A 57,671-nucleotide genomic window follows, 5' to 3' on the forward strand; every position below is an offset into this window, starting at 1 on the left:
AGCAGCACTTGTGTAACCCGTGTAATGTAAAAGAATGTTGTATGATGAACCCCAATTCGATAGAGTTAGGCTTCTTTTCATTATTATAGATATACGTCTAAAATAGTGAAAAATGAATGTGATGAACAGCTATCGTCCGCAGGTTGTTATCTAAATACCTGCATTAAATTGGAATTAAGCATCTGATTTGTAACTGATCCTGAAATAAGCTTTATTTTAAACGATGGAGATGCCGGGATCCAGACGAAAACAGGTTGATTAAGTTATAAAAGTGCATAAAAGCCAACTTAATGTTGTCGACGGTTTGCAATCTAACATGATATTTTTACAAAATCCACGACCATATCAACAAAAAAAAGGGATTTTGAATTTATTTTAAATAAACTGCGTCTTTTTCATGACAGAACTATATCCGACTGCAAAAGGATTTCAGTCCATTTGGTCTCCTTAAAAAATTGGTACATTACATATTTTGTCATAAATCGTTATATTTCTGATATAAATAGGAGTGTTTTCCACGGTATAGTATTCCTTGTCGTTAAGGCGACCTACAAAAACAAATTTAAAATTAAACGCTGATAATATAGAGGAGATTAATTTCAATGAATATCAAACAAACAATTCTTATGACAACCGCTGCTGCTGCTGGACTTTTGGGTGCAACCGGAATTGCATCTGCTGATCAAGTGACAATCAAGTCAGGTGACACACTTGCTTCAATTGCTCAAGCTAACAACACAACTGTTGATCACTTGGCATCATTGAACAACATTACTAATGTTGACATGATTTTTGCTGGTGAAACCCTTGAAACTGAAGGACAAGCTACAGCCGTAGCTGCTCCAGTACAACAAGCTGCTGCACCAGTTGCCCAAGCAACTCCTGTACAACAAGCCCCAGTACAAGAAGCTGCTGCACCTGCTGCGCCAGCCGCTTCTGCACAACAAGCCCCTGTACAACAAGCTGCTGCACCAGCCGCTTCTGGTTCTGCTTACGCCGAATTCCTTGCTAATGGTGGATCTGCTGCATTGTGGAACTCTGTGGTTCGCCCAGAATCAGGTGGAAACCCTAACGCTGTTTCAGCAAACGGTTACCGTGGATTAGGTCAAACTAAGGAAGGTTGGGGAACTGGTTCAGTTGCACAACAAACGCAAGGCATGGTTAACTATGCCAACTCACGTTACGGTTCAGTTTCAAATGCCGTTTCATTCCGTCAAGCAAACGGTTGGTGGTAAGATTTAATCTTAACGAAAAAACGTCGTCCCTCAAATGATGAGGGACGACGTTTTTTTGCAAAAAAAGCTCGAATGAGCTAATTTTAAAACTTAAGCATTTTCATTTGAACGGTACTTGAAAATCAAAAGTGCCGCCACAAGCAATGCCAAAATCAATAGAATCCAGTAAGTACCGGTCATTGAAATTAAACGGGTATCCTTGAATAAATTACCTAACCACATGACGACGCCTTGGAAAACAAGAACTAAAAAGGCTAAGGCACCAGTAACTGTTGCGATCGTTTGCATCAACGTGTAGTTCGTGAAGATGGTAATGAGGATCGTCACCACTGAAATCACAAGCAAGGCTAAGACGAGCCAACCCACAAAGCTAGAAAGGTGGAACATGTCTTTAGTGGTGAATGATAAGTTATCGCGGACGCTATTTTTTAAGTCTAATGTAGATTGCATTGGACGGAAAAGTAGCACAATCATAATCAATTCAAGAATTGCTGAAATTGATAAGGTCTTATTCTGCATAAATTTTTCGAACATATTCATACTCCTGGCAGCTTTTAACGTGGTTCAGGATTGCACGTATTTTTATCGAATTTATATGTAAAATACAGCTACTTTGAGTGTAGCGTGTTTCAAGTTTTAGTCAATGGTTGAAACTATCCAATATAACGATGGCTGTCAGTTATATTGATTTGTGTCACAGGCACAGCTTAAAATAAAGGTCATAAACTTAGGAAAAGAAGCAAGATCACCTTGAATTGGGCTGTATCTGTCACAGGCAAGCAAAAAGTTTTGAAAAATTGAAAGAATATATTACAGACGTAAAAAGGCGAGCTAAACACTTTAATACGCATTTCATCAGGTATGTGTGTTTAAGTTTTGCAATAGTTGTAATAGAACGTTAAGTGTTCTGATACACAAAGTGAGCGGGTTAGCGTTATAGTATTCATTGTTGATAAGCAACATATAAAAAATAAATTAAAAAATTAAAAAAGACGTTTTAAAGGAGAGTTTCGATTATGAATATCAAAAAAGCTATGATTTTAACTGGGGCAACTGCTGCTGGATTAGTTGGTGCTTCAACTGCTGCTTCAGCTGACCAAATTACAATTAAGAGTGGTGATACGCTAGCCGGAATCGCTCAAGAACATGGGACAACAACTGAAAACCTTGCAGCAATTAACGCAATTACAGATCCTAACTTGATTTTTGCTGGTGAAACACTTGAAACTGAAGGTCAAGCTGCTCCGGTCGCTGCACCTGCACAACAAGCACCAGTCCAAGCTGCTGCGCCCGTTGCACAACCAGCTGCTACGCAAGCTCCTGCGGCACCTGTTCAAAAGTCAGCTGCACCTGCACAAGTTTCTGCACCAGCTGGGTCAGGTTCAACTTATGAAGAATTTATTGCTAACGGTGGAACTGCTGCAATGTGGCACACAATTGTTCGCCCAGAATCAGGTGGAAACCCTAATGCCATTTCACCAAACGGGTACCGTGGATTAGGTCAAACTAAGGAAGGTTGGGGAACTGGTTCAGTTGCACAACAAACTAAGGGTATGGTTAACTACGCAACTTCACGTTACGGTTCAGTTGAAAATGCCATTTCATTCCGTCAAGCTAACGGTTGGTGGTAAGAAATTATACAAAAAGCACCTATCAGGGTTACCTGGTAGGTGTTTTTTTTGTTGAAAATTAGGTCGTTTAGGATAAGAGTTGCGTATAATCCGGGCGTGAATAATTCCAATTATAAAAATAGATGGTCATGACGGTTAACATGATAAAGAGTACGATCATCAAATAAGTCTCATATCGATTATGATCATGGATGCTAGCAATCAAACGAGGAATACATAAAAGTATTAAACAAATAAGATTGACCGCGATGAGAAAATTCAAAGCATCTGTCGTGTTTAAAGTCATTGAGGAACTTCTTTCATACTTAAATTAAAGGGGGACTTAGTAAACTAAGCAATAATTGTATTATAACGCTTTTTTCTAAAATGTAAGCAAAAAATAAAGTTAACCAGTCGTATAAAGCTTGGCTTTCTGTAAACTTTTGAGCTTTTCTTAAAATCGTATCTTGTTAGTCAGCTCACAGTTAAGGTAAGATGAAGTTAAACAAAAAATGGAGCATGATGAAATGGTGGTTAGAAAAATTGTGACGATTGCAGGCTCTGATAGTCTGGCAGGTGGTGGCATCCAGGCCGATCTAGCAACCTTTGATGAGTATTATTTTCAAGGTTTGAGTGTGATAACGAGTATTGTAACGGTAATTGATGACGATTTTACGATTCATCCTGTCGCACCCAAACTTGTGTTGGAACAAATGCAATCCATATTTGCCTTAGAGGATATTGCAGCTGTAAAAATCGGATTATTACCATCACAAGCACATATAGAGTTAGTTGCTAATTTTTTAAGAGAACATGTGCAGGATACGCCAACCATTGTCGATCCGGTGATGGTGTTTAAAGAAACGGATGATGCGGATACAACGAAAATGGTACAAGCGATGCGAACGAACTTGTTGCCCATAGCAACGGTGGTGACACCAAATTTACCAGAGGCTGAATTATTATCAGGACAACCCATTCATTCTAGTGCAGATTTAACGAATGCTGCTAAACAAATCTTACAGCTGGGCAGTCAGGCTGTATATGCTAAAGGTGGCACACGTTTAGCAGGTAATCAAGTTTCAGATGTACTGGTTACGCAAACGGGTTTTGAAGCCATCTACACACAACCTAAGTTAACCGCTAAGACGAATAATGGGGCTGGGTGCACATTATCGGCGGCCATTGCCAGTAATCTGGGCCAGGCGCAACCTTTAGCAGATGCTGTACAAAAAGCACAAGCCTTCGTGCACGCAGGTATCGCGCATGGGGTACCGCTAAATCAATCATTTGATATTGGAAACGTTTGGCAAGGTGCACAACGGGCAATTCGGGAAGGAAAAATTGATGAAAATTAAAAAGCTGACGGTTTTAAGCGTCATTATTGCAGTGAACTTAGCGTTAAGTTATGTTGTTAAATTACCAAGTCCAACAGGAGCAGGATTTGTGTCGCTCGTGGAAGCTGGAATTTTTATTGCCGCCTGGAACTTCGGTCCACGTGGTGGGGCAGTTGTCGGAGGCGTCACAGGGCTATTGCTCGATTTAATCGCTGGATATCCTCAATGGATGATTATGTCATTGATCATTCATGGGACTGAAGGGTATGTATTTGGTACGGGTGGAAAAAAGATGAAGGGCAAACTCATTACAACCCTGATTGGTGGAGCCATCATGGTATTGGGGTACTGGCTTGCCGGAGCGATGTTGATGTGGTTGATGGGCGGCATGGCGATGCCATGGTCCGCAGCTTTCTTAGCAACAGCTAGTGATATTCCCGGGAATATGATGCAAGTTTTGGTTGGATTTATTGTCCCCTTGATTGTAAACAAACCAATTCAAAGTTTACTAGCTAAAGCGGATATTATTTAATCAGAATTGGGAGTTCATTGTGCAAAAAAAGTATAAGTTAAGTGTTTTAGTCTTATTGAGTTTGAGCGTTGTCTTAATTGGGATGAATATGCGGGCGCCTGTCACAACATTACCGCTAATGTTGAACGAAATCGCGTCAAGTCTCAATGTGGCAACGAGTCAATTGGGCATTTTGACAACAATCCCGTTAATTATGTTCGTATTGGTTTCAAATTTTGCAGCCAAAACGATGCAACTAATGGGGCTGAAACGGGCGATGGCCTTTGCAGTTGCGATGATTTTACTTGGATCGCTCTGCCGTGTCGTGACCAATATGCCAATGATGCTTATTGGGACCGTTCTAATTGGGCTAGGGATTGCGCACTTGAATGTTTTCATGCCTTCTTTTGTCATGGCTTTCTTCCCAACAAAAATTGGGCTTTATACTTCAATTTATACGATGTCGAATATGCTCGGGACAGCCGTGTTTAATGTGCTGACAGCACCGGTCATGGCAAAATGGGGTTGGCATGCGATGATGTGGATTCTAGTCTTACTTCCTGCCTTAGCGCTGGGGGTATGGTTAGTTGCAAGTCGTTTTGCAGAACCGGTAGTGCAAGAGCCAGCCGATGATTTTGATAAAAGTAGTCCACAAGAACCAAAACTACATGTATGGCGCAATCCCCGGGCTTGGGCTTTGCTTTTGGTCTTTGGGTTTCAAGCCATTTTAAATTACACCTTTGTCGCATGGATGCCATCTTTGATGGCGTACCATCACGTTAGTGCGGGCAATATCGGTTGGATCATGGCGCTCTATTCAATTATTGGGATGTTCGTCTCTTTGTTAGTGCCAAACCTCATTGTGCGTTTGACGAAGCGTGGTTTAGCAGGCTGTGTCTTATTTATGGGACTAATTGGTCTGTTAACCGCCGTGATGTTATTTAATCAAAACACGAGTGCAGTTGGCTTTTGGCTAGCATTGGCGTTGATGATTGGGAGTATCACTGCTTTCTTCTTCCTTATCGCCATGACAATGTTTGCAGCTAAGACGACGACACCCTTTCAAACGGCAACGGTGTCCGGGATGGCCCAGTCAGGTGGCTATTTCATTTCTGCCTTTGGTCCAACCTTATATGGTCAAGCGTTTCAGGCTAACCCAGCAGGTAGTGTACAAAATATTGTGTATACCGTAATTGTGGTGTTACTCGTAAGCGTTACATTACTTGTCATTAAGGCGGATCGTATTTTTACAAAGTAATGAATTTTATGAGTTTAAGATTAGACTTTATTTCATGTTATATATTTTGCATTTGTGATTTAGTATACTTGTTTTATTAATGGAGGATATATCATGTCACGTAAAATTGGAATTATTGGAATGGGAAGTGTTGGGAGTGCGATTGCGCACGGATTGATTGCACAAGGTGTTGCTGATGACTACGTCTTTATCAACCGTGGTGAGGCGAAGGCTGTTGCAAATCAACTTGATTTTGAAGACGCAATGGCTAACTTGGAAACACATGCGAACATTACCATCAATGATTGGTCAGCATTAGCTGATGCCGATGTTGTTATCTCAACTTTGGGAAATATGGCGATGCAACAAAACAATCCAACTGGGGATCGTTTTGCAGAGCTTAAATTTACGAGTTCAATGGTAACTTCAGTTGGAACTGATCTTAAAAATTCTGGTTTTACAGGGGTTTTGATTGTCATCTCAAACCCAGTTGATGTGATTACAACGTTATTCAAGGATGTGACTGGATTACCAGCAAGTCACGTTGTTGGAACAGGAACTTTGTTAGATACGGCGCGGATGCAACGCATTGTGGGAGCTAAGTTAAATATTGACCCACGCTCAGTTTCGGGGTATAACCTAGGTGAGCACGGAAACACACAATTCGTGGCATGGTCAACAGTGCGTGCTTTAGGGCAACCAATGAAAAAACTTGCCGCTGCGCGTGGTCTTGACCTTGATGAAATTAGTGATCAAGCACGTAAGGGTGGTTATGACATTGTGAATGGTAAGGGCTTTACCAGTTATGGTGTTGCAACTTCAGCCATCCGGATTGCGAAAGCGGTTATGTCAGATGCGCGTGAAGAACTCGTTCTATCAAACTTGCGTCCAGAATACGAAGCATATCTATCATATCCAGCAATTATTGGTCGCGAGGGTGTTGTCGAACAATGCCAATTGGATTTGACTGAAGCAGAATTAGAAAAATTAAATGCGTCACATGCGTTCATTGCAGAGCAATACCGTGAAGTACGGGCAACGCTATAATAATCAGAGAAACGTTGTAATCATTTTTAGTGATTGACAGCGTTTTTTTAGTCGAAAGAGGAGCCATTATGAAATTCTTACATACGGCCGATTGGCATATCGGGAAAGAACTCGGGGATTATTCCCTGTTGGAGCAACAAAAGACAGCCTTTGAACAGACCTTAGCCATTGCAAAAGATAAGCAGGTCGATGCAATTTTACTGGCAGGAGATTTATATGACCGAAGTATTCCACCCGTTGATGCGGTGAATACGTTAGAGTCAATGTTGCAAAAAATGAATATCGAAGCTAAGTTCCCTATTTTTGCTGTATCTGGGAATCATGATGGACCAACTCGCTTGGGGGCAGGGAAAAAGTGGCGTGAAAATAACAAATTCTTTTTACGCACGACGTTGGCGGAGGCGTTTGAGCCAATTGAATTCGGAGATACGCAAATTTTTATGTTGCCCTTTATCGATCCGTTAGAGGCCCGGGTTTATTACGGGATTAGTAATGAATCAAACGAGTTACGGACCATCAATGCAGTGATGGATCGCGTCGTCGCTGATATGCAGGCTAATTTTGCACCAGATAAGCAACACATTTTGGTGAGTCATTATTATGTGGCAGGTAAGCAAAATGAAGATTATGACCTAACTAGTGAAACGAATTCGAAGGCTGGTGGTTTAAAGAGTATTGATGTGAATCAATTTAATGCGTTTGACTATGTCGCGTTAGGGCATCTCCATCTCAAGCAGGCCAGTCCAAGTGAAACTGTCCAGTATTCTGGTTCACCCATTAAATTTAATACGAAAGAGGCTCAGAGTGAAAAAGGGGTCTTTATCGTAGATGTCAATGCGGATGGTGTGACATCAGAGTGGGTACCTTTGGAGCCGGAAAAAGATTTAATTTTGTTGGAAGCTGATTTCAATACGTTGATTGATCCAGAATTTTATCAACAATACGAGCGCCAAGGGGCGAATCTCTTTAGTATCAAAATGACTGACCGACCAGCAGTGACGGATTTAAGAAGCCAATTGAATGCCATCTATGGTGAAATTGTCGAAATCCAATTCAAACAGAGTCAGGCACAGAGTATTAGCCGGGCGAATAAAATGACGGAACGGGCTGAACAGTCTAATCAAGATTTAATTCGTGAATTTTATGAGAATGTCACAGATGCTAGGTTGACTGACCATCAGGCTGAAATCATTGATCAAACGTTAACCCGTTTGGAACGACAGGAGGATTAAGATGCGTCCGATTAAATTAAAAATGAATTATTTTGGACCTTATGCGGAAACAGAAATCGATTTTCGTAAATTCGATGAGTCCAGCTTGTTCCTCATCAGTGGTGATACTGGTGCAGGAAAAACGACGATGTTTGATGCCATGACATATGCTTTGTATGGCACGACTTCCGGGGAGCGACAACCTGAAGAAATGCGTAGTGAATTTGCAACAGGTGATCAATTAACCGAAGTGCAATTCTATTTTGAACACAATGGACACTATTACGAAGCCAAGCGGACGCCTAAACAAATGGTGACGCCAAAACGTAAAACGGCTAAGAGTGGTGACTTAATTGAACATAAACCAACGGCTAGCTTTGCCGAAATGGATGAGACCTTATCAACACCCATTAAAACGATTGGTGCCAAACAACGTGATGTGAATAGCGCTGTGCAGCAATTGTTACATTTAACGGACGATCAGTTTCGTAAAATTATTTTGTTGCCTCAAAATCAGTTTCGAGACTTCTTGGCAGCTGGTAGTGATGAAAAACTAACCATTTTAAGAAGTTTGTATGGCAGTGAAATCTTTGAAGCTTTTACGAGTGACTTAAAAGATCAAAGTCGCCAAGCACGTGACGCAACGAAACAGTTGGTGGCACAACGCGATAATGTCTTTGACCAAAAAATTTTGGATGAACAACCAGCATATGAGGGTGGCTTTTCAGATAAACTGGCCACTTTGACGGATGTCTTGGCGCAACAAACACAACAAGCGCAAAAGTTGGAAGCAACCTTGACGGATGTGCAAAAACACCGTGATGACGCTCAGACAAACCTCAATGATGCTAAACTTGTGCAAAGCCAATTTGAGCGAAAAGCGACTTTGGATCAGCAATTAGCTGAACTTGAGTTGCAAAAAGAACAGATTGCGCAAAAGCAAACCGAGTTAACTCAGTTAAACTGGTTAGCCGAACAACAAGGCTGGCAACAAGCGGTTACACAAAATGAGCAATTACTTGAGCGGATTAATCAGCAACTGGGTCAAACCAGGCAACAATACGAAAAGTTGCACCAACAACAAGTTCAAGTTGATGCAGCGGTTGCTGAACAAAATGAACTTGCTGATGACATGCACGCAAAGCAAATCCGTCTGCAAAAAATTCAAAGTGAGCTGTTGCCCGCTGCACAACAAAAGGCAGAGTTTGAAGCAACGTTGAGCGATTTGCAGCACCAGATTCAGGAGACTGAACGTCAGGTCCAAGAAAATAAGCAAACCCAAGTTGCAGTACTGGAGCGTCAAACTGAAAATAAACAAGCCCAGGCTGAATTAGCTGACATTGATGCGCAAATGCAGCAGTTACAACAATTGGCAGGGCCGCTACAAATACTGGCAAATTTAGATCAACAACAAGGTAAGACACAAACTGCTTTGGAAAAGGTTGAGCAGACACAAGTTGAGTTGAAAACAGCCCTAAGTGATGCACAAGCTGAAGTTGCACAGGCGCAAGCAGCTAAGCAAGCGCAAGAACACCTTCGGACGCAAGCCTTAGTCGCCCAACTACAGGCGGATTTGCAAGAAGGCGAACCTTGCCCAGTCTGTGGGGTTGTTTATGAGCATCAGGCGGAACATCAAGCTGAAAGTAATGCAGGTACGAATCAGAAGTTGCGTGAGGCAATGGATGCAGTTGATCAGGCTGAAAGTCAGTTGATGTCAGCGCAACAAGCTGAAAATACGATTTCGGTTAAGCTGGAGCAAGCCACAAGCCAGGTTGAAACAGTTGAAGCCGAACTTGCCGACATTAAGCAACAAAAAGATGCTCAACTGAGCGCCGTACAAGAACAAGCAACAACCAGTGGCTTGGATACGCTCGTCGAAACGGAGGACCTACAGGTTGCCTTTGACGAGTTGCAAGCGACCTTAGCCGCCAAGCAAGCCACAGTAAAGACACTGCAACAAACTGCCGACACGATTGCAACAGAGTTAAATGAAGTTAATCAAGAGTTAGCGAAGGCCGAAGAACGGCAGAAAAGCTTTACGGCGCAAGTTGCGGAGACAAAAGTCCGCTTGGCTAAGTTTGATGCTGAATTAGCAACAGTGGCAAGTTATACAGAAGAGCTGGCACAGTTGGAACCGGCGCTTAAAGCCTACCAGCAAAAGCAAACTGAACTGGCTGCGGAACAGGCCGACATTGCCGGACGCTTAGCAACGAATCGCGAACAACAACAAAATCAAACACGTGAACTTGAGGAGCAGCTACAGGTGCAAGCTAACTTACACCAGGATCTGCTTACCTTAATCCAAGGCCAAGCAGCATACACGAGCCAAACGTTTGCCGTTGCGATGGAAGCATTGCAAGCGCATGATTCGCGTGAGGAACTTCGAACGGCTGTGCAAGGTTATGAAAATGAACGTAGTTACGTGGGGCAAGAGTTGGCAGAGTTAAAGACGAAGTTGGGGGAGCAAGTTGCGCCTGATTTAGATAAGTTAACTGAAACGTTGGCCCAAGCGGAACGGGCATTAACCGAACAACAAGCCTTGGTGCAAAGCCAAACGTTGCTTGTGACGCAATTAAAGCAACAGCAGCAACAGGTTTTGGACTTGAATGCCCAAATTGAAAAGTTACAAGCTGAGAATGTCGACTTAATTGCCTTAACGGAAGCAGTTGATGGTGATAATGCAGCCAAGTTGCGTTTGGAACCTTATGTGTTGCAAAGTTTCTTGACAGCGGTATTGGATTATGCGAATGAGCATTTCATTCAACAGTTCTCTGGTAATCGCTACTACTTCCAATTAGGTGAGACGGTTAGTGGACGTTCCAACCAAAATGGTTTGGAGATTGATGTGATGGATCAAGAAACCGATCAACGTCGTAGCACGAGTACGTTATCTGGTGGAGAGTCATTCATTGCTGCCTTATCAATTGCGTTATCAATGGCCGAAGTGGTCCAGATGCGTGCCGGTGGGGCACAAATTGAAGCCCTCTTTATTGATGAAGGGTTTGGTTCGCTTGATGGTCAAACGTTAGAACAAGCCATGGAAGCTCTCGGAAATGTGGAACAAATGGGCCGTCTCGTTGGTGTCATTTCGCACGTAGAAAGTATGAAACAACAAATCCCACAGCAACTGCAGGTTAAAAAGATGGGTAATGGGCAGAGTGCGATTCATTATCAGCTCGCTTAGTGTGGTAGTTTTTTTCCTTAAATTAGCGTATACTAGATGGACAAGAATTAATGAAGGTGAGTTAATATGTCAACAAAAGGTAGTATCAAATCAAACGATTTTGCCCGTGGGGCAGCTAGTAAAGGTCAAGTTTCACAAGCAGATAAGCAAGCACAACGCGAGGCATTACTAGCCAAAGCGCGCCAAAAAGCAACACAGACACAAACAGATAAGTGAACGATTACTTACTTAAGGGGGCAAGTGAATGGCAAGTTATGCAGAACGCATGTTAAATGAGTTAGAACTAGGTCAAACGGAAGATGCCAAGAAATCATATGCGTTAGCATTACGTCATGATGATGATGACACCATTTATTCCTTAGCCGAAGAATTATACGGGCTTGGTTTTTCAAACCAAGCCAAGCGCGCTTATCAGAAGTTGTTGGATAAGTACCCAGATGCCGATGAATTACGTGCCGCACTAGCGGATATTGCCATTGATGAGGGTGAGACTGAAACGGCAATGAATTATTTGACGGAAATCCAACCGGATTCTGATGCTTATTTGCAAGCACTTTTGGTATTAGCTGATTTGTATCAATCTGAAGGGATTTTTGAGTCAGCCGAAGCCAAGTTAAAGCAGGCATACGAGCTCGCTCCAGACGAACCCGTGATCCAATTTGCCTTGGCCGAATACTATTTTGCCTCAGCGGATTATAAGCAAGCAATTCCCTATTACCGAACACTGCTTGAAATGGATGAACGTTATTTCTCAGGTGTTGATATTGCGTCACGGATTGGGGTGGCCTATGCCTTGGTTGGGGATGTTAAGCGCGCTTTGGGTTACCTTGAGCAAATTGAAGAAACCAGCATGACCCCAGATGTTCGTTTCCAATTGGCGATGTTGTATGCGACCGATGAGGAAACACATGATAAGGCGATTGATACATTCGAGGCCTTGCAAAAGATTGACCCAGATTACAGTACGTTGTACGAACCACTAGGTGAATTGTATGAACACCAACATCGTGATGAGGAAGCATTGCAAACTTATCAAAATGGTTTGGCGATTGATCAATTCAATCCTAAGATGTTCGAGCGTGCTGCCATTGTGAGTGAGCGTCTGGGTAATTCAAACGAAGCCCAAAGTTTCTTCAAGGAAGGTTTGGAACATAATCCTGAAGATGTGACATTGACTCTGGATTACTCAGACTGGCTAACCTTGCATGAGCAATATGAAGAAAACATCAATTTGCTAAATGACTATTTGGCAGATGATGAAGCTGATATTGATCCAGCCATGTACCGTAATCTTGCGAAGAGTTATGCTGGTATTGAAGACTTTGATATGGCGGATAAGTACTATCAAGCTGCTTTGCCATACTTCGATACTGACGCTAGTTTCTTGAAGGATGCTTATTACTTCTTTAGAGAAAGTGGTGAGAAGACATTTGACAAAGAGACATTACGTTTGTATTTGAATGTTGTGCCAGATGATTTGGAAATGTTGGAAGAAAAAGATATTCAAGATTTGCAAGACGACGAAACCAACTTATATTAAACAAAAAAGCTAGCTGCGGCTAGCTTTTTTTTCGGACTGAACCCAGCGCCATCAAGGGCTGATGTGTGTTAAAATGAATACAATTAAATTGATGAAACGAGAGTGATAAAAATGGATGCAATGCACTTATCAGACCGCTTAGCGACTGTGGCGGCGTATGTCCCGGACGGCGCACGTCTGGCCGATATTGGTTCAGACCATGCCTATTTACCTGCTAACTTAATTTTGAATAAGCGAATCAAGTTTGCGGTAGCAGGCGAAGTTGCCCAAGGACCTTTGGAAAACGCGGAACAAGAAATTAATCAGCACCATTTGAATGATAAGTTAATCCCACGCTTGGCTGACGGATTAGCTGCGATTCATACCGAAGATCGCATTGATACAGTGGTCATTGCTGGAATGGGTGGTCGGTTGATTCAACAAATTTTAGCAGCTGGTTCTGCTGAAAGTTACCAACGCCTGATTTTGCAACCAAACATTGATGTGGATGCGGTACGCAGTTGGCTTCAAGCAAACCACTATGAGATTACTGATGAACGCGTCTTGCTCGACGATGGTCATTATTATGAAGTTGTGGTCGCTGAGCCAGGTTCAGCTGATTATGATGACATGCAACTTGCCTTTGGTCCGGTTAATATGGTCAAAAATGATGCGATGTGGCGCCAAAAGTGGGAACGTGAACAAGGACGCATGGAAAAAATCATGCAACAACTTGAAGACGTAAACCAAACCGAAGCCGAAGCTTATCAGAATTATGCTGGTCAAGTGGCGCGAATTAAGGAGGTCTTAGCACATGCAGGCGTGTGAGTTAATGAATCAAATTGAAGCCTATGCACCGAAGACATTGGCGTGGGAACGTGATCCAATTGGGTTACAATTAGGCGACCCAAATCAAGAAATTCATACTGTCATGACGGCCCTTGATGTTCGTCCAGAAGTCGTGGATGAAGCAATCTTACGGGATGTTGATTTTATCTTTGCACACCATCCCATGATGTTTCACGCACCGAAGAATCTTGATTTAAGTGATCCACAAAATGCAATGTATGCAAAATTGATTGAACATCATATTGTCGTCTATGCGGCACATACAAATTTAGATGCAACTTATCCAGGAATGAATGATTGGCTCGCAGAAGACTTAATGATTACCAATAATGTGAAGCCATTATTACCAAATGCTGATGGACAAACGGGCATTGGGCGTATTGGTGAGCTTGATGCACCAGTCACGGTAACTGAGTACGCCCAATTAGTGCGTGAAACATTCCAAGTGGCCCATGTTCGTGTGATTGCCAACGATATGGAAAAAAAGATTCAACGGATTGCCGTGCTTGGTGGCGATGGTGGGGATGAGTATTTGCAGGCAAAAGCACAGGGTGCTGATGCCTTTGTGACGGCTGATGTGTACTATCACACAGGTCATGATATGCTCGCCCACGACTTAGTGGCCATCGATCCAGATCATCACATGGAAGCAAATGCAAAACCAAGGATGGCGACTTTAGTCAAAAAGTGGCAAAATAGTAATGGATGGCAGTTATCTGATGTTTTTCCATCAGAAACCAATACTGATCCTTATACTTATATTTAGAAAGAGGTAGATTCATGAGTGAATTAACAGAAATTGCAGCAACATACCCAAATTTGGTTGATCGTTTTGTGCGTTATGCCAAAGTAAATACCCGTTCAAATGAAGACTCAACAACAGTGCCTTCAGATCCAAAAGAAGTTGCCTTCTTAAAAGATTTGGCTGAAGAGTTGAAGTCAATCGGTTTGCAAAATGTGCGTACGATGGATGATGGGTACCTATTTGCTGATTTGCCTGCCAATGTTGATGATGATATTCCTTCAATTGGATTCATTTCTCACGTTGACACAGCTGATTTTAATTCAGAACACGTTAATCCTAAATTTGTTGAAGACTACGATGGTAAATCAACTATCAAGTTAAACGATGAATTTTCTCTTTCACCTGAAGCTTTCCCAAGCTTGAAGAAGTATGCTGGCCACACATTGATTACAACTGACGGTACAACATTACTTGGTTCAGATGATAAGTCAGGGGTAGCTGAATTGGTCAGTGCTGCTGAATATTTGGTGAATCACCCTGAAGTCACTCACGGTGATTTGCACTTCGCATTTGGTCCTGATGAAGAAATTGGAACTGGAGCTGACCACTTCCACGTTAAGGAATTTGGCGCTGATTTTGCCTACACCATGGATGGTGGACCAGTTGGTGAATTGGAATGGGAGACTTTCTCAGCTGCCTCAGCTGACATTAAGATCCAAGGATTGAATGTTCACCCTGGGGATGCCAAGGATACGATGATTAATGCGCTTCAAGTTGCAATTGATATTCACAACAAGTTGCCAGAACATGATCGTCCAGAACATACTGAAGGTCGCGAAGGCTTCTTCCACTTGTTGAAGTTGAACGGAACACCTGATGAAGCAAGCATGTCATACATCATCCGTGATCATGATCGTGCAAAGTTCAATGCGAAGAAGGCTTTGTTGCAAAGCATCGTTGACGAAATGAACAATGACTTTGGTGAAGACCGCGTTAAGCTAGAAATGAACGACCAATACTACAACATGGGTGAAGTCCTAAAGGACAACATGCAACCTGTACATTTGGCAGAACAAGCGATGATTGATTTGAATATCGAACCAATTATCGAACCTGTTCGTGGTGGAACTGACGGTTCAAAGATTACATTCTTGGGCTTGCCAACACCAAACATCTTTGCCGGTGCGGAAAACATGCACGGACGCTTCGAATATGTTTCAACACGTGTGATGAAGCAGGCTGTTGATACAATGTTGAAGATTAACGAATTAAACGTAAATAATTCAATTTTGGATTAATTAAAATGAAGGCATGCGCTACGGCCCATGTCTTTTTTCATTTCTACGAAAAAAATGGTTGGTTTTACCGCTTTCTTAGCATTTTGAATTGTAACTGACCGCAGATAACTATATAATTAGTTAGAGGCACTTAGTGCCAGCAACTAAAGCCAGCTCCAATGGAGTGGGTGGCAAGTGAATGATTTGAAATGTAAAATATATTTGAAAACGAGGGAGTTTAAGCATGTCTAAAACATTAGCGATTAATGCTGGTTCATCTTCATTGAAATTCCAATTATTGGAAATGCCAGCCGAAAAGGTCATTGCCAAGGGACAAGTTGAACGCATTGGTATGGATGAAGGGGTCTTTACCCTAAAGTATAATGGTGAGAAGACTGAAGTTTTGAAGGCCTTCCCAGACCATCGTGCAGCCATCGAAGAAATGCTCGAACAATTCAACGACAAGCAAGTTGTGGCTGACCTATCTGAAATCACTGGTGTTGGACACCGTGTCGTTGCCGGTGGAGAATGGTTTAACAAGTCTGTTATCGTTGATGACGAAGTCTTGGAAAAGATTAACCGTTTGGCTGCTTATGCGCCTTTGCATAATCCAGCCAATGCTGCGGGTATCGAAATCTTCCGTGAATTGTTGCCAGATGCTGTTTCAGTTGCCGTATTTGATACAGCCTTCCACCAAACAATGCCACGTGAAAACTACCTATATTCACTACCATACGAATACTACACAAAGTATGGGGCACGTAAGTATGGTGCCCACGGAACATCACACCGTTATGTTTCAGAACGTACTTCAGAAATCTTGGGACAACCCCTAAAAGGGATGAACTTGATTACGTTGCACTTGGGTGCCGGAGCTTCAATCACAGCCGTTAAGGACGGAAAGTCATTGGATACATCAATGGGATTCACACCATTAGCTGGAATCACAATGGCAACACGTTCTGGTGACGTTGATCCTTCATTGGTTTACTACATCCAAGAACACGAAGGGCTTACCAACGAACAAATGTTGTACATCTTGAACAACAAGTCAGGTTTGCTTGGAATCTCAACATTGTCTTCTGACATGCGTGACTTGGAAGAAGTTGAAGAAACCAACGAACACGCCAAGTTGGCAATGGATATCTTTATCGACCGTGTTGTCCGTTACATTGGTCAATACTATGTTGAAATGGGCGGCGTTGATGCTTTGACATTCACAGCTGGAATTGGTGAAAATGCTGCTGAAGTCCGTGAGAAGATTATCAACCGTCTTGAATTCATGGGAATCAAGATTGATCCTGAAGCGAACAAGACCCGTGGTGAAGAAAAGATTATCTCAACTGATGATTCAGCCGCTAAGGTTTTGGTCGTACCAACGAACGAAGAATTAGAAATTGCTCGTGACGTTGAAATGTTGAAGAACAAGCAAGACCGTTAATTTAAAAAATGAACCAAGTTTCTGTCACAAGAAACTTGGTTTTTATTTTAACGACTGGGAGGAATAGCATGACTGAAGTAAACAAGCAAACTGAAGCTAATAAGAGATGGCAAGAAAACAACCGTGAACGAGCGAAGTTCTTACGCAATCGTTCAACATCACGCTCGTTTATCCGCAAACAAGCGATGAGTGAGGATCTGGATGAGCTACAGGGACTGATTGATGAACGCCGAACAAACTTGGCATCAGGAGAATTAGATGATTAATTTAAATGATAGCGACATTATGGATTCAAAGACAGCAGCTGAAGCTTGGGGTAAAGCCAGTGATTATGTCAGGCAAATGTATTTTAAATACCCCGAGAAATTTCCAGAGGGTTCCATCCGTAAGTTTGGTCGCCAACTTGTGGTGACACGCGAGGGGATGGAAGCAGTGACCGGAGTTAAAAAGCCAGAGTCATTGTAAAAAAAGCATGTGACGGATCTGCAGCATTTGGTGTAAAATAGTGTTAGATAAACCAAGCTAGGTTTATCGTAATGAAATGACAGATAACCGCATGGATTTTAAGCTAATTGTATGGTCAACATATTAAACTGGTTTTAATCATAAAGGAGGATCTAGATGAGTCTATTATTTTTCATCATTTTAATGATGGTTGTTGGTGTATTTTATGTACGCCGTAAGGCCCGCCGCATGTTTGCTAACTTAAACGAACAAATGGATCCTTATCGAGAAACTTTTGATAAGGCAACCAAGAAAACTAAAGTTGACCGTAAACAAGTCTTTGATGGTCAATTCGAAGAAGTTCGGACGACAAAAGAACCCTAATTCAATTTAAATTCCTTAAACGCTCGGTATGCATTGCATGCCGGCGTTTATTTTTTTGCAGTAAAACGGTTTAAAACCGAATGAAATATCCGTAATTTCCGAATGATTTTAATTAAGACACCAAAAACGATGGTTTTTTAGCCAAATCTCATGTATATTAGAGATAAGGTTTGAAAAATTAAATTCTTTTTAAAATATTTGAAAAAAGAGGTGTGAGATGAACAAGTTACTAATCGCCAACCGAGGAGAAATCGCCCTTCGGATTATTAGAGCAGCTAAAGAGCTAGGCCTTCAAACAGTTGCTATTTACGCTAAGGCAGATCAGTACGCTGTGCATCGTTTTGCCGCCGACGAAGCTTACCAAGTCGGGACGGATGATATGACGGTTGACGCCTACCTTGATATTCCGGCAATTATTGAGGTGGCAAAAGCGCACCAAGTAGATGCGATTCATCCAGGTTATGGCTTCTTATCCGAAAATGCTGAATTTGCGCAAGCAATCAGTGATGCAGGAATAAAGTTCGTAGGTCCAAAAGTGGCCCACCTTGAAATGTTTGGTGACAAGATTAAGGCCAAACAAGCAGCGTCAGCTGCAAATGTTGCCAGTGTGCCCGGTACAGATCATCCAGTTGAAACATTGGATGAAGCCTTGGCTATTGGTGAAGAATATGGCTATCCATTGTTTGTTAAGTCTGCTGCCGGTGGTGGTGGACGCGGAATGCGTGTCGTTGAACACGCTGAAGAATTAAAGGAAGCTTTCCAACGGGCCGCTTCTGAAGCGAAAGCATCATTTGGTAAAAGTGATGTTTATTTGGAGAAGTATTTACAAGATCCAAAGCACATTGAAATTCAAATTTTAGCTGACGAACATGGGCAAGTGATGCATTTGTTTGAGCGTGACTCTTCCGTCCAACGTCGTCACCAAAAAATCATTGAATTTGCGCCGGCCGTGTCAATAAAAAATGAGCTCCGTGAACAAATTCAAGCAGCTGCCGTACGTTTGATGGCCAGCGTTGGTTACCAAAGTGCTGCAACAGTCGAATTCTTGGTCGATGGGGATGATTTCTACTTCATTGAAGTGAACCCCCGTGTTCAAGTTGAACATACAGTTACTGAAGTAGTAACAGATATTGATATTGTCCGTAGTCAACTTTTGATTGCGATGGGCTATGGTTTGCACGAAGAACCTTTGAACTTGCCTGAACAATCTCAATTAAAAGAACATGGTGTTGCGGTTCAAGCCCGTATTACGACGGAAGACCCAGCCAACGACTTTATGCCTGACTCAGGGACGATTCGTTGGTATCAACAACCAGCTGGACCTGGGATTCGTGTTGATGCTGGGACAGTTTATGCTGGGGCTAAAGTTACCCCTTATTTTGACTCGTTGCTATTAAAGATTATTGCGCAAGGCCGTGATTTCGATGAAGCAAATACACGTATGGAACGCGCCTTGAATGAGTTACAACTACAAGGGGTTAAGACTAACACGGACTTCCTGGCCCAAATGTTTGCCCACCCAACTTTCACGAGTGGACAAGCTGCCACCACCTTTGTGGATGACCATGGTCAAGAATTTATCCGTAAGTCACCAGCTGATACCCAACAACAGTTGTTGGACTATATGGCTGAAATCACGGTTAATGGGTTCCCTGGGGTTAAGAATCCTGATGCAAAGCCAACTTTGGTTGATTACACACCACAAAAGTTGGTATTGCCAGAAGAATTAGTGACGGCTAAGGATGTTTTGGATGCACAAGGACCAGACCAAGTTGTTGATTGGATTAAGGGACAATCAGAAGTGTTGCTCACTGATACGACGATGCGTGATGCCCACCAATCACGATTCGCCACACGTTTCCGCACGAAAGACATGGTTGATATTGCTGAACAGACTCAGACAACGCTGCCAAACCTTTTCTCAAATGAGATGTGGGGCGGGGCCACGTTTGATACGGCTTACCGCTTTTTGGACGAAGATCCATGGGATCGTTTAAAGCAATTGCGTGAAAAAATGCCACGTACACTGACCCAAATGTTGTTCCGTGGCTCAAATGCGGTGGGGTACCAAAACTACCCTGATAATGTGATTCAAGAATTTATTCATTTAGCTGCGAAAAATGGGATGGATGTCTTCCGTATCTTCGATAGTTTGAACTGGTTACCTCAAATGGAAACCTCAATTCAAGCGGTGCGCGATGAAAATAAATTGGCGGAAGTGACGATGGCTTACACGGGTGATATTCTTGACTCAAGCCGCACAAAGTACACGTTGCAATACTATGTTGATTTTGCCAAGCAGATTGAAGCCGCTGGGGCACACATTCTTGCCATTAAGGACATGTCTGGATTGCTTAAGCCTGAAGCTGCCTATCAATTGGTTTCAACTTTGAAGAATGAAGTTGACTTGCCAATTCACTTACACACGCATGATACAACTGGTATTGGTGTTTCAACATATGCCCGTGCGGTTGAAGCTGGTGTTGATATTATTGATGTCGCGCAATCAGCCATGGCAAGTACAACATCACAACCATCATTGTCTTCAACGTACTATGCTTTGAGTGGCAACGAGCGTCAACCAACGTTGGATATGCCGGCAGTTGAACGCTTGAACCAATATTGGCAAGGCGTGGCGCCATACTATCAAGACTTTGAAAATGGGATGCGTAGTCCACAAACTGACATTTTTGAAGTTGAAATGCCTGGTGGACAATATTCTAATTTGCAACAACAAGCGAATGCCTTGCACTTGGGTGATCGTTGGAATGAAATCAAGCACATGTACGCGGAAGTGAACCGATTGTTTGGTGACATTATCAAGGTGACGCCATCATCAAAGGTGGTTGGGGACATGGCACTCTTTATGGTCCAAAATGATCTCACACCGGATGATATTTATGCGCAAGGCGCACAACTTGATTTCCCACAATCTGTTGTTGATTTCTTCAAGGGTGACATTGGACAACCAGTTGGTGGTTTCCCAACTGATTTGCAAGCAATCATCTTGAAGGGACAAGCACCATTGACGGAACGTCCTGGAGCTTTGGCCGAACCATATGATTTGTCACAAATTAAAACAGATTTGACAGTTGAACTTGAGCGCGAACCAACGCCAGAAGAAGTGATTTCAAAAGCCCTTTATCCAGAAGTGTTTAGTGATTACGAACAAAAGCAAGCAATGTTTGGGCCAACCACTGTTTTGGATACGCCAACATTCTTCTATGGCTTAAAAGCGCATGAGGAGACGGTGGTGCAATTTGCGCCAGGTGTCACAATGATGGTCACATTGAATGAAATGAGTGAACCAGACGCTGATGGTGTCCGTACGCTGTACATGGCTTTGGATGGACGCCCAGTTGAAGTGGTGGTGCATGACCAAACAGTCGATGTGCAATCAGTCCAACATCGTCAAGCTAAAGCAAGTGTTCCTGGTGAAATCGGGGCAACGATGGCGGGAAACGTCGTCAAGGTAACGGTTGCAGTTGGGGATGAAGTTGCGGTTGGTGATACTTTGGTAATCACTGAAGCAATGAAGATGGAAACAACCATTCAAGCACCTGTTGCTGGAACGGTTTCAGATATTTTAGTTCAAGCGGGTGATCAAATTTCCGCTGGTGACTTACTCATGACAATCTCTGAATAAATCAAAAGACGGTCGGTTGATCGTCTTTTTTTTTGATTGGCCCTAGATATGGTAGAATGATTAAGAATAAATCGGTACAAGAGGTGAAACATGCAACAACAATGGTGGCAACATAAAATATTTTTTGGATTAGGTGTGGTTGGCGCGTTAACGTACTTTTTTGAAAGTATTGTCGGGGTATTAGTTTGGCCCGCATATCAACCCTTAGCCTATCCGATTGCGATTTTAGCGGCACAAGATGCGCCACATCGTATTGGCTTTTTGATTGCCCAGGTGATTGCAGGTATTATGATTGCGATTGCTTTGGCAGCAATTTGGTCATACCATCAATTCCAACATGAACGGAAGATGGCGCAAGGCAGTGCAGCCATGCTGTTTAGTTTTATCGCGTGGGTGCTCGTGAATAATTTTTGGCCCAATTTCACCATGGTGAATTATGTGGTTCCAGAAAATTTTCCAGCTAAAAACGTGGTAATGGCGGTCATTATTGTCGTCTTAGCTGCAGCAATGCTATATTATGCAAAACAAATTCAGAAACTAGATTGGTGGAGTTTAAGCAACGTCTTAACGGTTTTTGCCTTACTTTTCGTGATATTTAGTGTCCTTGAATTTGGGATGCAGGTATTGAATTGGCCGTTCCGCGGTTTCTTTGATATTTTAGCAACGGATTCACTGGCTCTAGGATTAGGCTTTACTAGTTGGTACTTTATGCGCCAAGCCATCTAACCTAAAACTACCTCAATTTGAGGTAGTTTTTTTTGTTAGTTAAATTAAATAGTATGGACGTGGTATACTAGTTGTTAAACCTAAAATGATCTGGGTGCGAAACGTTATTGCGCATCACAGCGAATGCAAAGGAACGTGTTAAATTATGTTAAAGCAATTATTTGCAGGAAGTCAGGGAACTTTCTATCATGCTGATGATTTAGAAGATGATGAAGTTAAAAAACTAAATGTACCGGTATCGTTTATTAAAGACGTTAACGATGAAAATGAAGCAGCTCGCTGGCATTACTCAAAGAGAGACGAGACATTAACACTCTTTATTGATGCCGTTGTAGTGGATAATGATGTGCCATCAGAAGGTGCTTATCATACTGAGTCGGTTGCTTTTTTGCTCCAAATGAAAGAACACCGCGTCTTGATGTTTACGCGTTCATCGATGAACTTTTTAGCCGATCATATTGCACATAAGTTAACTAGCAGTGCTAAGGCGACAACGCCAATTGATTTGTTATATACAGCAATTTTGGTCGTATACTCGGATTACCAATCCGCTTTGAACAAGTTAGATGTCTTACGACGTAAGTTTCAAAATCAATTTTATCGTAAGACAACTGGCTTTGGTGGGGATCTAGATAGTATTTGGACCGTCACAAATGCGTTACTTTATATTGACTCTTCAATTGAAGATAATGAGGATGTTATCGACAATATGACGAGCCAATTTAATGAATATAAGCCTGATTCACAAACTGATTTCTTAAAAAACCGCATTAACATTGAAGCACAACAAGCACATAAAATGGCTGATTTGCTTAGTTCAGTGGTTGGTAATATTGCGGATTCTTATTCATCACGAAATGATCGTAATTTGAATTGGATTATGCAAATTTTGACGGTTTATTCAGTTGTTTTGACGATTCCAACAATTATTACTGGTTTTTATGGTCAAAATGTGAAATACTTGCCCTTCGCCTTGCATCAGAATAGTTGGCTAATTACAATTCTGATTACGTTAGTGCTCATGTTGCTTGCAACGATTTGGTTCTGGCGTCACGGATATTTCGATAAATAATAGAATTTGTCTGAAAAGACTTGATAAATTCTTAAATATTCTGTATAGTTATCTTTTGTAATTTACTAGCTATTGTAACGGCGCAAGCTTGGGGTTTGGCCCATGCAGCCATACCTGTCGTTCAATCGGTAGGTGAGAGGCATCTCACAAAATACATTCGAAGGAGTTATGTTAATGCGCATTAACATTTTATTAGAGTCAGCAGAGACTGGCGAACGTATCTATTTAACTTCTAAGAACCGTCGTAACACACCGGATCGTTTGGAGCTTAAGAAGTATTCTCCAAAGTTGCGTCGTGTTACAGTGTTCAAGGAGGTCAAGTAATCATGGCTAAAAAGTCAAAGATCGCTAAAGAAAAGAAGATTGAAGCAACCATCGAAAAGTACGCTGAAAAGCGCGCTGCTTTGAAGGCTGCCGGTGATTACGAAGGTTTGTCAAAGTTGCCTCGTAACGCTTCACCAGTTCGTGCCCACAACCGTGATCGTATCGACGGACGTCCACACGCTTACATGCGTGAATTTGGAATGTCACGTTTGAACTTCCGCCAGTTGGCACACAAGGGTCAAATCCCTGGTGTTAAGAAGGCTTCTTGGTAATCGGCAGATTACTTTAAGTCTTTAAAAAGAGCATCCACTTCTGTGGGTGCTCTTTTTATACATAGTAGTAGTTATAAAACGATTTAAAGGAGGGTAGATGGATGAAATTATTACTTAAAAATCCGTGGATGACAATTTTAGTTGCCATTATTTTCGAAAGTGGCTGGGTTGTCGGCATTAAATATGCTCACACGCCCGTAGAGTGGATTCTAACGATTATTTCTTTGTTAACGTCATTTGGGTTGTACCTGATTGCAAGTCGCAAGCTGCCCGTCGGAACGACGTATGCCGTCTTCGTTGGTTTGGGATCAGCCGCCACCGTTTTGATTGGTTGGTTAGTCTTTGGCGATGCACTTTCAATCAGCCAATTACTTTTCTTAGTTATCCTACTCGTTGGGGTAATTGGTTTGAAGCTAGTTGAGGAGGAGACTGACTAATGGCATGGATTATTTTATGTTTAGCAGGATTGATGGAAGTTGCCGGCGTGGTCACTTTGAATGAATATAATCGTCGTCGGCGTTCATACCTTATTTTCTTCATGGCTGCCTTCATGATTTTGAGTGTGAGCTTGTTGGGCGTTGCACTACGGACCATCCCAATGGGGACAGGATACGCCATCTGGACGGGAATCGGCGCAGCCGGTGGAACGATTGTTGGTATGTTGTTCTACCATGAGTCACGTGATTGGAAACGTATCTTGTTTATCAGTTTAATTATTATCGGGGCTGTTGGTTTGAAGTTCACCACTGGTGCCTAAGACATTCGTGAAGACGAATGTCTTTTTTATTAACGGTAATAAGGCCGTCGGGTGTGTTAAAATGACAATAGGGATTCGGATAAAAAGATGAAGGAGAACCCGCTGCCGATATTAAGTGAAAATAAAGGCAGGTTGGCTATACTAAAAGATGCGAAAAAGGGATGAAAAAAAGTTAATAGCACTTGAACAAGCCGCTTTTGATTTAGTACAAGAAAATGGTATTAGTCAATTAAGCATTAGTAAGCTTGCCAAACGCGCCGGTGTGTCAGTTGCGACGGCTTATATTTATTTTGAAAATAAATCGGATCTGCTGGGGCATTTGTATCAATCTGTGCGTGAGCAATTGATTGATGACGTTCAAACGCCAACAGAAAATTTGCCTGTAACTGAACAGTTTGCACAAGTGATGCGTGATTACGCGCAAAACTTTGCCAAAGCACCAAAAGAACTGAATTTCATGGCAGCTTTAGCAGCTAATCCTGAGTATCTTCCAGAAACGATGCAAGCAGATACCACGCTTTTGGGGCCAGCAATGTTAACCGTTATCAAACGAGCCTACTTGCAAGAACAATTAATGACTGATAATGTAGATTTGATTGTGGCGCAAGCACTAGAACCATTGCAGTGGCTCTATCAAGCACGCGCGCAACACCAAGCTAAGGTGCAGGATAGCGAGCTTGATGTGCTCATTACGATGGCAACTCGAGCGATTTTTAAAGCATAGAACACACTATAGGGGGATTAATTATGCCAGAATTTGATTATGATGTTGTATATATTGGAAGTGGACACGGAACGTTTGATGGTGCAATGCCATTAGCCGCTAAGGGAAAGCGCGTTGCCGTGATTGAAGCGGATAAAGTTGGGGGAACTTGTCCAAACTGGGGATGTAACGCAAAGATTTTGCTAGACGGACCAGTTGCGCTACAACACACTTTGCTTGCCTCTGACGGTATTGTCAGTGGTGATGGTAAGATTGATTGGGCGAAGAATAAGGCGCACAAGCAAGCTGCCATTGACGTGATTCCAGATGCCCTTAAGGGTGGGATGGAAGCTTCAGGCATCAAGATGTACTTTGGTCATGGAACCATTATTGGTGAACATACCGTTGCCGTTGATGGTGAACCCATCACTGCTGAAAACATCGTGATTGCCACAGGATTGCGCCCACACCAATTGGACATTCCTGGAACTGAATTGGGTCATGATTCAAAGGACTTCATGGCTTTAGATGATATGCCAAAGCACATGGTTATCATTGGTGGTGGTTACATTGGGGTTGAATTCGCCACAATGGCCAACGCTGCTGGTTCTGACGTGTCACTTGTTTTGCATGATGGCGAAGCCTTGCGCGGCTTCCACCAACCATATGTGAAGGAAGTGTTAGCTGATCTTGAATCACGTGGGGTTACCGTCGTTCGCAACCAAGAAGTGAAGTCATTTGAACAACAAGGTGATCAAATTGAAGTCGCTTTGTCAGATGATACAATCACAACTGATTGGGTTTTGGATGCAACTGGTCGTGTTGCTAACGTTGAGAACCTTGGTCTTGAAGATTTGGAAATTGAACACAGCCCTAAGGGAATTGTGGTTAATGAATATCTTCAAACAACGGTGCCAAGCATCTATGTTTCTGGTGATGTAATCGACAAGGAACAACCAAAGTTAACACCAACCGCACAATTCGAATCACAATACTTGATGCACCGCTTTGCAGGTGAATCAGATGCTGCTATCGATTACCCAGCCATCGCGACAAACGTCTTCACGACGCCACGTATCGCCCAAGCTGGTGTAACTGTTGCAGAAGCACAAGCTGATCCAGATAAGTACATCGTTCAAGAGAACGACCTTTCTGGCGACTGGTACCGTGCCGTTGATTATGAAAAGAATGCTAAGTTGACCCTTATCTTCAATAAGGACAAGCAACTAGTCGGAGCAACTGAAATTTCAGAACGCGCCGAAGATTCAATCAACGCATTGTTGCCAGCTATCGAATTTGGCTACACACCTGCACAACTTGAACGCTTGGTTTACATTTTCCCAGCCATCGCGTTTGATTCAATTAGCAAATTGTAATATAAAATAAAGCCTCGCCAGTTTTCTGGCGGGGCTTTTTTAATGTGTATATATAATTTACCTTTCAAATGGAAGTAATTGCTATAGCTTGAAAATCTATTTATAATACTGAGAAACAAAGGCCGAAAAAATATGAGGGAAGCTTATGCTATTCAATAATAAAAAGAAACAGTTCGCAGAAGATCGAATTCAAAAAATACTTATTCCAATTTTTGATGAAATGGAATTGCAGAATGTGGCACTAGATGACTTAGGAAGTCAAACGCTCATGGTTTATTACTATGGCATGTTGGTCCATTTAGGTCACGCTGATGATGTTGATAACAAGTTAGTGCTGAACCAATTTACTCGCGACCTAATGGAATATTTTGATTATTCAATGGACGAGGCAGTCGAATGGGCGCTTAATATCGAACATTTCGTTGAAACGCAAGAATACGATACAACCAATGTTTTATTTGAACATGGGTATGAAGCACTTGATGATTTAAACGATGGTGAACAAGCTGAAGTAAAGAAGGATTATAGTGACATTGTTGACCATCTTAAAGCATATGAAGCGGAAAATCCGGATGCTGTTCCTGAAGAACAAGTTTCACCAATGGAAGATCTGATGCATGGCAGTCAGGATAGTTCTGAAACCCAAGAAAATGATGACAGTGGGCACTGGTCGCTGAACGTTGACTTGATTAATCAGTTTATCGAAAATGATTGGTTCCAACAATATGAAGAATTGAATGAAAAGAAGCTTGAGAAACTAAGCGAGCAATGGAGTAAATTGAGTTTTGAGAATTTTAGTCTGGATCGAAGTAATGAAGTGTCAATGAATCTTTCGCAGGCTCAATTAGAACAATGGAACAATCTAGTTTATGAATATATTGGTAGCTATCAAGATTCTATTAAATTTGTAATTGATGGTTCGTGGGGAAGTGAAGTGAGTGATGAGTTAAAAAAGAAATTAACAAATAATATTGCCGCTCAATTATTAATGCTTATTATTACCTCGTCATTCATAGATATAGAAGAAATACCCTATTACGCCGAATTAAAGAAAATTTTGCTAGATGGCTATATCTATACCAAATGGGAAGGTCAGTACCCTGATGGTAAACTCGGCATTTATAAAAATTAAGCATAACTGTAGTAGAGATTGACTTTGATTAGGAGTTCATTCATGAGGAAAAAATTATGGATAATATGAAACCTGGTGATAAGACAGGTGAATTTATTGGACACGCCAAGAATGGTATGGAAGTTGAGTGGGATAAAGACCGCAAAGGTAGGTGGCGCAACGTTTACATAACTGATGTTAAAAATAAGTTTAATGATGTAAAGGAAGAGCCATCTAGTATTGTGGAATCCGGCTATTATGATAATTATCGGGTAAAAACAACACCTGAAGGAATTAAATGGGTGTTGGATGGACTTGAGACAGACATGAATCAAATATTAGATTATTGTAAAGATAAGAAGTCTTGGAATTCAGACTATGATGGAATTACATTTTACGGTGATGATTGGGAGGCAGGTTATGACTGTTATGAGTTTCCAAAAAAGATTGAAAAAAATCAAGCTGTTGTGGAAAACTTTCATGATTATCCCGATGAGACCATTGATATTGCGTATGTGACGTTAGAACAACTGTATGATTACTTCGTTGATGAAGTCAACCATGCGAATACATTTGTTTATCGACCTCAAGATATTGCAAAAATGAAAGAAAAGTTACCAGAAGTAAAAAAAGCTTTTGGACTGTAAAACCAGATAATGACAACGATTGAATAGACCATGAGGTCCAGAATGACTGTATTCTGGACCTCATTTTGTTATATAATATTTAAACTTAGGACAACCGAAAGCATAAGATCTGACGATAAACTAGGTGACGTCAGTGGCTATGCCAAGCATGTTAAGATAGAATTGATGTATTCAAATGAAAAGACGGCGCGGCAATCTAACCTAAGGTGGCAGACAGAATAAATGATGCATATCTTTAAGGGTAAGATAGGGCTTCATAAAAGAACATAGTAGTGGTGAGGGCGAACATGCAATAATGCAGTAGTATCGTGTCAGAAACGATATTAAAATAATTAAGGAACTTGTTAAAATAATTGCGATAGTATATATTAAAGATAATAAAGTTTAATATCATTGCGTAATGATATTTGAACATAACAAGTTGAGAAGTATTAAAAGCTAAACTAAAGGAGCAATGACATGAAGTTACCAAAAACTTATACAAGTAAAAATGGGCACTTAACTGTGACAATGGAACGAACTACTAAGAAGGAAAAGATTCAAGCATTAATTGGATGGACAGTTGTTGCTGTGATTGTATATGCTTTCGTCTTGCTTCTCAAGTAAATGATTTCAAATGGGGCCCATTAGTTAGCGTGAGTTAACTGGTGGGCTTTTTATATGGTTTAAAAGAGGAGAAAAAATATGAATTATTCAGAATTTATTATGTCTGCAACAGTAAGTGACTAAGGACGTTTTTCATCAGATTAAAAAATATTAGGAGAAAAAAATGAGAAACGTCCAGAAAAATAGTCCAGCAATCATCCTATTGATTGTACTTGTGGGGTTCCCACAAATTAGTGAAACGATCTTCACACCAGCATTACCGGAAATCAGTCGAGATTTTCATGTCACCGCACAAACCGCCCAACTTTTGATGGGAAGTTACTTCATGGCATTTGCCGTTGGGGTTTTAGTTTGGGGACAGTTGTCAGACCGATGGGGTCGGCGACCAACGATGCTCCTAGGTATCTTGGTCTATCTTATCGGTAACATCGGCTTATTTGCAGCACCAGAATTTGGTTGGTTACTACTAGCCCGACTCGTGCAGGCCTTTGGCGCCAGTGTCGGATCAGTTGTCACGCAAACAATTATGCGGGAAAGCTTTTCCGGAGTGAGAGGGGCCCAAGTATTCGCCAAAGTCGGCGGTGCCATGGCCTTAGCACCTGCATTGGGTCCATTTATTGGGGGAATCATCCAACAATATTTCGGATTCAAAAGTGTCTGTTCCGTGCTTATTGGCATGGCGATTATGATTTTGATATACAGTTATGGTAAGTTGCCAGAAACAATGAATCCAAAGGCGACTGAGCCGTCGGTTTCAATTTGGCACGCTGCGAAAATTCTTGCGCATGATAAGCGAGTTTGGGCTTATGCCGTTTTGATTGCGGGCATCAATGGAATTCTGTTTAGCTTTTATGCAGAGGCACCATTTGTTCTGATGCAAATGTATGGCATGGACGCTATGCATTACGGCATCGCGGGGATGGTGATTGCGTTATCTAGTATTGTTGGGGCGATGTGCGCAAACTATGCGGTGAAGTATCTGACATCTTACCGAATTATTATGTTAAGCCTGATTGTGAGTGGGCTAGGTGTTGGCGTTGGTTGCTTGAGTGCGACGATGCATAGTAGTTTATTGTTCCTGGCGGCCTTCTTTATTGTCTTTACCGGGCTGAACACTATTTTGCCATTAGTACTGAATGATGCTTTGGTTGGATATGAAAATATTATTGGGACTGCCAGTGGTGTATTTGGATTTGCCTATTACGTGATGATTAGTTTGATGACTTATGGCATGAGTCTAATGCACAACGGCACGGCATTTGCATTGCCACTTTATGTTGGGGCGTTAATTGTATTAATGCTCATATTGACGGTTACGTGTTTAAGAAAAAGATAGTGGGAAAGCCTGTGCTTGCGAGCGCGGGCTTTTTTGTATAAAAAATAATCGAAATATTCTGGGGATTTCCCAAAACATTTCGATTATGTTATTTTTGCATTTATTCAATTATGAACGAGCTTTTAGCTCATCTTGGGCAACCCACTTATGGTTCATCACAGACTTACCAGTTTTGGTATTTGTGTAATTGATTTCATAGGCAGGGCCCTTGTGGACCTTGGTAATCTTACCTTTGGCATTTTTCATACCTGGCATGTGGTCAGTGGTGATGGTAATGGTATCACCCTTTTTGTCCTTCTTATCTGGATCCTTGAAGTCAGACTTTACCAACCACTTGTGGTGCATGACTTCTTTACCCGACTGGGTGTTCTTGTATTGAACCTCATAGAGTGGGGTATCGTATGCATGAACGACCATGCCTTTGGCATTCTTCATACCAGCCATGTGATCAGCCTTAACGGTCACCTTAGCATTGTCCTTGTACTTGGCATTTTTGTCCATTTTCAAATGTGAGGTATCAGATGTAGATGATGACATCGTCTTAGCGCTTGAAGACATATTATTCATACTATCTGCGTGAATGAGAGACGTACTTGCAGCAGCTCCAGTAGCTAAGAGAAGAGTTGTTGCGGCAATTGTAAACTGTTTGTTCATGATGTTTCCTCCAAAATTTCTTAACAACCAACAACAGAACATAGCTTATAATTTAATTGATAAAGAAAGTTTAATTGGGGCATAAGTGGAACATAAATTCAGTTTTGAATTGAGTCCTAATCTGTTCCGTGTGTCTGTACAATATGGTATATTGAAATCACGTGGTTCGTAACCATCCCACGCAAAAAAACTAGGAGTCTTTTAAATATGGAAACAAAAAAAAATAAACGCGTCTATGATCTCACGATGATGGCCGTTGTTGCCGCACTTTATGTGGTATTGACGTTGTTGGTAGCACCTTTCGCTTTTGGACCGGTCCAATTGCGTTTGTCAGAAGGGCTAAACCATCTAGCTGTCTTCAATAAGCGCTACATCGTAGCAATTTCACTAGGGGTGTTCATTGCCAACACGCAGTCATCCCTTGGTGCCGTTGATATGATTTTCGGAACGCTGGGTACAGTTGTAATGTTGACGATGAGCTACTATGCCACACGTCATGTGAAGTCAATCGTGAAGCGTCTCATCATCAGCACAGTTATTGATACTTTCATGATGTGGGCCGTGGCGCTTGAATTGCACGTCTTCTTGAAGGCACCATTCTGGATTACCTACGGTTCAGTTGCCCTTGGAGAATTTGCTTCATTGGTCATTGGTGCGATTGTCATTTACTTCATCAGCAAGCGCATTAACTTGGCAGCCTAATGATTGATCAAAATTATACGGGGCAGACGCTCTTAATCACCGGTGCAGCTTCGGGGATTGGGCAAGCCCAAACGCAAGCTTATCTAGCTGCCGGTGCGACTGTGATTGCACTGGATCGACAACCCATTCAACTGGAACACGCCAACTTAACCAAGGTCGAACTTGATTTAGCGGACGCAACTGGCTTGAAGGCATGGTTGTCACAAAACACGGCATTACTCGCGCAAGTGGATATTTTCTTGAGCACGGCTGGGGTCTTGGATGCTTTCCAACCAGCTTTGGCAGAAGACGAAGCATTATTTATGCGCGTGATGCAAATCAATACCTATGCCCCAATTCAAATCACGATGGCTTTGTTGCCAATGTTACTTGAAAAAAAGCATGGACAAATTTTATACATGGCATCGATTGCTGGTTTAATTGCTGGTGGTGGTGGCGCAGCCTATACAACGTCCAAGCATGCTTTGGTCGGGTGGATGCGTCAGCTCGCCTTAGATTATGCTGACCAGGGATTGCGAGTGAACGCGATTGCACCTGGGGCGATTGAAACGCCTATGAATGCAGCCGATTTTGCTGGGGATGCCGCTATGGCGAAATCTGTTGCGGCGGAAACGCCAACCAAGCGTTGGGCTCAGCCAGAAGAGGTCGCCGACCTGAGCCTTTACTTAACAAGCCCGCAAGCAGGGTACATTCAAGGCCAAGTTGTGCCAATCGACGGTGGTTGGACAATTAAATAGAATCAAATAAAAACGCTAGTTACGAGTAATCGTAGCTGGCGTTTGTTTAGTTAGAATTTCGTGAAATCAGGCAAGTCAACGAAGTAGCTGACAATATCGGTGATATCAACGTAATTATTTTCGTCTTTGTAGAGGAGCAAGCGCCAGTCGCTGACGTGATCCTCGTTACGCTCATCAATGAACTGGTTCAAAGTACCGTCATGATTGAGGAGCAGATAACCGGCGAAATCTTCTAAGACATCGGGCATCGACGTTGTTAGGCGTTCCATATCATGTGAATCATTGGGGTTGAAAAGGGCCACACCGAGAGTCCCAAGTTCAGGACGTAGGTTGGCGAAGTACCACTTAATGGCGATAAGGTCGGTCATCGTCATACCGATGTTCATCAAATAGTCGACACTCAAGCGGAAGTGGATGGGTTCAACCATTGCAGGCTGAGTTTTAGCGACATGATATTGATCAGAATAGAATTCAGCCAATGTTTGCCATTGTGCGAAGGTCGGTTCTTGTGTGCCTTGCTCGAAATCGTTCAAGGTATCTGCAGCAATCTTTGTTTGTTCAGCAACGGCTTCACGGCTTAATTGAAAAAGTGAACGCAGGGTTAGTAGATTATTCATCACAAAACTTCCTTTCGATGATTAATGACGGCTCATATCCAAAATGGCATCAAAGACAGACTGTGGCAATTCGATTTGATTCTTTTGCCCTTGGCGACGCATTTGTTGTTGCTTCTTAGACGTCTTACCAGATGAAGCAGCGGCTTTACGTAGGGGTGGAATATTTCCACGACTAATGACACGCCCTTCAACAATGGCTTGAACCGGCATTTGTTGCAACTTACGTGGGACCAGTTCCGTTAACTTTTGGACGATTTCTTGGGCGAATTGGTCGGCACGCAAACGGTGCATCACAAAAGTTAGCGCATCGACAGGCGTGTAATCAATTTGGATATCCAAACGGACCAAATCAGATTCATCATAATCGTCGCGCTCCGTTGAAAGCGTGGCGAAACCATGGGAAACGGACTTCAGTTCATTAAAGAAATCATAGGCAATTTCAGAAATTGGCATCTTGTAGGTGATTAATAGCATGTCACCAATCGTTTCCAAATCTTGAAGGACACCACGGCGGCCTTCTGCAAGACGCATAATGTCGTTTAATTGAGAATCCGGCGCAGTGATTTTAGCGCGAACGTAAGGTTCTTCAACCTTTGTGATCATATTATAATCCGGGAATTGCGTTGGGTTTTCAATGTAAAGCGGCTTATCTTGGTTTTTAACTGTGACGCGGTAAGTTGAGTTTGGCATGGTCGTCAAAACATCAAGGCCAAACTCGGCTTGCAAACGTTCACGAATGATCTGCAAATGGAAGATTCCCAAGAAACCACCACGGAAGCCCATACCAAGTGCTTCAGATTGTTCAGGTTCGTATTGGAAAGCCGCATCATTTAGCGCCAGCTTTTCAATCGCAATCTTTAATTCTTTGTATTCACCTTCATGCGGATAAATTCCGGCATATACCATTGGCTCGATTTGTTGATAACCAGGGAAAGGTGCATCAGTGGGGTTTTGTTTAGAGGTCACGGTGTCACCAACTTGGATGGCACGTGGATCCTTAATTCCCGTGAGAATGTAACCAACATCCCCAGCTGATAATTCAGGCGTTTCAGTGGCAAGGGGCGTATAGAAACCAATTTCCTTTGGTTGGGCACTAACGTCATTAGCCATGAAATTCAACGCCATATTTTTTGTCAAAATCCCATCGAAAATACGGGCTTGGACCATGACACCTTGATAGGGATCGAATTTTGTATCGAAAATCAGACCCTTAAGCGGTGCGTCAGGGTCGCCACTTGGTGCGGGTAAACGGTCACGAATGGCTAACAAAACATCGTCAATCCCAATTCCAGTCTTAGCGGAAATACGCAGGGTGTTTTCAGGCGTGAAACGTTCATCAAGATCCATCAATTCAGCTTGCGTACTATCAACATCAGCCATTTTGTTATCAATTTTATTGATAATCGGAATGACGGTTAGGCCAGCATCTTGTGAAAGGCGGTAGTTGGCAACAGTTTGAGCTTGCACACCCTTGGTGGCATCGACCAAAAGGAGCACACCATCAGTGGCTGACAAACTACGTGACACTTCATAATTGAAATCGACGTGCCCAGGTGTATCAATCAAGTTATATTCAAATTCTTGACCTTCTGGGTCAACGTAGTAATTACGGACGGTACGCGACTTCACGGTCACACCGTGCATTTGTTCAACAGCCAGATCATCTAGTAATTGATCACTGGCTTCACGGTTACTAACCGTATTCGTGGTTTCCATGATGCGGTCAGCAAGTGTCGACTTTCCATGATCAATGTGGGCAATAATAGCAAAATTTCGGATAAACTTTTGGTCTTTAGGCATGAGGTCCTTCTTCTTTTCATTTAATCGGTGTTGTACCGAAGAGTATGTTAATCTGTTCAAATTCTACCGTACTCACCGGCAAAGGTGAAGAGAATCATGTATAATTTAAGGATAGTCTTATAAATCAAAATGGAAACAGAAAAAGAGGGATCATATGATTACATTTGAACCGATTACTGATGAAGCGTACTGGCAAAAAATTTATTTAGAAGCATTTCCAGAGCGTGAGCGTAGCCCCTATGAAATGCTTGTGGAACTTTCTGAAACGAAGCCCGTTGTTGAGTTACATACGATTGCCGAAGATGGCAAGGCGATTGGCTTGGTTGTGTGGGTTGAATTAGGGGATGATAAAGCTTTCATCCTATACTTTGCGATTGATCAATCACTACGTGGTGGTGGATACGGTGGTAAAGTGCTGGCAGCTTTGAAGGAGCGCTTTACGAACGGGATTATCCTAGAAGCTGAATTCCAAGAACCTGATGCTGACAATTTAGACCAGCGTGAACGTCGCCATCGTTTTTATGAAAAAAATGGTGTCATGGATTCAGCATTTGCATCAAAAGCATTTGGTGGGATTTACCATTTGATGCGTTCAAATCCAAAAGTCACAGTGGAAGATTACTTAAAAGGTGTCCAAATTTTGAGTGACTACCCAACGATGGTTGCCCCAGCATCACAGGCTTTACGAGCCTTTAAATAATTAAAAAAACAGCTACTGAATCAAGTGGCTGTTTTTTTATGGACTTTTTTGCTTGTAGTATTATACGCCGTATGGTAATGTCTTTTATGCAATAGATTTAACGGAATAGTATTATATATAATTAAAAGCGAGGCAGTATCATGACAGAACCAGCATTAGTAGCAAAAAATTTGGAAAAAACCTATCAAAAAGGAACAGAAGCGGAGCAAACCGTTTTAAAAGATTTATCTTTAACGGTTGAAAATGGAGAATTTTTAGCCATTATGGGACCTTCTGGATCTGGAAAATCAACTTTGTTGAACATTTTGTCAACATTAATGACACCAACTAGTGGGGAAGTTGAAATTAATGGTAAAGATATTCTCCATATGCGTGACAAAGAAATGGCCAAGTTCCGTGGGCACGACATGGGGTTCATTTTCCAAAACTATAATTTGATTGAAAGCTTAACGGTCGCTGAAAATATTGGACTACCACTGAATTTACAAAATGTGGCACCAAAGCTCATCAAGGAACGTGTACGAGGTGTAGCAGAATTATTGAACATTGCTGATTATCTTGGGAAGTATCCGGCAGAACTGTCAGGGGGACAACAACAACGCGTTGGGGCCGCCCGAGCCTTAGTCCACGAACCAGCTTTGATTTTTGGGGATGAGCCAACAGGTGCTTTGGATTCTGAAAATGCACGGGAGATGATGGCTTATCTGTCTAAGATTAACCAAGCCGAAGCCATTTCCATTTTGATGGTAACGCACGATGCTTTCTCAGCAAGTTTTGCGTCACGCATTCTTTTCTTAAGTGATGGACAATTCGTGGCTGAATTAAAGCGTGATGGGCAAAATCGCGAAGCATTTTATCAACAAATTTTGCACCAATTAGGAAACTTTGAAGAATAGGCGAAGGGGGGAAATCATGTTAAATAAAATTGCATTAAAATCACTTCGTCAGAAATGGCGTGATTATAGTGTATTGGTCATTGGATCTTTAATTGCGGTGGCTATTTTCTATATGTTCAGCGCAATTGCGACGAATGAACCATTATTGAAGAGTATGTCGACCATGACAAAACAAGTCATTGTCATTGTGTTTGTTTTTGGTGAGATTTTCTTGGGAATTATCACGTTTGTTTACCTGAACTTTGCCAATAACTTCTTGTTGCGATTACGACAAAAGGATTATGGGTTGCTTGCAATGCTGGGGGCATCTAAACGTCAAGTTGGTGGCTTGTTAATGCGCGAGACCCTCTTTATTGGTGTCATTGCAACAGCATTTGGTATTTTAGTAGGGGCTGGATTAACAAAACTCAGTGGTCAAACCTTAATGGATCTGATTGGTATCAAAATCAAGCACTGGGCTGTCTTTACCCCTAAGGCAATCCTGATTACTGTTGTATTTTTTCTTGTTGTCTTTCTACTCAACGGACTTTACAATCGTTGGCGTTTGAAGCGCGTTGACACACTGACTTTGTTGCACGCTGACGAAACGACGATGGCTAAACCAGAAAAGCCAGTCCGTCAATTGATTTTGGGCTTACTTGGACTTATTATTTTAGGTGGAAGTTATGCCTTGATGCCGTCAATTCCAAAATTGCGAATGACGGGGATGGTCATTGCGTTAATTTTGAATGGTGTCGGAACGTATTTGTTTGTTGGTCAGACACTAGGGCTCATCACAAATTGGATGCGTCGTTCTGATTTTGGACAACGTGGACTACGTTTGTTCTTGAACGGGCAATTAAGTTTTCGCCTAAATGAATATAAGCGTATTTTTACGATGATTGCGGTGTTATTTGGTTTAGCGCTAGGTGCAATTAGTGTTGGACAAGGTTACTATGTTTCTTTGCCAAAACAAGCAGAGGAAAATAATCCTGTCACATTAATGATGCGTAAACCTGATGCGAAGTTGAGTGGGCTTAACGATGTCACTTACCAAGCTGAAATTAAATATCGGGTCCATGATGGGCAAGTCGACTTTGAAAAGCAAGACTTAGCAAATGCCAAGGTACCGACACTGACATTTAACCACCCTGAAGATACCCATGCCAAGCCAAAACGTGTCACATTAAATGTGAATGCACCACATGCAGATGAAGATTATACGTTGACGACATGGGCAGCTTATCTAGCAGGAATGCCATACGGGACAAAGGTAAATCTGGTCGATCAATTGCCAAAACAAGGTGTCCAAACGTTTAAGGCTGTCTCTGTACGAGATATGCAGGCGAACCAAAAGCCACTTGAAAAGCTATATTCTGGTGAGTCACGCTATACTGATCACGGTAATTTGATGGTGCCCGGGGCATATGGTAATTTTGTGATGTTGAAGTCTATCTTTGGTGGTCTTGAATTTATGAGTGTCTTTTTGGGGATTGCTTTCCTCGTGATGCTGGCCTCAACGTTGATGTTTAAAGTTCTTTCAAACGTGAGCCAAGATCGTCATCGTTATCAAATTTTAAGGATGATTGGAACGACACCTGCTGCGTCGAAGATGGCAACGATTAAAGATGTTGGTATTCTTTTCTTTATTCCAATGGTGATTGGTATCTTGGACACTGTATTTGGCCTACAAAGTTTTAAACCGATTATGATGGATCCATACATTGGTTTAGGGAATGGATTACTCATAGTTGGAGGCGTATACTTACTTTACTTTGTTGTGACGGTATTCATTTACCAACGCCTTGTCTTAAAAAAGTAAGAGATGGCTAGATAAAGACGGGCATGTGATTTTAATTGATGCTTAACTTTTGAGTAGTGCAGAATGTGGTATACTATGAAGATACTGTAGAAAATAAAATCGACTTTAAAATTAAATGCACAATTAAAACCGACTTGTATTAGTCATTCATGAATACGTTTAAAAGTTGCTAGGAGTAAGTTATGTCTAAATTATCAATCATTGTCCCTGTCTTCAATGAGGAAGAGACTGTTCCAATTTTTTATGATGCTTTGGAAAAAGTACACACCCAAGTACCCGAATATGAGTTTGAGTACTGGTTTATTGACGATGGATCAACTGATAACACAATTGCGTCAATTCAAGCCCTACAAACCCGTACAGATACTGTTCATTATGTTGAATTCTCACGTAATTTCGGAAAAGAAGCAGGTCTGTATGCAGGTTTGCAGCATGCGACTGGTGAATATGTCGCTGTGATGGATGTTGACTTGCAAGATCCACCTGAGATGTTACCTGAAATGTTGGCCGGTGTGTCATCAGGGGAATGGGATATGGTTGGTGCACGTCGTACAACGCGTGCTGGTGAACCTAGAATTCGAACATTCTTTTCAGATATGTTTTATAAGGTGATTAATAAAATTTCTGATACGCACTTGGTTAATGGTGCACGTGATTATCGTGTCATGAGCCGTCAAGTCGTTGATGCCATTTTGAGTATGACTGAATACAATCGTTTCTCAAAAGGAATCTTTTCTTGGGTTGGATTTAAGCAGAAGTATCTGCCATATGAAAATGTTGAACGTGTTGCTGGTTCAACATCATGGTCATTCTGGTCACTTTTCAAATATTCAATTGAGGGGATTGTGGCCTTTTCACAAGCACCACTTACGGCCATTGCCATTTTAGGTGTTGTGTCATTTGTGGCCTCAATTATTGGCGCAATTGCGATTTTCATTCGCGCTTTGTTAGTGCCAGCGTCCGCTATTGGTGGTTGGCCTTCATTAGTTGTCATCATGCTCTTTATGGGTGGGATTCAACTACTTAGCTTGGGTATTGTTGGTCGTTATATCGCAGCCATCTACCTAGAAAGCAAGCATCGCCCAATTTATATTGCACGTGATGTTAAATAATAAAATAGTAAAACCCGCACTAGTCAGTACTAGTGCGGGTTTATTTTTTTACATTTCACTTAGAATACGGCGGGCAATCGATTCAGTTGTTACCATATCGGTAAGGAACTTACCACGTAATGCACCTAGGGCAGCCTTGGTCTTAAACTTACTCTTTACGATACCAAAGCGACGAGGTGTCGCCATGATTTCGTCAACTGACAAGCCAAATACCTTATCATGATCTTCATTCAAGAAATGTCCATCAACATCAAAAGGACGGCCATAAAGCATACCGGCAACATCATCTTGGTTGATATCACCGAGAATCATATCCAGATTTTCCTTCCAAGTTGGAATACTTTCAAGCGAGGCTAAGGTCCCCAGTGTTGTAAAGAGGAGATCCATTTGTTTTGAAGCTGAAAAGGCAGGTTTAACGGCAATTTCTTGCGACATTTTTTCACGGGTCGCATCATCAATAATGTAAAGCGGTCCAGTCATCGTAAGATACTCGGCTGAAAAACGGGCAGCAGCTAATTCAACCATACGCATTGAACCAGCAGCAGACTTATATTTCATGTTTTCCCCAATGAATTGGGTGAAAGTAACATTTTCTAGCACTGAGACGGGGAAGTAGTTGATGATATTAAAAATGGTACCACCCCAAGTTAAACCAACCACTTTGCTTTGAGCGATTAAAGGTGCTAATTGATGTGCTGAGTAGTTGAGGATATTTTCGGTCGTTTCAGTGGGACTGATATTATCCTTTAGAATGTAGATATGTGGGATGTTAAAAACTTTTTGGAATTCTTTTTCAAGTTCGAGATTACGAGGGTTAGGAGCTGCGATATTAATCGTGACAATGCCTTCGCGGCGTGCATCATCGAGATATTTGTTAACAAGATAACGACTTAAGTGATATTTTTCTGCTAATTCAGCTAAAGACAATTGTGAAAGATAGTAGTCTTGGGATAAATTGGCGAGTAATTCATGCTGATCCATTTCTTCTGACATCAGTAAGCCTCCTTAAAAGCGTTGTGCACCCTTAGCTTACCATACATTTGAAATATGTTGAATGATTTTCATATTTTTTAATTATATCAAGTTAAGGTTTTTAGTTTGTGAACCACGTTTTTAAATTTTTAAAATCACAACGAACTGATTTTAAAAATATCGAATTTATTCTTTACATTTTTAAAAATATGACCTAAAATTAAACATGTTAGCAAAGGTATGAGGCCTTTGAGAGTTAAAAAATATGTGAGAGGTGTAACAAACATGGTTGACATGGATAAAGTGTTAGCACTTCACGAAGCACATACCGGTGTGCTCGATATTAAAGGGGACTTTGATGTCACAACCCGTAATGATTTGAGTGAAGCCTACACACCAGGTGTCGCTGGCCTAGCAAAGCTGATTGAATCTGATCCATCAGCTAAGGCAAAGTACACGATGAGTGGAAAGTTAGTTAGCATCATTAGTGATGGGACTGCAGTATTGGGATTAGGGAATGTTGGTCCAGCTGCGAGTCTACCTATTATTGAAGGAAAAGCACTGCTATATAAAGATTTTTCAGGCGTAAATGCTGTCCCTATGGCATTAGAACAAACATCAGTTGATGAATTTGTCCAAACAGTTGTGAATATGTCAACATCGTTTGCCGGGATTCATTTGGAAGATATTGCCGCACCGCGTTGCTTTGAAATCGAAGAAAAGTTAAAAGAAAAATTGGATATTCCGGTTTATCATGATGATCAAGAGGGGACGGCAATTGTTGTCTTAGCTGGATTAATCAATGCTGCCAAGGTGGTTAATAAATCACTTAAGGATTTGAAGATTGTTTTGAATGGTGTTGGTGCATCTGGATATGCAACTGGTAAGTTATTGGCTGAAGCTGGTATTAAAAATATTACTTTGGTCGACATTCATGGTGTGATTCGCGAAGATGATACACGCTACAACGCGTACCAACGTAAACTTGCTGGCATGGTGAACCAAGCAGATGGGCAAACATTAGATGATGTGATTGATAATCAAGATGTCTTTATCGGTTTGTCAGATGAGAAGGTGCTCTCAGGAGACCAAGTCAAGCGCATGAACGATGACCCAATCATTTTTGCTTTGGCAAATCCTGTTCCAGAAATCGACCCCGATGAAGCCAATGCTGCCGGAGCAAAGATTGTCGCAACGGGATCTTCACAATGGCCCAACCAAGTTAATAATATTTTGGCATTCCCAGGTCTATTCAAGGGATTGTTGGAAACCGGTGTTAAGAGTGTCGATTCACAACTTCAGTCAGAAGTTGCACATGCTTTGGCCGATATGATTCAAAATCCTGATACGACAAATATTGTCCCGGGTGTTTTTGACGATGGTGTTGTTGATGCCGTTTCAGGTGCTGTTGAAACATTTGCCAAAAAATAAGTTATGACACAAGGAGGTCTGTAAAATGAGTGATCACATTCAAGATTTGTATTTGAGAAGTCAGCCACAACGCAAAATGTGGCAAAACTTCTTAACTGAACGTGGCATTGATGTTTTTAATGACAAAGAGATTGATGTCATTGATGAGACAATTGGCCTCTTTGATGATCATGACCAGTTAGTTGGAACTGGTTCCATTGCGGGTGATGTGATTAAGTACATTGCCGTCCAGAATGAGGACGGTGCTTCAGGATCACGCTTCAATATGGTCGTTTCTGAGCTCGTGAGCCGATTAGCACAACGCGGGGTGTTCCATATTTTGGTCTTTACCAAGCCAAAATATACAGTTAGTTTTGAACATGTTGGATTTACGAAGTTAGCTGATTCTGATCAAGGTGTCTTGCTTGAAAAAGGTGAACCAAATATTCAAACATACTTAAAGAATATCCCGAAGGTTCCAGCTGATAAGAAAATTGCAGGCATCGTCATGAATGCCAATCCATTTACTTTAGGCCATCGCTACCTTGTGGAAACGGCGGCTAAAGAAAATGATTTTGTTTATGTCTTTGTCGTCAATCAAGATGCATCACTTTTCAAAACCAGTGAACGTGTTGAACTCGTTAAGGCGGGAACGCAAGACTTAGAAAATGTCATTGTTGTCAATGGTGGCAGCTACATGGTCAGTTATGCGACTTTCCCAGCGTATTTTATTTCAAGTCCTGATGCAGTTGTTGATTATCAAACCACACTAGATGCGCGATTGTTCAAGAATTGGATTGCCAAGGATCTGCACATACAGACCCGTTACCTAGGTAGTGAACCATATTCGCACACCACTGATTTGTATAATCAAGCGCTACAACGTGAGTTGCCACCTGAGGTTCAGGTGAAAATCATCCCACGTAAAGAACTTGGTTCAGGCGATGCCATCTCGGCAACGTCAGTTCGTAAGGCGATTGAAGAGGACCGGATTTCCGAAATAGAAAATCGGGTTCCCAAAACCACCTACCAATTTATTGTTAACCACAAGTCTGAATTACAAGACCGGATTAAGAAAGGAAAGAAAGATGGAGATTAAGAAAACGGCGATTGCCGGAACATTAGAATCATCTGATGTACAAATTATGCTTAGTCAAGGAACAGATGGGATCCAATTTAATTTGGAATCAGATGTTGAAAAACAATATGGAAAGGCAATCAAGGCAACTGTTGCAGATGTTTTGAAAGCTTATGGTGTTGACAATGCCAATGTCAAGATTGTTGATAAAGGGGCATTAGACATGGTTATTAAGGCACGCGCAATTGCAGCAACGCAACGTGCTTTAGACATCGTTGATGAACCAATGTGGGAGGTACTTTAATAATGGCTACAGAAGAACGTTTACGTCGAACAATGATGTTCGTACCTGGAAATAACCCAGCCATGGTTAAGGATGCTGGTATTTTCGGAGCTGACTCAATTATGTTTGATTTGGAAGATGCTGTCTCACTTCCAGAAAAAGATGCCGCACGTTATTTGGTCTATGAAGCCTTGCAAACTGTTGATTACGGGGATGCTGAATTAGTTGTACGTATCAATGGATTGGATACACCTTTCTATCAAAATGATATTCGTGCGATGGTTAAGGCTGGAATCGATGTTATCCGTTTGCCTAAGGTTGAAACGGCTGAAATGATGACTGAGTTGGTAAACTTGGTTGAAGAAGCTGAGAAGGAATTTGGTCGTGAAGTTGGTTCAACACGTGTCATGGCTGCCATTGAGTCTGCTTTGGGTGTCGTGAATGCATATTCAATCGCTTCATCAACAGATCGGATGATGGGAATTGCTCTGTCTGCCGAAGATTACACGACGGATATGAAGACTCACCGTTACCCTGATGGTGCTGAACTAGAATACGCACGTAATGCAATTTTGCATGCCGCTCGTGCCGCAGGTGTTTCAGCCTTCGATACTGTGTTTACAAACATGGATGATCCTGATGGATTCTATCGTGAAACTGAGTACATTCACCAACTTGGATTTGACGGTAAGTCATTGGTTAACCCACGTCAAATTGAAATGGTTAACTCAGTCTTTGAACCTACTGAAAAAGAAATTGTAAATGCCCAAAACGTGATTGCTGCGATTGAAGAAGCCCGCGCTAAGGGTTCAGGTGTTATTTCAATGAATGGTCAAATGGTTGACCGTCCAGTCGTATTGCGTGCTGAACGTGTGATGCGTCTTGCAAAGGCATCACACTTAGTTGATGAGGAGGGAAATTACATTGGAAAATAGTGTAAAGCGTGAATTACCAGATGAACTTATGGATAAGTTGGACTACAAGCCTTTTGAAACTGTTGATTTTGGAAACCCTGAAATTCAACGTGTTGCACCAAAGGTTCGTGCCACTACTGGTAAGGATAAATTAGTTGATTCATTGGAAAAAGCTGTTACTGATAATGTTAAAGATGGTATGACGATTTCATTCCATCACCATTTCCGTGAGGGTGACTATGTCTTTAATATGGTTATGCGTATTATCATTGATCATGGTTATAAGGATTTGACTTTGGCCCCATCATCATTGACGAATACAATGAACGATATCACCATTGAAGCCATTGAAAAGGGTGTTGTTACCAATATCACATCATCAGGTATGCGTGGAACTTTGGGTGATGCCGTATCACACGGTGCGCTTGAAAACCCAGTTATCTTCCGTTCACACGGTGGTCGTGCCCGCGCCATCGAAGAAGGGGATATCAAGATTGACGTTGCTTTCTTAGGTGTACCAAACTCTGATGAGATGGGAAACGCAAATGGTATGGATGGTGAGACTGCCTTTGGTTCACTTGGTTATGCATTAATGGATGCCAAGTATGCAGATAAGGTTGTCTTGATTACCGATAACATTGTTGATTACCCAAACACACCTGCTTCAATCGAACAAACGCAAGTTGATTACGTCGTTAAGGTTGATAAGGTTGGAGATCCTGATAAGATTGGATCTGGAGCAACACGTTTCACTAAGGATCCTAAGGAACTTAAGATTGCGCAAACGGTTAACAACGTGATTGTACACTCACCATACTTCAAGGATGGCTTCTCATTCCAAACAGGTTCTGGTGGTGCTGCACTTGCCGTAACCCGTTTCTTGCGTCAATCAATGATTGATAATGGTATCACGGCCTCATTTGCGCTTGGTGGTATCACTAAGCCAACGATTGACTTGCTTGAAGAAGGTTTGGTTAAGAAGGTTATGGACGTGCAAGACTTCGATAAGGGTGCTGCCCAATCAATGAAGTCAAACCGTGACCAACAAGAAATCAGTGCAACTTGGTATGCAGATCCTGCTAACAAGGGTGCCATGGTTGATAAGTTGGATGTTGTTATCTTGTCAGCACTTGAAATTGACACTGACTATAATGTTAACGTTATGTCAGGATCTGATGGTGTTATCCGTGGTGCTGTTGGTGGCCATCAAGATGCTGCCACAGCCAAGTTGACAATTATTTCAGCACCACTTGTTCGTGGACGTATTGCAACGGTTGTGCCTGAAGTAACCACTAACGTTACCCCAGGTGACTCAGTTGATGTCCTTGTTACTGAAGTTGGGATTGCAATTAACCCTAAGCGTCAAGATTTGATTGATGCATTGAAGGATGTTCCTGGTGTACCTGTTTACACTATCGAAGAATTGCAACAAATGGCTGAAGCTAAGGTGGGAAAGCCAGAACCACTTGAGTATACCGATCGTACGGTTGCGATGGTTGAATACCGTGATGGTTCAATTATCGATACAATCAAAGAAATTAAAGATTAGTCAAAAAAACACTTAATCGTTGAGATTAAGTGTTTTTTTGTATGTTTAATAAGTTATAAAATCAGACAATAAACTCTAAATTTATGTAAAATAAACTGCAGAATTCGGACAGAAAATAAAAACTACGATAGATTTAGAGTTCATACCAGATGTGGGTAAGAAATATTAATGTAAATCGTCTGCTAGAATGTTCCGATTTTGCAATCTCTATGGCACATGTCTGTGATTTTTACTTGGTAGTATGGGTGCGTTGGCGTAGTTAATTGTAACGGTATTGAAAACTAGTATTATTGACCTATGTTTTCGTCTGCGGTAATATATAAGAAGTTAAGAAAATATAAAGAAACTTAAAAAACAGACAAATGCTTAAGTAAGTACACAGTAAAAGTATTTTAGACAATGCAAAGCCATTGTCCTAAGGGAGTAATTAATAATGAGTCACATAAAAATGTATAAAAGTGGTAAGTTTTGGGTTAGTTCTGCTGTAGCAACCCTTGGAGCAGCAGCTGCGCTTGTTGGAGGTGCTGGTACAACAGCCCAAGCCGACGCAACGGATGCTAACGCACAAGCAACAGTTGATGGGTCTTCAGATGTTAAACCTGACCAGACTGATGCAGCTGGACATGTTCAAGTACAAATCGGTGCTGCAATGGCACAAAACCCAACAAATGCGACTCCTGCAACGGACGATACGCAAGCTACTGCAGATGCTAAGGCAACAACGCAAACTGATGCGACCCAAGCAGAAACGGTTGTACCAGACGCAACTGCAGAGCAACAAGTACCCGCAACACAAGCTCCAGATGCTAAGGCTGATACACAAAGTACAACAGCTGAAGCACCAGCAGAAACAGCTGATGTGAAGGCTGACACACAAGATACAGCTACTGATGTAAAGTCAGAAGCGGATAACGTAGCAACTGAGTCACAAGATGCGACAGCCGATGTGAAGTCAGGCGACCAAACGACAAAGACTGACTCAGAAGCTGACACGACTGATGTAAAGACTGATGACCAAAACACATCAAATGATGTAAAGACTGATGACCAAAACACATCAAATGATGTAAAAACTGATGTGAAGTCAGACGATCAAACAGCTGGTGCAGAAGTTCAAAAGCCAACAACAGATGTTAACGCACCTAAGGCTTCTGACCAAACTGAAAAAAAGAATCCAACGACAACGGCACCTAAGGCAGTTACACCAGCTCCAGTTGTTAAGAAGACAACTGTTGCAAAGCCAAAAGTTGCGACACCAACAAAGGCAACAACTGCTAAAGCTAAGCCTGTTTTAGCTGCGCAAACATATAACTATTCAGCTACGCAAAAGGCGAATGCAATTTATATCTATAAGTTCTTCTCAGCCCGTGGTTGGTCACGTAATGCCATTGCTGGAATGCTTGGAAACATGGCTGTTGAAAGTTATATCTTGCCTGACATCACTGAAATTGGTGGTGGAGGTGGATATGGTCTTGTGCAATGGACACCTGCAAGTAAGTTGATCAACTGGTGTCGTGCAAATGGACTTGATTACCGCACAATGTACGGTCAATGTATGCGAATTCAATATGAATTCACACATGGTATTCAATACTATCCAGGTTGGTCAAGCCTAACAGCAAGCCAATACATGAAGAGCAAGATGTCTGCTTTTGATTTGGCTATGGTCTTTATGAACAATTACGAACGTCCATACAATACTTACCAACCAAATCGTGGAAACATTGCCAACTACTGGTACAACTTCTTGGCAAGCCAAGAAAAGAAGACTGGTTACCAAACTGAAAATGGTAAGGTTTACTATTACGACAACAATGGAAACAAGATTAGTGGATTCCGTAAGTTCGGTAATAACATTGAGTACTACAACCCAACAACTAAGGTACGTCTTCAAAATGGTTATGTAACGACTAATGGAAACACATACTTCTTTGGTTCAAATGGGGCTGCCATTTCAGGATTCCGTTGGGGTGCCGCAAATCCAAAGACAGGATACCGTGCTTTGCAGTACTACGATACAAAGTCACACGTCCAATTCAAAAATAAGTGGCTAACGACTAATGGTAAATCATATTTCTTTGATGGTAAGGGATGGGCAACTGACGGTTTCCGTACAGGCGCAGCAAACCCCAAGACAGGATACCGTGCTTTGCAATACTTTGATCCAAAGACGCGTGTTCAATATAAGAATAAGTGGCTAACGACCAATGGTAAGACGTATTTCTTTGGTGCCAATGGATGGGCAACTGAAGGATTACGTTGGGGTGGTGCAAATCCAAAGACGGGATACCGTGCTTTGCAATACTTTGATCCAACAACACGTGTTCAATATAAGAACAAGTGGTTGACGATTAATGGTAAGACTTACTTCTTCGATGGTAAGGGATGGGCACAAGATGGTTTCCGTACTGGTGGTGCAAACCCACAGACGGGATACCGTGCCTTGCAATACTTTGATCCAAAGACGCGTGTTCAATACAAGAACAAGTGGTTGACGATTAATGGTAAGACTTACTTCTTCGATGGTAAGGGATGGGCAACTGAAGGTATTCGCTGGGGTGCTGCTAATCCAGAAACGGGATACCGTGCTTTGCAATACTTCGATCCAACAACACGTGTTCAATTAAAGAACCAAGAGAAGACGATTGATGGAAAAACATACTACTTTGATAACAAGGGATGGGCAGTCGATGGATTAGTAACTAAGGTTATCAATCCTACTACGCGTGAACGTACAATCAAGTATTATGATCCAACAACACGTGCTCAAGTATTTAACCAACACGTAACAGTCGATGGAATTGTTTACTACATGAACGCACAAGGTGTTGCTGCCAATGGGCTTATTCGCATGCCTGATGGTAGTGTTGAGTTCTATGAAGATTACCACCAAGTTAGAAATCGTACCGTGACCATCAATGGAAAGCGTTATACTTTCGATGAAAACGGTCGTGGAAAATTAGCTTAATTTAAGAACAGTTAACAGGGATGTTAGCTGTTTTTTTGTATGCCTTTAAAATTAGGGTATAATAGTGAAATAACTAATTTTTGTTTTGGGGGAAATGATATTGAAGCATGTTTTTGAAAATGGCTCTGAGGTAACATTAGATCAAATATTATTGAACAAAGAATGGCGAGCACATAAACAAACACAATTAATGACTCGTGTTCCGGAAGCAAGTTTAGTAAGTATCAAAATGAATATTCCTGGAGCCATGAAACAGAGTCCGGCAATCTTGGCGATGTTTCAACGTGGTTTAAAAACTTTAGAACACATGTATGGTCAATCTATTATTGACGAAACCATTGATTTTGACCGTCCGACAGGACCTGAAGCCTTTATGGTGCTAAATCAATCGTTGCATGATGCCAAAATTAACGGTATCCGATTTGAACAAACCGACTCTCTTGGGCGAATTTTCGACGTTGATGTAATGGCAGCCAGTGATGATGGTCAACAGTTGTCACGAACTGAATTGGGTTTCGATACACGAAAGTGCTTTGTCTGTGGTGAAGATGCTAAAATTTGTGCACGGTCGCAACAACATAGTAAAACTGAAATGACCGAAGCATTGGATGTTATTTATCAATCATTTTTAGCTGATCAGGGAGAACGTGTAAATGACAATGCCACCGATTGATTTCGTACAAGCTGCCGAACGTGCCTTACTTTATGAAGTAACCGTCAACCCCAAGCCAGGTTTGGTTGATCCAGTCAGTAATGGTGCCCATCAAGATATGGATGTGTATACGTTCCTTGATAGCGCAGCGAGTCTATTGCCATATTTAACGACGGCTGTCGCACTAGCTGAACAGTTTGATACTAGTCGTGATTTGACGGAACTGTTTGAAGAATTACGGAAAGCGGGCATTGTGGCTGAAAAAGCAATGTTTACCGCAACTAAAGGGGTCAATACCCATAAAGGGGCTGTGTTCTCATTGGGCATACTCGTTTGCGCAACAGCCTATTTAGCCCAACACGCCCAACCCATGACCAGTGAAAAGGTGAGTCAGACGGTTCAGGCCATGTTACAGGGACTGAGCGAGCATGATTTCGCGCGCCTGGCAGAAAAACCTGAAATAGAGTTAACTGCTGGTGAACGACAATTTCTAAAATACGGTGCTACGGGCATTCGGGGCCAGGCTGAAGCAGGATTTCCAGTTGTCATGGAATTTGCTTTACCTTATTTTGCAACCACTACAGGTGATATGAATGGACGCTTGTTAGATACATTAATGATGATCTCACGGGAAACGGAAGATTCAAATTTAATTAAGCGGGCTGGGACCATCGATATTTTACCGTGGTGGCGTGGACAAGTGGATGCCTATTTCACGATGGGGGGCAGCAAGACCGAAGAAGGCTTGAATTACGCGAAAACATTAAATGAGATTTGTATCGAAAAGAATTTGAGTTTGGGTGGATCCGCAGATTTACTCATCTTAACGGTTTACATGGCGATTGTGACAGATGTGCTATAAAAGAAAAACACGTCCAAAATGGACGTGTTTTTTTGTGTCTAATTATTTGAAGCATCAACGGCATCGATGACCGCTGAGCGGAAAGCATGTTTTTCGAGGGCGACCACACCGCGAATGGTTGAGCCGCCTGGCGTGGTGACTTGATCCTTAAGGACGTCGGGAGTTAACCCGCTCTCTTGAAGTAAGCTGGCACTTCCTTTCACCATACTTGCAGCTGCTTGATAAGCTAATTCACGCCCGAGGCCATTTTTGACCCCGGCATCGGCCAATGCGGCCATAAAGACGTCGACGAAGGCGGGACCACAACCCGTAATCGTACCGAAAATACCAAATTCTTCTGCAGAAACGGTGAAGACATCACCAAGTAGTGCAAGGAAAGTTTCAATTTTCACACCGTCGGTGACTTGTGATCCCATCGAAACACCAAGTGTACCATGATTGATGGCAACTGGTGTATTCGGCATGAGTAAAGCAACGGGATTTTGTGGAAACTTCTTCTGAATATCAGCGAGGGGAACGCCGCCAGCAGCTGACAAAATCGTTACCTTGGGGTCAAGGCCTTTGAACTGCGCCATGACATCAAGGGTCAATGGGGCTGGAGTTGTGAAGATTAGAAATTCAGGTGCTGCATCGAGTACGTCTTGATAATCAGTTGTGATTTGTAGGCCTAATTCATCATGATAGGTTTGCATCGCATCATTCGTTCGGTGTGCGGCTAAAATGAATTCATTTGGGTCAATTTTATTTAAAAGCCCATCGATAATCGCTTGGCCCATGTGACCAATCCCAATAATTCCGACTTGCATGTATAGATCTCCTATTTTGTAATAGCGTATGTGAGTTCATTGTAGCATATTCATTTTTTTGAAGCGGGATGCATTTTAACACAATGTATATGAAAAATATCTTATTTTGTAATATTTGAATGAATATGACAAATATAAAACACGGCGTCATAAATGCTTAATCTAAGTGTTATCGCATCAAATTATATTGAATTATAGACGTGCTATTATAATAGTACAAATAAAAAATTAAATGCAATAAACGCAATTATGATTGATTTAATCAAGACAATATTAACGAGGAGGACCTTTGATGTATTTAACAACGATTTTCGGAATCATTACGGTTTCGATTTCATTAATCGGGATGGCTTTGGTAAACCGACACACACGGCAACATAACCAGTCAGATATGGAAATTGCACGTGTTGGCATGACTTTAAAGCAATTTTTCGCCAAATATCCCATGACAACGTCGCTGAATTTAGAAACTTTAGCTGCGATGGTCACTGATATCGATGAAAATGAATTTAATGACATTTTAGGTGATTTACGAGAACAAGCTATTACCATTTTAAACATGGCCGATGCCAACGAGCAAAGTCAGGCTTATGTAAAATTCCATGCTTTGTATGAAAAGCAACGCAAAGAATTTGCGCATGCCTTGGATGCTGGTGGTTCATATGCAAATCAAATTAAAATTATTTTCGTGGTAGGCTTGGTATTTGGAATTATGTTTGTTGGTATGCAAGTTATGCCAGAAGTGAGTTTCACAATGATGCACCCATTTCAGTGGGCCATTGATACAGCTGGGGTACTAGCTGCAAGTGTAATGGGCTTAGCCTTAATTGGTACGGTTGGATATGCAATTGTTAATCGTATCTAAAGTGAAGACATGGGAAACCATGTTTTTTTTTTGCCTTTTTTTCGAGGTGATTGGTGTACAATAGTAACAAAGTAAACGTTGGAGGCTTGGAGCATGGCATATTTTTATACGAACGATCATACGCGACTATATTATGAAGATTCACAAAATAAGCAAGGACAACCGATGATCATGATTCATGGTTATGGTGGGAATCATGCTGAATTTTTGAATCAGCAAATCGCTTTTGAGGAACAGGGCTTTCGGGTTATTGTTTTTGATCAACGTAATCATGGTGCTTCAGCGCGTACCGGGAAAGGGGCTCGTGTTTCACGATTAGGGGCTGATTTAGCTGATTTAATCCGTGAATTAGCTCTTGATCACGTCATTTTAGTGGGACACTCAATGGGTGCTGCAGTCATTTGGGCTTATCTTTCATTATACGGAGCGGCCCAAGTTGCCCGCGTAGTGACGATTGATCAATCCCCTAAGGCGTTGAATACGCCTGATTGGCCATATGGCTTATTAGACGACACCTGGGATAACTTGAGTTTAACAGCGCGGAATGTTGAACATGTTAAGATGACCGTTAAGCATTTACCGGATAATGTTTATGAAGCCATTCGGACAGTTCAAGCTGATCATCCTTTCAATTATGAACAAAATGAACCGTTGCTGATGAATCATTTGGTACAAGATTGGCGTGATGTCATTCGGACATATCGTGATGTTCCTCAGTTATTTGTTGCTGGTGGGGACTCGCCTTTGTGGTCAAGTGATTATGCTGTGACTTGCCAACATATTACCGATGACCAGGCTGAGGTTGCCATTGTGCCACACACTGGTCATTTACCACACGTAGAAGATCCAGAATCATTCAATGCCATTTTAACGACATTCGTTAACGCCTAATAAAGGAGCAAGCAATGCTTAAAACAATCGAAGAAAACGCAACTGGTTTACAACACGTCGGCATCCCAACGCGCGATATGAACGCAACGACCGATTTTTGGGAGTCACTAGGTTTCAAAGTAACTGGAGAATTTCAAAATCGGGCCTCAAAAGTAAAGTTTCTTGAATTTAAAGGTCTTGTGATTGAAACTTGGGAAGCCCGAGCCGAACAAGCGAACGGTGTCGTTGGCGCCATTAATCATATTTCACTCAACGTCGAAAACATCGAAGCTATTTTTACAGAGTGCCAAGCGAGTGAGCTGAACGTGATAAACGACACGATTCAAGAACGACCATTTTGGGACAAGGGGATTAAGTTTTTCAATATTGAAGGACCTAATCACGAAATCGTTGAATTCTGTCAAATTAATCAATAAAAAGCAAAAAGACATGCCACGAAGGAATGTCTTTTTTTAATTTGTAATCATTCTAATTTGGCGTTAGAATGGACTTACATAAAAAAAGCAGGAGGACCATGATGCAACTCAATGTAAAAGATTTAAAAATGCAATTTGATGGTGCAACCGTATTTGATCACGTTACCTTCACAGTTCAAAACGATGACTGGTTGACCATTACCGGTGAATCAGGAAGTGGAAAGAGTACGTTGCTAAAAATTATTGCTGGCCTTATCGATGCTACCAGCGGTTCGATTACTCTTGATGGCAAGAGTGAATGGGATTATGACATTAGCACCTATCGTCAAGAAGTCTCATATGCCGTTCAATCTGCCCAACTTTTTGGTAAAACTGTGCGAGATAACTTAGACTTGCCATTTGAGGTGCGCAATCAAACACCTGATGTGGATCGCGAGTTAACGTTATTACGCGCGATGGAGTTGCCAGAAAGCTTCTTAGACAAGGATGTGCACGAATTATCTGGTGGTCAACGCCAGCGGGTTGGGGTTGCGAGAAACCTCCTTTTCCCACCTAAGGTCTTGTTACTTGATGAAATCTCAACGGGACTTGATGCGGATACTAAACTGACCATTTGGAAATTGATTCAACAAATGCAAGATAAGTACCATTTTGCCATTTTATCGGTTACGCATGATGGTGAAGAAATTAAACATGCAAATGCCATTATGACACTTCAAGACGGGGAGGCCACGATTCATGAACGCACAAATTAATGTTAGTAATTGGTCATTGATTTTATCATTCAGTTTGGTTTTCATTTCATTGGCTATTAGTTATCAACAAAAATTGCATTTAGAAAAAGATACGATTATTTCGGTTTTCCGAGCAATTATTCAATTAATCATTGTTGGATATTTGTTGAAGTTTGTTTTCCAAGTTAACAATACTTGGTTAACCCTACTGATGGCCGTTTTGATTGTTTTCAATGCTGCGCGAAATGCGGCATATCGTAGTCAAGGTATCCCAGGCGCCTTTAAAATTGCCGGAGTTGGCTTATCCATCTCAACTTTAATTACAGTTGGTATTTTGGTCTTAACACGTGTGATTAAATTTGAGCCCTACCAATTAATTCCGGTAACCGGAATGGTGGCTGGAAATTCGATGACGGCGATGGGATTGGTTTTCCGAAATCTAAACCAACAGTTTACTGATCAACAAGAGGTTGTCCAAGAACGTCTGGCCTTAGGAGCTAACCCTAAGTTGGCAACGGGGGATATTGCTAAAGAAGCCATTCGCACAGGAATGCAACCAACAATCGATTCAGTTCGAACATACGGATTGGTCTCATTACCAGGAATGATGACTGGGTTAATCATGGCTGGGGTTGATCCAATTCATGCGATTAAGTATCAAATTGTTGTTGTATTCATGCTCCTTTCAGCAACTGGAATTGCGTCAGTCTATGCGAGCTATTTAGCAACGCGTAAGTTTTACAATAAGCACTGGCAATTACAATTGCCAAAGGCAAAGCAATAAATGAAAGAGGGGGTCGCTATATTGTCCGATGAATTTGAACATGCCTTAGCAGCCGTACGTGATGCCGGTTATAAACTAACGCCACAACGCAAAGAGATTCTTGAGTATTTGATGACGCATGAAACCCATCCAACAGCTGAGATGATTTATCAAGATTTGAAAAGTCAGGATAAGTCGATTAGCTTGGCGACGGTTTATAATACGTTAGAACTTCTCTTGAAGACGCAATTGGTTTTGGCAATTGATAGTGATATGGACGGAAAGCGCCATTATGACTATTTTGGTCATCCACATTATCACGCGATTTGCACGAACTGTGGACGAATCGTTGACGGTCGGAATTTTGATTTAAGTCAATTGCCAAATATCGCCGCGAACGAGACCGGCTTTTTAATTAAAGGCTATGAAGTAACTGTCGAAGGACTATGTCCTATCTGTCAAGAGCAGTTGGGCATCAATAAATAATTAAAACGCGTCTCAGGGTGAGATGCGTTTTTTTGTACATTTAATATGGCATTTGATATGATGTATGTATATAGAAAAGATTTTACGGGAGCCAAAAATGCATAAACAAAATGTTGGGACAGTCATCGGGCTTTTATTTACGTTAGGGCTACTGGTAGTCGATGTGATGGCAATCGTAATGCGTACATCGAATATGCTGACTTTGGCAACTTTTGGGAATATGTTTTTCCTCGGCATGCAATACCAAAAGCGTAAAAAAGCGAAAACTAATGCATTTTAAAGGAGTCATTTATGAAAAATTTGAAGCGATCTGAAAAATTAATCTTATTAACAATTGCAGTCCAAATTTTAGGGATGCTCGTTGTAGCATACAAGAATAGGTAATGAGAGCAGACGATTATTTTGATGTTATTTGTCTTAATGAAGTTATTCGAGGGAATTTAGGATGTCTAAAAACGAAGCAAAACCAGTTAGGCAATATCAATTAGCAGCGCTTGGCATGTTATTGCTAGGACTTGCATTGCATGTGCTAAATGAGCATCTTTATTCACCACAAAGGTAAGACCAATAATTTTGGAACGGGATTCAAAACTAAAACGTGCGAATTGTTTCGTACATAGTGAGTTTACGATCTTATCGTGATTTTAATTTAGTTTCATTCTAAATTGTGATAAAATGAATTTGTAGAAAGATAAAGATGAGACGAAAAATCAATTCGTAATCTCATATACACAACAGGAGGCTCAACATGGTTGAAATTAACCCAGCAAAGGCACAGGATGTTTGGAAAGATATTGGCGAACACGTGTCGTTTGAAGTTTTGGAATTGACGCGTGAGGATCAAGCAGCAGCACAAGCTGGTATCCAAGAATTCGCAGATCGTTCACAGGCAATTATTCGTTCAATGCGTATTCGCTCAGCACAAGATAGTTTGAAGGTTTCAATTGGGTTTAGTAATGAAGCATGGGAGTATCTATTCCCAAATGCAGATAAGCCAAAGGAACTTGAGACATTTACTGGTGTCAGTGGACCTGAATACAGTATGCCTGCAACTAAGGGGGATATTTTCTTACACGTTCGAGCTAAGACAGAAGCAACAGTTTATGAAGTTGTGACACAATATCGTCGTTTCTTGAAGGATTTTACAACTGTATTAGATGAGACTAAGGGCTTCCGTTACTTTGAAGGTCGCGCGATTATTGGTTTCATTGATGGAACTGAAGCACCCGAAGTCCAAGACGCAGCTGAATATGCCATTATCGGGGATGAAGATCCTGAATTTATTAATGGGTCATATGCATTTGCTCAAAAGTGGATCCATGATATGGACTTTTGGAATCACCAAGCAACTGAAACACAAGAAAAGGCGGTGGGCCGTGAAAAGTTTACCGACCTTGAACTTGAAGATGACGATAAGTTTAAAAATGCGCACAATGTGACATCTAAGTATGAACCAGATGGGGAAGAACAAAAGATTGTGCGTATGAATGTGCCATTTTCTGATCCAGCCCAAGATAAGACTGGAACTTACTTTATTGGTTATTCACGACACTGGGAAGTCACGAAGCACATGTTAGAAAACATGGTTGACCAAAGTGATTACCTTTTGACCTTCTCAACGTTGTTGACGGGACAAGTTTACTTTGTCCCATCACGTGATATGTTAGCTGATATTGCAGATGGTAAGTTAAATAGTTAATAAAATGAAGAGTGCCGCGAATGTGGGGCACTTTTTTATTGCATTTGTGAATGAAAACGCTTACAATTATAAATGTAGTAAATGATAATTTTGAATAGCATCATACTGAAACAATATCTTAGTCGGGAACTGGCAGGTCCTCTGACTGAGATTTTTTTTATGGTAACATCAAAGTTAAAGCGGTATAATTACCATTTGTATGAGATAAAGTGCGATTCGAAAAAGTGAATCAAAAAGAAAATAGAAAATGAAAAGATTGGAGCTGAAATTCATGTCAAAAGTTTATATCGTTGGCGCAAAGCGCACAGCTGTTGGTAAATTTGGGGGCAAGCTTGCTACTGTTTCAGCACCAAAATTAGGCGCTCGTGCAATTCAAGGCGCTGTTGCACAAGCTAAAGCCAATCAAACGCTTAAGGTTGATCAAGTCATCATGGGGAATGTTTTACAGGCTGGGTTAGGTCAAAATCCGGCACGACAAGCGTCCCAATTAGCTGGACTGGGTAATCAAACTCCGGCAATCACGTTAAATGATGTCTGTGGTTCAGGTCTATCAAGTGTGAATACTGCGGCAGCCTTAATTCAAGCCGGACAAGCCCAAGTGATTGTGGCGGGTGGTATGGAAAACATGTCACAAGCACCTTATGTGTTGGATAAAGCGCGTTTTGGTTATCGCATGGGCGATGGTACTTTGAAGGAC

Annotated in this window: 59 protein-coding genes and 1 riboswitch (1 of these 60 only partly in view); of the genes, 53 read left to right on the top strand and 6 right to left on the bottom strand. The window is 41.6% G+C overall.

Annotation, left to right across the window (positions count from 1 at the left end; genetic code table 11):
• Positions 1–602 precede the first annotated feature (602 nt).
• Positions 603–1,235: a LysM peptidoglycan-binding domain-containing protein gene (locus D3P96_RS06095; RefSeq protein WP_124943490.1), complete on the top strand. Its 633-nt coding sequence runs from the start codon at positions 603–605 to the stop codon at positions 1,233–1,235.
• 90 nt (positions 1,236–1,325) lie between these two features.
• On the opposite strand, the gene D3P96_RS06100 is transcribed toward D3P96_RS06095, so the two are convergent.
• Positions 1,326–1,769 (bottom strand): hypothetical protein, encoded by a 444-nt coding sequence (locus tag D3P96_RS06100; RefSeq protein ID WP_124943491.1) that lies wholly within the window; start codon positions 1,767–1,769, stop codon positions 1,326–1,328.
• Positions 1,770–2,251: 482 nt separating this feature from the next.
• Here D3P96_RS06100 and D3P96_RS06105 point away from each other — a divergent pair, with 482 nt between their 5' ends.
• From D3P96_RS06105 to D3P96_RS06235, 29 genes are all read left to right on the top strand, one after another.
• Positions 2,252–2,866, top strand: a complete 615-nt coding sequence (locus D3P96_RS06105) for a LysM peptidoglycan-binding domain-containing protein (RefSeq protein ID WP_124943492.1) — start codon at positions 2,252–2,254, stop codon at positions 2,864–2,866.
• A gap of 506 nt (positions 2,867–3,372) precedes the next feature.
• Positions 3,373–4,203 carry a bifunctional hydroxymethylpyrimidine kinase/phosphomethylpyrimidine kinase gene (locus D3P96_RS06110; RefSeq protein WP_432422548.1) on the top strand — a complete coding sequence of 277 codons (831 nt, stop codon included), beginning with the start codon at positions 3,373–3,375 and terminating at the stop codon, positions 4,201–4,203.
• A complete protein-coding gene (locus D3P96_RS06115; RefSeq protein WP_124943493.1) occupies positions 4,193–4,714 on the top strand; it encodes an ECF transporter S component in 522 nt (173 codons plus the stop codon). The genes D3P96_RS06110 and D3P96_RS06115 overlap by 11 nt, the downstream gene beginning before the upstream one ends.
• Positions 4,715–4,733: 19 nt before the next feature.
• Positions 4,734–5,951: an MFS transporter gene (locus D3P96_RS06120; protein ID WP_244919076.1), complete on the top strand. Its 1,218-nt coding sequence runs from the start codon at positions 4,734–4,736 to the stop codon at positions 5,949–5,951.
• 93 nt (positions 5,952–6,044) lie between these two features.
• Positions 6,045–6,977: an L-lactate dehydrogenase gene (locus D3P96_RS06125; protein WP_124943494.1), complete on the top strand. Its 933-nt coding sequence runs from the start codon at positions 6,045–6,047 to the stop codon at positions 6,975–6,977.
• 68 nt (positions 6,978–7,045) lie between these two features.
• A complete protein-coding gene (locus tag D3P96_RS06130) occupies positions 7,046–8,209 on the top strand; it encodes an exonuclease SbcCD subunit D (protein WP_124943495.1) in 1,164 nt (387 codons plus the stop codon).
• Position 8,210: 1 nt separating this feature from the next.
• Positions 8,211–11,372: an AAA family ATPase gene (locus D3P96_RS06135; RefSeq protein WP_124943496.1), complete on the top strand. Its 3,162-nt coding sequence runs from the start codon at positions 8,211–8,213 to the stop codon at positions 11,370–11,372.
• Positions 11,373–11,438: 66 nt separating this feature from the next.
• Positions 11,439–11,588, top strand: coding sequence for a hypothetical protein (locus D3P96_RS08370; RefSeq protein WP_185696105.1), 150 nt, complete (start codon positions 11,439–11,441; stop codon positions 11,586–11,588).
• 28 nt (positions 11,589–11,616) lie between these two features.
• Entirely contained in the window at positions 11,617–12,912 is a 1,296-nt protein-coding gene (locus D3P96_RS06140; RefSeq protein WP_124943497.1) for a tetratricopeptide repeat protein, read from the top strand.
• Positions 12,913–13,023: 111 nt separating this feature from the next.
• Positions 13,024–13,719, top strand: coding sequence for a tRNA (adenine(22)-N(1))-methyltransferase (locus D3P96_RS06145; protein ID WP_124943498.1), 696 nt, complete (start codon positions 13,024–13,026; stop codon positions 13,717–13,719).
• Entirely contained in the window at positions 13,706–14,506 is an 801-nt protein-coding gene (locus D3P96_RS06150; RefSeq protein ID WP_124943499.1) for a Nif3-like dinuclear metal center hexameric protein, read from the top strand. Before D3P96_RS06145 ends, D3P96_RS06150 begins: the two co-directional genes overlap by 14 nt.
• A gap of 14 nt (positions 14,507–14,520) precedes the next feature.
• Positions 14,521–15,783 carry a peptidase T gene (gene pepT, locus D3P96_RS06155; protein WP_124943500.1) on the top strand — a complete coding sequence of 421 codons (1,263 nt, stop codon included), beginning with the start codon at positions 14,521–14,523 and terminating at the stop codon, positions 15,781–15,783.
• Between the two features lie 223 nt (positions 15,784–16,006).
• Positions 16,007–17,203, top strand: a complete 1,197-nt coding sequence (locus tag D3P96_RS06160) for an acetate/propionate family kinase (protein WP_124943501.1) — start codon at positions 16,007–16,009, stop codon at positions 17,201–17,203.
• A 68-nt stretch (positions 17,204–17,271) separates the two neighbouring features.
• A complete protein-coding gene (locus D3P96_RS06165; protein ID WP_124943502.1) occupies positions 17,272–17,469 on the top strand; it encodes a hypothetical protein in 198 nt (65 codons plus the stop codon).
• On the top strand, positions 17,462–17,668 hold the full coding sequence (locus tag D3P96_RS06170; RefSeq protein ID WP_124943503.1) for a helix-turn-helix domain-containing protein: 207 nt from the start codon (positions 17,462–17,464) through the stop codon (positions 17,666–17,668). Before D3P96_RS06165 ends, D3P96_RS06170 begins: the two co-directional genes overlap by 8 nt.
• 156 nt (positions 17,669–17,824) lie before the next feature.
• Entirely contained in the window at positions 17,825–18,031 is a 207-nt protein-coding gene (locus tag D3P96_RS06175; RefSeq protein ID WP_124943504.1) for a hypothetical protein, read from the top strand.
• Between the two features lie 217 nt (positions 18,032–18,248).
• Positions 18,249–21,677: a pyruvate carboxylase gene (locus D3P96_RS06180; protein ID WP_124943505.1), complete on the top strand. Its 3,429-nt coding sequence runs from the start codon at positions 18,249–18,251 to the stop codon at positions 21,675–21,677.
• A 90-nt stretch (positions 21,678–21,767) separates the two neighbouring features.
• Positions 21,768–22,403 carry a hypothetical protein gene (locus tag D3P96_RS06185; RefSeq protein WP_124943506.1) on the top strand — a complete coding sequence of 212 codons (636 nt, stop codon included), beginning with the start codon at positions 21,768–21,770 and terminating at the stop codon, positions 22,401–22,403.
• 145 nt (positions 22,404–22,548) lie between these two features.
• Entirely contained in the window at positions 22,549–23,475 is a 927-nt protein-coding gene (locus D3P96_RS06190) for a magnesium transporter CorA family protein (protein WP_124943507.1), read from the top strand.
• 174 nt (positions 23,476–23,649) lie between these two features.
• Positions 23,650–23,799 (top strand): 50S ribosomal protein L33, encoded by a 150-nt coding sequence (gene rpmG, locus D3P96_RS06195; RefSeq protein WP_009496479.1) that lies wholly within the window; start codon positions 23,650–23,652, stop codon positions 23,797–23,799.
• A gap of 2 nt (positions 23,800–23,801) precedes the next feature.
• Complete coding sequence (rpsN, locus tag D3P96_RS06200) at positions 23,802–24,071, top strand: 30S ribosomal protein S14 (RefSeq protein WP_057744040.1); 270 nt, start codon at positions 23,802–23,804, stop codon at positions 24,069–24,071.
• Positions 24,072–24,172: 101 nt separating this feature from the next.
• The gene (locus D3P96_RS06205) at positions 24,173–24,508 is read left to right on the top strand and encodes a DMT family transporter (RefSeq protein ID WP_124943508.1); all 336 of its coding nucleotides are present in this window, start codon (positions 24,173–24,175) and stop codon (positions 24,506–24,508) included.
• Positions 24,508–24,828 (top strand): DMT family transporter, encoded by a 321-nt coding sequence (locus D3P96_RS06210; protein WP_124943509.1) that lies wholly within the window; start codon positions 24,508–24,510, stop codon positions 24,826–24,828. Before D3P96_RS06205 ends, D3P96_RS06210 begins: the two co-directional genes overlap by 1 nt.
• 148 nt (positions 24,829–24,976) lie before the next feature.
• A complete protein-coding gene (locus tag D3P96_RS06215; protein ID WP_124943510.1) occupies positions 24,977–25,552 on the top strand; it encodes a TetR/AcrR family transcriptional regulator in 576 nt (191 codons plus the stop codon).
• Between the two features lie 23 nt (positions 25,553–25,575).
• Positions 25,576–26,907: a dihydrolipoyl dehydrogenase family protein gene (locus tag D3P96_RS06220; protein WP_124943511.1), complete on the top strand. Its 1,332-nt coding sequence runs from the start codon at positions 25,576–25,578 to the stop codon at positions 26,905–26,907.
• 145 nt (positions 26,908–27,052) lie between these two features.
• Entirely contained in the window at positions 27,053–28,039 is a 987-nt protein-coding gene (gene imm48 / locus D3P96_RS06225) for an Imm48 family immunity protein (RefSeq protein WP_124943512.1), read from the top strand.
• A gap of 56 nt (positions 28,040–28,095) precedes the next feature.
• Entirely contained in the window at positions 28,096–28,665 is a 570-nt protein-coding gene (locus D3P96_RS06230; protein WP_124943513.1) for a hypothetical protein, read from the top strand.
• Between the two features lie 459 nt (positions 28,666–29,124).
• Positions 29,125–29,271, top strand: coding sequence for a hypothetical protein (locus tag D3P96_RS08375; RefSeq protein WP_185696106.1), 147 nt, complete (start codon positions 29,125–29,127; stop codon positions 29,269–29,271).
• A 163-nt stretch (positions 29,272–29,434) separates the two neighbouring features.
• Entirely contained in the window at positions 29,435–30,607 is a 1,173-nt protein-coding gene (locus D3P96_RS06235; RefSeq protein WP_124943514.1) for a multidrug effflux MFS transporter, read from the top strand.
• Between the two features lie 108 nt (positions 30,608–30,715).
• Here the strand turns inward: D3P96_RS06235 and D3P96_RS06240 are convergent, their stop codons facing one another.
• The gene (locus D3P96_RS06240) at positions 30,716–31,261 is read right to left on the bottom strand and encodes a DUF1541 domain-containing protein (protein WP_185696107.1); all 546 of its coding nucleotides are present in this window, start codon (positions 31,259–31,261) and stop codon (positions 30,716–30,718) included.
• A 155-nt stretch (positions 31,262–31,416) separates the two neighbouring features.
• Positions 31,417–31,461, top strand: a riboswitch (PreQ1 riboswitch).
• 7 nt (positions 31,462–31,468) lie between these two features.
• On the opposite strand from D3P96_RS06240, the gene D3P96_RS06245 reads away from it, so the two are divergent.
• Both D3P96_RS06245 and D3P96_RS06250 read left to right on the top strand, forming a co-directional pair.
• Positions 31,469–31,963: a QueT transporter family protein gene (locus D3P96_RS06245; protein WP_124943516.1), complete on the top strand. Its 495-nt coding sequence runs from the start codon at positions 31,469–31,471 to the stop codon at positions 31,961–31,963.
• On the top strand, positions 31,963–32,700 hold the full coding sequence (locus D3P96_RS06250) for a 3-oxoacyl-ACP reductase (protein ID WP_124943517.1): 738 nt from the start codon (positions 31,963–31,965) through the stop codon (positions 32,698–32,700). Before D3P96_RS06245 ends, D3P96_RS06250 begins: the two co-directional genes overlap by 1 nt.
• A gap of 50 nt (positions 32,701–32,750) precedes the next feature.
• Here the strand turns inward: D3P96_RS06250 and D3P96_RS06255 are convergent, their stop codons facing one another.
• Positions 32,751–33,317 (bottom strand): helix-turn-helix domain-containing protein, encoded by a 567-nt coding sequence (locus tag D3P96_RS06255; RefSeq protein WP_124943518.1) that lies wholly within the window; start codon positions 33,315–33,317, stop codon positions 32,751–32,753.
• Between the two features lie 21 nt (positions 33,318–33,338).
• Complete coding sequence (gene lepA / locus D3P96_RS06260; protein ID WP_124943519.1) at positions 33,339–35,117, bottom strand: translation elongation factor 4; 1,779 nt, start codon at positions 35,115–35,117, stop codon at positions 33,339–33,341.
• Between the two features lie 154 nt (positions 35,118–35,271).
• On the opposite strand from lepA, the gene D3P96_RS06265 reads away from it, so the two are divergent.
• The 4 genes from D3P96_RS06265 (at position 35,272) to D3P96_RS06280 (ending at position 39,626) form a co-directional block, all read left to right on the top strand.
• Positions 35,272–35,817: a GNAT family N-acetyltransferase gene (locus D3P96_RS06265; RefSeq protein ID WP_124943520.1), complete on the top strand. Its 546-nt coding sequence runs from the start codon at positions 35,272–35,274 to the stop codon at positions 35,815–35,817.
• Positions 35,818–35,957: 140 nt separating this feature from the next.
• Positions 35,958–36,713 carry an ABC transporter ATP-binding protein gene (locus D3P96_RS06270; protein WP_124943521.1) on the top strand — a complete coding sequence of 252 codons (756 nt, stop codon included), beginning with the start codon at positions 35,958–35,960 and terminating at the stop codon, positions 36,711–36,713.
• A 16-nt stretch (positions 36,714–36,729) separates the two neighbouring features.
• Complete coding sequence (locus D3P96_RS06275; RefSeq protein WP_124943522.1) at positions 36,730–38,514, top strand: FtsX-like permease family protein; 1,785 nt, start codon at positions 36,730–36,732, stop codon at positions 38,512–38,514.
• 182 nt (positions 38,515–38,696) lie between these two features.
• Positions 38,697–39,626, top strand: coding sequence for a glycosyltransferase family 2 protein (locus D3P96_RS06280; protein WP_124943523.1), 930 nt, complete (start codon positions 38,697–38,699; stop codon positions 39,624–39,626).
• 48 nt (positions 39,627–39,674) lie between these two features.
• On the opposite strand, the gene D3P96_RS06285 is transcribed toward D3P96_RS06280, so the two are convergent.
• Positions 39,675–40,619 carry a sugar-binding transcriptional regulator gene (locus D3P96_RS06285; protein ID WP_124943524.1) on the bottom strand — a complete coding sequence of 315 codons (945 nt, stop codon included), beginning with the start codon at positions 40,617–40,619 and terminating at the stop codon, positions 39,675–39,677.
• Positions 40,620–40,883: 264 nt separating this feature from the next.
• Here D3P96_RS06285 and D3P96_RS06290 point away from each other — a divergent pair, with 264 nt between their 5' ends.
• The 8 genes from D3P96_RS06290 to citG all read left to right on the top strand — a co-directional run bounded on the left by D3P96_RS06290 (position 40,884) and on the right by citG (position 50,314).
• The gene (locus tag D3P96_RS06290; RefSeq protein ID WP_124943525.1) at positions 40,884–42,029 is read left to right on the top strand and encodes an NAD(P)-dependent malic enzyme; all 1,146 of its coding nucleotides are present in this window, start codon (positions 40,884–40,886) and stop codon (positions 42,027–42,029) included.
• A gap of 25 nt (positions 42,030–42,054) precedes the next feature.
• Positions 42,055–43,107, top strand: a complete 1,053-nt coding sequence (gene citC, locus D3P96_RS06295; RefSeq protein ID WP_124943526.1) for a [citrate (pro-3S)-lyase] ligase — start codon at positions 42,055–42,057, stop codon at positions 43,105–43,107.
• Positions 43,097–43,390 carry a citrate lyase acyl carrier protein gene (gene citD / locus D3P96_RS06300; RefSeq protein WP_124943527.1) on the top strand — a complete coding sequence of 98 codons (294 nt, stop codon included), beginning with the start codon at positions 43,097–43,099 and terminating at the stop codon, positions 43,388–43,390. The genes citC and citD overlap by 11 nt, the downstream gene beginning before the upstream one ends.
• 2 nt (positions 43,391–43,392) lie before the next feature.
• Positions 43,393–44,304, top strand: coding sequence for a citrate (pro-3S)-lyase subunit beta (gene citE / locus D3P96_RS06305; protein ID WP_124943528.1), 912 nt, complete (start codon positions 43,393–43,395; stop codon positions 44,302–44,304).
• Positions 44,294–45,832 carry a citrate lyase subunit alpha gene (citF, locus tag D3P96_RS06310; protein WP_124943529.1) on the top strand — a complete coding sequence of 513 codons (1,539 nt, stop codon included), beginning with the start codon at positions 44,294–44,296 and terminating at the stop codon, positions 45,830–45,832. The genes citE and citF overlap by 11 nt, the downstream gene beginning before the upstream one ends.
• Before the next feature lie 433 nt (positions 45,833–46,265).
• Positions 46,266–48,800 carry a phage tail tip lysozyme gene (locus D3P96_RS06315; RefSeq protein WP_124943530.1) on the top strand — a complete coding sequence of 845 codons (2,535 nt, stop codon included), beginning with the start codon at positions 46,266–46,268 and terminating at the stop codon, positions 48,798–48,800.
• Between the two features lie 94 nt (positions 48,801–48,894).
• Positions 48,895–49,473, top strand: a complete 579-nt coding sequence (gene citX, locus D3P96_RS06320; protein WP_124943531.1) for a citrate lyase holo-[acyl-carrier protein] synthase — start codon at positions 48,895–48,897, stop codon at positions 49,471–49,473.
• Positions 49,460–50,314, top strand: coding sequence for a triphosphoribosyl-dephospho-CoA synthase CitG (citG, locus tag D3P96_RS06325; RefSeq protein WP_432422549.1), 855 nt, complete (start codon positions 49,460–49,462; stop codon positions 50,312–50,314). The genes citX and citG overlap by 14 nt, the downstream gene beginning before the upstream one ends.
• Positions 50,315–50,352: 38 nt before the next feature.
• Here citG and proC read toward each other — a convergent pair whose 3' ends face one another.
• A complete protein-coding gene (gene proC, locus D3P96_RS06330) occupies positions 50,353–51,120 on the bottom strand; it encodes a pyrroline-5-carboxylate reductase (protein ID WP_124943533.1) in 768 nt (255 codons plus the stop codon).
• Between the two features lie 292 nt (positions 51,121–51,412).
• Between proC and D3P96_RS06335 the strand changes: the two genes are divergently transcribed.
• The 9 genes from D3P96_RS06335 to D3P96_RS06375 form a co-directional block, all read left to right on the top strand.
• The gene (locus D3P96_RS06335) at positions 51,413–51,985 is read left to right on the top strand and encodes a hypothetical protein (RefSeq protein WP_124943534.1); all 573 of its coding nucleotides are present in this window, start codon (positions 51,413–51,415) and stop codon (positions 51,983–51,985) included.
• Between the two features lie 93 nt (positions 51,986–52,078).
• On the top strand, positions 52,079–52,876 hold the full coding sequence (locus tag D3P96_RS06340) for an alpha/beta fold hydrolase (protein WP_124943535.1): 798 nt from the start codon (positions 52,079–52,081) through the stop codon (positions 52,874–52,876).
• Positions 52,877–52,890: 14 nt separating this feature from the next.
• A complete protein-coding gene (locus D3P96_RS06345; protein ID WP_124943536.1) occupies positions 52,891–53,292 on the top strand; it encodes a VOC family protein in 402 nt (133 codons plus the stop codon).
• Between the two features lie 101 nt (positions 53,293–53,393).
• Positions 53,394–54,047 (top strand): ABC transporter ATP-binding protein, encoded by a 654-nt coding sequence (locus tag D3P96_RS06350; RefSeq protein ID WP_244919077.1) that lies wholly within the window; start codon positions 53,394–53,396, stop codon positions 54,045–54,047.
• On the top strand, positions 54,031–54,810 hold the full coding sequence (locus D3P96_RS06355) for an ABC transporter permease (RefSeq protein ID WP_124943538.1): 780 nt from the start codon (positions 54,031–54,033) through the stop codon (positions 54,808–54,810). The genes D3P96_RS06350 and D3P96_RS06355 overlap by 17 nt, the downstream gene beginning before the upstream one ends.
• Before the next feature lie 21 nt (positions 54,811–54,831).
• On the top strand, positions 54,832–55,275 hold the full coding sequence (locus tag D3P96_RS06360) for a Fur family transcriptional regulator (RefSeq protein WP_244919078.1): 444 nt from the start codon (positions 54,832–54,834) through the stop codon (positions 55,273–55,275).
• A gap of 97 nt (positions 55,276–55,372) precedes the next feature.
• Positions 55,373–55,555 (top strand): hypothetical protein, encoded by a 183-nt coding sequence (locus D3P96_RS06365; protein ID WP_124943540.1) that lies wholly within the window; start codon positions 55,373–55,375, stop codon positions 55,553–55,555.
• Positions 55,556–56,023: 468 nt separating this feature from the next.
• The gene (locus D3P96_RS06370; protein ID WP_124943541.1) at positions 56,024–56,974 is read left to right on the top strand and encodes a Dyp-type peroxidase; all 951 of its coding nucleotides are present in this window, start codon (positions 56,024–56,026) and stop codon (positions 56,972–56,974) included.
• A gap of 271 nt (positions 56,975–57,245) precedes the next feature.
• Positions 57,246–57,671, top strand: partial view of a thiolase family protein gene (locus tag D3P96_RS06375; protein WP_124943542.1) — the beginning only. The gene runs 753 nt beyond the window's last position; the window shows 426 of its 1,179 coding nt (coding positions 1–426); its start codon is at positions 57,246–57,248; the stop codon falls past the right edge of the window.

It is taken from the genome of Weissella viridescens (assembly GCF_003862435.1).
Classification (GTDB): Bacteria; Bacillota; Bacilli; order Lactobacillales; family Lactobacillaceae; genus Weissella; species Weissella viridescens_A.

Excerpts from the sequence above, each read along its gene's own strand:
- D3P96_RS06095 (WP_124943490.1), top strand. The coding sequence starts at position 603 with ATGAATATCAAACAAACAATTCTTATGACAACCGCTGCTGCTGCTGGA.
- D3P96_RS06100 (WP_124943491.1), bottom strand. The coding sequence starts at position 1,769 with ATGTTCGAAAAATTTATGCAGAATAAGACCTTATCAATTTCAGCAATT.
- D3P96_RS06105 (WP_124943492.1), top strand. The coding sequence starts at position 2,252 with ATGAATATCAAAAAAGCTATGATTTTAACTGGGGCAACTGCTGCTGGA.
- D3P96_RS06110 (WP_432422548.1), top strand. The coding sequence starts at position 3,373 with ATGGTGGTTAGAAAAATTGTGACGATTGCAGGCTCTGATAGTCTGGCA.
- D3P96_RS06115 (WP_124943493.1), top strand. The coding sequence starts at position 4,193 with ATGAAAATTAAAAAGCTGACGGTTTTAAGCGTCATTATTGCAGTGAAC.
- D3P96_RS06125 (WP_124943494.1), top strand. The coding sequence starts at position 6,045 with ATGTCACGTAAAATTGGAATTATTGGAATGGGAAGTGTTGGGAGTGCG.
- D3P96_RS06130 (WP_124943495.1), top strand. The coding sequence starts at position 7,046 with ATGAAATTCTTACATACGGCCGATTGGCATATCGGGAAAGAACTCGGG.
- D3P96_RS06135 (WP_124943496.1), top strand. The coding sequence starts at position 8,211 with ATGCGTCCGATTAAATTAAAAATGAATTATTTTGGACCTTATGCGGAA.
- D3P96_RS08370 (WP_185696105.1), top strand. The coding sequence starts at position 11,439 with ATGTCAACAAAAGGTAGTATCAAATCAAACGATTTTGCCCGTGGGGCA.
- D3P96_RS06140 (WP_124943497.1), top strand. The coding sequence starts at position 11,617 with ATGGCAAGTTATGCAGAACGCATGTTAAATGAGTTAGAACTAGGTCAA.
- D3P96_RS06145 (WP_124943498.1), top strand. The coding sequence starts at position 13,024 with ATGGATGCAATGCACTTATCAGACCGCTTAGCGACTGTGGCGGCGTAT.
- D3P96_RS06150 (WP_124943499.1), top strand. The coding sequence starts at position 13,706 with ATGCAGGCGTGTGAGTTAATGAATCAAATTGAAGCCTATGCACCGAAG.
- pepT (WP_124943500.1), top strand. The coding sequence starts at position 14,521 with ATGAGTGAATTAACAGAAATTGCAGCAACATACCCAAATTTGGTTGAT.
- D3P96_RS06160 (WP_124943501.1), top strand. The coding sequence starts at position 16,007 with ATGTCTAAAACATTAGCGATTAATGCTGGTTCATCTTCATTGAAATTC.
- D3P96_RS06165 (WP_124943502.1), top strand. The coding sequence starts at position 17,272 with ATGACTGAAGTAAACAAGCAAACTGAAGCTAATAAGAGATGGCAAGAA.
- D3P96_RS06170 (WP_124943503.1), top strand. The coding sequence starts at position 17,462 with ATGATTAATTTAAATGATAGCGACATTATGGATTCAAAGACAGCAGCT.
- D3P96_RS06175 (WP_124943504.1), top strand. The coding sequence starts at position 17,825 with ATGAGTCTATTATTTTTCATCATTTTAATGATGGTTGTTGGTGTATTT.
- D3P96_RS06180 (WP_124943505.1), top strand. The coding sequence starts at position 18,249 with ATGAACAAGTTACTAATCGCCAACCGAGGAGAAATCGCCCTTCGGATT.
- D3P96_RS06185 (WP_124943506.1), top strand. The coding sequence starts at position 21,768 with ATGCAACAACAATGGTGGCAACATAAAATATTTTTTGGATTAGGTGTG.
- D3P96_RS06190 (WP_124943507.1), top strand. The coding sequence starts at position 22,549 with ATGTTAAAGCAATTATTTGCAGGAAGTCAGGGAACTTTCTATCATGCT.
- rpmG (WP_009496479.1), top strand. The coding sequence starts at position 23,650 with ATGCGCATTAACATTTTATTAGAGTCAGCAGAGACTGGCGAACGTATC.
- rpsN (WP_057744040.1), top strand. The coding sequence starts at position 23,802 with ATGGCTAAAAAGTCAAAGATCGCTAAAGAAAAGAAGATTGAAGCAACC.
- D3P96_RS06205 (WP_124943508.1), top strand. The coding sequence starts at position 24,173 with ATGAAATTATTACTTAAAAATCCGTGGATGACAATTTTAGTTGCCATT.
- D3P96_RS06210 (WP_124943509.1), top strand. The coding sequence starts at position 24,508 with ATGGCATGGATTATTTTATGTTTAGCAGGATTGATGGAAGTTGCCGGC.
- D3P96_RS06215 (WP_124943510.1), top strand. The coding sequence starts at position 24,977 with ATGCGAAAAAGGGATGAAAAAAAGTTAATAGCACTTGAACAAGCCGCT.
- D3P96_RS06220 (WP_124943511.1), top strand. The coding sequence starts at position 25,576 with ATGCCAGAATTTGATTATGATGTTGTATATATTGGAAGTGGACACGGA.
- imm48 (WP_124943512.1), top strand. The coding sequence starts at position 27,053 with ATGCTATTCAATAATAAAAAGAAACAGTTCGCAGAAGATCGAATTCAA.
- D3P96_RS06230 (WP_124943513.1), top strand. The coding sequence starts at position 28,096 with ATGGATAATATGAAACCTGGTGATAAGACAGGTGAATTTATTGGACAC.
- D3P96_RS08375 (WP_185696106.1), top strand. The coding sequence starts at position 29,125 with ATGAAGTTACCAAAAACTTATACAAGTAAAAATGGGCACTTAACTGTG.
- D3P96_RS06235 (WP_124943514.1), top strand. The coding sequence starts at position 29,435 with ATGAGAAACGTCCAGAAAAATAGTCCAGCAATCATCCTATTGATTGTA.
- D3P96_RS06240 (WP_185696107.1), bottom strand. The coding sequence starts at position 31,261 with ATGAACAAACAGTTTACAATTGCCGCAACAACTCTTCTCTTAGCTACT.
- D3P96_RS06245 (WP_124943516.1), top strand. The coding sequence starts at position 31,469 with ATGGAAACAAAAAAAAATAAACGCGTCTATGATCTCACGATGATGGCC.
- D3P96_RS06250 (WP_124943517.1), top strand. The coding sequence starts at position 31,963 with ATGATTGATCAAAATTATACGGGGCAGACGCTCTTAATCACCGGTGCA.
- D3P96_RS06255 (WP_124943518.1), bottom strand. The coding sequence starts at position 33,317 with ATGAATAATCTACTAACCCTGCGTTCACTTTTTCAATTAAGCCGTGAA.
- lepA (WP_124943519.1), bottom strand. The coding sequence starts at position 35,117 with ATGCCTAAAGACCAAAAGTTTATCCGAAATTTTGCTATTATTGCCCAC.
- D3P96_RS06265 (WP_124943520.1), top strand. The coding sequence starts at position 35,272 with ATGATTACATTTGAACCGATTACTGATGAAGCGTACTGGCAAAAAATT.
- D3P96_RS06270 (WP_124943521.1), top strand. The coding sequence starts at position 35,958 with ATGACAGAACCAGCATTAGTAGCAAAAAATTTGGAAAAAACCTATCAA.
- D3P96_RS06275 (WP_124943522.1), top strand. The coding sequence starts at position 36,730 with ATGTTAAATAAAATTGCATTAAAATCACTTCGTCAGAAATGGCGTGAT.
- D3P96_RS06280 (WP_124943523.1), top strand. The coding sequence starts at position 38,697 with ATGTCTAAATTATCAATCATTGTCCCTGTCTTCAATGAGGAAGAGACT.
- D3P96_RS06285 (WP_124943524.1), bottom strand. The coding sequence starts at position 40,619 with ATGTCAGAAGAAATGGATCAGCATGAATTACTCGCCAATTTATCCCAA.
- D3P96_RS06290 (WP_124943525.1), top strand. The coding sequence starts at position 40,884 with ATGGTTGACATGGATAAAGTGTTAGCACTTCACGAAGCACATACCGGT.
- citC (WP_124943526.1), top strand. The coding sequence starts at position 42,055 with ATGAGTGATCACATTCAAGATTTGTATTTGAGAAGTCAGCCACAACGC.
- citD (WP_124943527.1), top strand. The coding sequence starts at position 43,097 with ATGGAGATTAAGAAAACGGCGATTGCCGGAACATTAGAATCATCTGAT.
- citE (WP_124943528.1), top strand. The coding sequence starts at position 43,393 with ATGGCTACAGAAGAACGTTTACGTCGAACAATGATGTTCGTACCTGGA.
- D3P96_RS06315 (WP_124943530.1), top strand. The coding sequence starts at position 46,266 with ATGAGTCACATAAAAATGTATAAAAGTGGTAAGTTTTGGGTTAGTTCT.
- citX (WP_124943531.1), top strand. The coding sequence starts at position 48,895 with ATGATATTGAAGCATGTTTTTGAAAATGGCTCTGAGGTAACATTAGAT.
- citG (WP_432422549.1), top strand. The coding sequence starts at position 49,460 with ATGCCACCGATTGATTTCGTACAAGCTGCCGAACGTGCCTTACTTTAT.
- proC (WP_124943533.1), bottom strand. The coding sequence starts at position 51,120 with ATGCAAGTCGGAATTATTGGGATTGGTCACATGGGCCAAGCGATTATC.
- D3P96_RS06335 (WP_124943534.1), top strand. The coding sequence starts at position 51,413 with ATGTATTTAACAACGATTTTCGGAATCATTACGGTTTCGATTTCATTA.
- D3P96_RS06340 (WP_124943535.1), top strand. The coding sequence starts at position 52,079 with ATGGCATATTTTTATACGAACGATCATACGCGACTATATTATGAAGAT.
- D3P96_RS06345 (WP_124943536.1), top strand. The coding sequence starts at position 52,891 with ATGCTTAAAACAATCGAAGAAAACGCAACTGGTTTACAACACGTCGGC.
- D3P96_RS06350 (WP_244919077.1), top strand. The coding sequence starts at position 53,394 with ATGCAACTCAATGTAAAAGATTTAAAAATGCAATTTGATGGTGCAACC.
- D3P96_RS06355 (WP_124943538.1), top strand. The coding sequence starts at position 54,031 with ATGAACGCACAAATTAATGTTAGTAATTGGTCATTGATTTTATCATTC.
- D3P96_RS06365 (WP_124943540.1), top strand. The coding sequence starts at position 55,373 with ATGCATAAACAAAATGTTGGGACAGTCATCGGGCTTTTATTTACGTTA.
- D3P96_RS06370 (WP_124943541.1), top strand. The coding sequence starts at position 56,024 with ATGGTTGAAATTAACCCAGCAAAGGCACAGGATGTTTGGAAAGATATT.